The organism is Komagataeibacter oboediens, from assembly GCF_003207815.1.
In the GTDB taxonomy this organism is placed as follows: Bacteria; Pseudomonadota; Alphaproteobacteria; order Acetobacterales; family Acetobacteraceae; genus Komagataeibacter; species Komagataeibacter oboediens.
This window is the reverse complement of sequence record NZ_NKTX01000015.1, coordinates 1-55,797: the sequence shown is the minus strand read 5'-3', so window position 1 is coordinate 55,797 and position 55,797 is coordinate 1. Positions and strand designations below refer to the sequence as shown.

General features: G+C 62.8%; 58 protein-coding genes and 1 pseudogene. 20 read left to right on the top strand and 39 right to left on the bottom strand.

What is annotated here, in order from left to right; translation table 11 throughout:
* Positions 1–4: 4 nt before the first annotated feature.
* Complete coding sequence (locus CFR80_RS19790; protein ID WP_258367752.1) at positions 5–130, bottom strand: hypothetical protein; 126 nt, start codon at positions 128–130, stop codon at positions 5–7.
* Positions 131–190: 60 nt separating this feature from the next.
* On the bottom strand, positions 191–430 hold the full coding sequence (locus tag CFR80_RS08700; RefSeq protein WP_110507241.1) for a hypothetical protein: 240 nt from the start codon (positions 428–430) through the stop codon (positions 191–193).
* A gap of 377 nt (positions 431–807) precedes the next feature.
* Here CFR80_RS08700 and CFR80_RS08695 point away from each other — a divergent pair, with 377 nt between their 5' ends.
* Positions 808–975, top strand: coding sequence for a CsbD family protein (locus tag CFR80_RS08695; protein ID WP_232275682.1), 168 nt, complete (start codon positions 808–810; stop codon positions 973–975).
* A gap of 133 nt (positions 976–1,108) precedes the next feature.
* Positions 1,109–1,348 carry a hypothetical protein gene (locus CFR80_RS08690; protein WP_010514290.1) on the top strand — a complete coding sequence of 80 codons (240 nt, stop codon included), beginning with the start codon at positions 1,109–1,111 and terminating at the stop codon, positions 1,346–1,348.
* Between the two features lie 188 nt (positions 1,349–1,536).
* Here the strand turns inward: CFR80_RS08690 and CFR80_RS08685 are convergent, their stop codons facing one another.
* Positions 1,537–2,784, bottom strand: a complete 1,248-nt coding sequence (locus CFR80_RS08685) for a DUF2075 domain-containing protein (protein ID WP_010514288.1) — start codon at positions 2,782–2,784, stop codon at positions 1,537–1,539.
* A 167-nt stretch (positions 2,785–2,951) separates the two neighbouring features.
* On the opposite strand from CFR80_RS08685, the gene CFR80_RS08680 reads away from it, so the two are divergent.
* Both CFR80_RS08680 and trhA read left to right on the top strand, forming a co-directional pair.
* Positions 2,952–3,203, top strand: coding sequence for a hypothetical protein (locus CFR80_RS08680; RefSeq protein WP_010514287.1), 252 nt, complete (start codon positions 2,952–2,954; stop codon positions 3,201–3,203).
* A 301-nt stretch (positions 3,204–3,504) separates the two neighbouring features.
* The gene (gene trhA / locus CFR80_RS08675; RefSeq protein WP_010514286.1) at positions 3,505–4,182 is read left to right on the top strand and encodes a PAQR family membrane homeostasis protein TrhA; all 678 of its coding nucleotides are present in this window, start codon (positions 3,505–3,507) and stop codon (positions 4,180–4,182) included.
* 338 nt (positions 4,183–4,520) lie between these two features.
* Here trhA and CFR80_RS19260 read toward each other — a convergent pair whose 3' ends face one another.
* Entirely contained in the window at positions 4,521–4,757 is a 237-nt protein-coding gene (locus CFR80_RS19260) for a hypothetical protein (protein ID WP_181418182.1), read from the bottom strand.
* 117 nt (positions 4,758–4,874) lie between these two features.
* On the opposite strand from CFR80_RS19260, the gene CFR80_RS08670 reads away from it, so the two are divergent.
* Positions 4,875–6,251, top strand: coding sequence for an HAD-IIIC family phosphatase (locus CFR80_RS08670; RefSeq protein ID WP_232275680.1), 1,377 nt, complete (start codon positions 4,875–4,877; stop codon positions 6,249–6,251).
* A 507-nt stretch (positions 6,252–6,758) separates the two neighbouring features.
* Positions 6,759–7,841: a WavE lipopolysaccharide synthesis family protein gene (locus tag CFR80_RS08665; protein WP_110507240.1), complete on the top strand. Its 1,083-nt coding sequence runs from the start codon at positions 6,759–6,761 to the stop codon at positions 7,839–7,841.
* A 185-nt stretch (positions 7,842–8,026) separates the two neighbouring features.
* Here CFR80_RS08665 and CFR80_RS08660 read toward each other — a convergent pair whose 3' ends face one another.
* A complete protein-coding gene (locus CFR80_RS08660; RefSeq protein ID WP_010514283.1) occupies positions 8,027–9,469 on the bottom strand; it encodes a sugar porter family MFS transporter in 1,443 nt (480 codons plus the stop codon).
* A gap of 218 nt (positions 9,470–9,687) precedes the next feature.
* On the opposite strand from CFR80_RS08660, the gene CFR80_RS08655 reads away from it, so the two are divergent.
* Entirely contained in the window at positions 9,688–11,004 is a 1,317-nt protein-coding gene (locus tag CFR80_RS08655; RefSeq protein ID WP_258367751.1) for a DUF6056 family protein, read from the top strand.
* 18 nt (positions 11,005–11,022) lie between these two features.
* Here the strand turns inward: CFR80_RS08655 and CFR80_RS08650 are convergent, their stop codons facing one another.
* Positions 11,023–11,319 (bottom strand): hypothetical protein, encoded by a 297-nt coding sequence (locus CFR80_RS08650; RefSeq protein ID WP_010514281.1) that lies wholly within the window; start codon positions 11,317–11,319, stop codon positions 11,023–11,025.
* Positions 11,320–11,502: 183 nt separating this feature from the next.
* Between CFR80_RS08650 and CFR80_RS08645 the strand changes: the two genes are divergently transcribed.
* Positions 11,503–11,691 (top strand): hypothetical protein, encoded by a 189-nt coding sequence (locus CFR80_RS08645; RefSeq protein ID WP_010514280.1) that lies wholly within the window; start codon positions 11,503–11,505, stop codon positions 11,689–11,691.
* A 264-nt stretch (positions 11,692–11,955) separates the two neighbouring features.
* Here CFR80_RS08645 and CFR80_RS08640 read toward each other — a convergent pair whose 3' ends face one another.
* The 5 genes from CFR80_RS08640 to CFR80_RS08625 all read right to left on the bottom strand — a co-directional run bounded on the left by CFR80_RS08640 (position 11,956) and on the right by CFR80_RS08625 (position 16,659).
* Positions 11,956–12,252, bottom strand: a complete 297-nt coding sequence (locus tag CFR80_RS08640; RefSeq protein ID WP_010514278.1) for a hypothetical protein — start codon at positions 12,250–12,252, stop codon at positions 11,956–11,958.
* 401 nt (positions 12,253–12,653) lie between these two features.
* A complete protein-coding gene (locus CFR80_RS18880) occupies positions 12,654–12,875 on the bottom strand; it encodes a hypothetical protein (protein ID WP_010514276.1) in 222 nt (73 codons plus the stop codon).
* Positions 12,876–13,364: 489 nt separating this feature from the next.
* A complete protein-coding gene (adhP, locus tag CFR80_RS08635) occupies positions 13,365–14,399 on the bottom strand; it encodes an alcohol dehydrogenase AdhP (RefSeq protein WP_010514275.1) in 1,035 nt (344 codons plus the stop codon).
* 139 nt (positions 14,400–14,538) lie between these two features.
* Positions 14,539–15,798, bottom strand: a complete 1,260-nt coding sequence (metC, locus tag CFR80_RS08630; protein WP_010514274.1) for a cystathionine beta-lyase — start codon at positions 15,796–15,798, stop codon at positions 14,539–14,541.
* Between the two features lie 12 nt (positions 15,799–15,810).
* Positions 15,811–16,659, bottom strand: a complete 849-nt coding sequence (locus CFR80_RS08625) for a sulfurtransferase (RefSeq protein WP_010514273.1) — start codon at positions 16,657–16,659, stop codon at positions 15,811–15,813.
* 118 nt (positions 16,660–16,777) lie between these two features.
* On the opposite strand from CFR80_RS08625, the gene CFR80_RS08620 reads away from it, so the two are divergent.
* Together CFR80_RS08620 and CFR80_RS08615 are read left to right on the top strand one after the other, a co-directional pair.
* Entirely contained in the window at positions 16,778–17,854 is a 1,077-nt protein-coding gene (locus CFR80_RS08620; RefSeq protein WP_010514272.1) for an AI-2E family transporter, read from the top strand.
* Positions 17,851–18,549 (top strand): endonuclease/exonuclease/phosphatase family protein, encoded by a 699-nt coding sequence (locus CFR80_RS08615; protein ID WP_010514271.1) that lies wholly within the window; start codon positions 17,851–17,853, stop codon positions 18,547–18,549. The genes CFR80_RS08620 and CFR80_RS08615 overlap by 4 nt, the downstream gene beginning before the upstream one ends.
* 122 nt (positions 18,550–18,671) lie before the next feature.
* Here the strand turns inward: CFR80_RS08615 and cls are convergent, their stop codons facing one another.
* Positions 18,672–20,090: a cardiolipin synthase gene (cls, locus tag CFR80_RS08610; RefSeq protein WP_029329440.1), complete on the bottom strand. Its 1,419-nt coding sequence runs from the start codon at positions 20,088–20,090 to the stop codon at positions 18,672–18,674.
* Positions 20,091–20,209: 119 nt separating this feature from the next.
* On the opposite strand from cls, the gene CFR80_RS08605 reads away from it, so the two are divergent.
* Entirely contained in the window at positions 20,210–20,608 is a 399-nt protein-coding gene (locus CFR80_RS08605; RefSeq protein WP_372447697.1) for a YraN family protein, read from the top strand.
* Positions 20,609–20,623: 15 nt separating this feature from the next.
* Here the strand turns inward: CFR80_RS08605 and CFR80_RS08600 are convergent, their stop codons facing one another.
* The 10 genes from CFR80_RS08600 to purB form a co-directional block, all read right to left on the bottom strand.
* A complete protein-coding gene (locus CFR80_RS08600; RefSeq protein WP_181418181.1) occupies positions 20,624–20,956 on the bottom strand; it encodes a hypothetical protein in 333 nt (110 codons plus the stop codon).
* Positions 20,957–21,108: 152 nt separating this feature from the next.
* Complete coding sequence (gene grxD / locus CFR80_RS08595) at positions 21,109–21,444, bottom strand: Grx4 family monothiol glutaredoxin (RefSeq protein ID WP_110507238.1); 336 nt, start codon at positions 21,442–21,444, stop codon at positions 21,109–21,111.
* Between the two features lie 41 nt (positions 21,445–21,485).
* A complete protein-coding gene (locus CFR80_RS08590) occupies positions 21,486–21,719 on the bottom strand; it encodes a BolA family protein (protein WP_010514265.1) in 234 nt (77 codons plus the stop codon).
* A gap of 19 nt (positions 21,720–21,738) precedes the next feature.
* Positions 21,739–23,949 carry a phosphoribosylformylglycinamidine synthase subunit PurL gene (purL, locus tag CFR80_RS08585; RefSeq protein WP_010514264.1) on the bottom strand — a complete coding sequence of 737 codons (2,211 nt, stop codon included), beginning with the start codon at positions 23,947–23,949 and terminating at the stop codon, positions 21,739–21,741.
* Positions 23,946–24,650 carry a phosphoribosylformylglycinamidine synthase subunit PurQ gene (gene purQ / locus CFR80_RS08580; RefSeq protein ID WP_010514263.1) on the bottom strand — a complete coding sequence of 235 codons (705 nt, stop codon included), beginning with the start codon at positions 24,648–24,650 and terminating at the stop codon, positions 23,946–23,948. Before purQ ends, purL begins: the two co-directional genes overlap by 4 nt.
* Positions 24,647–25,030: a Rap1a/Tai family immunity protein gene (locus CFR80_RS08575; RefSeq protein WP_010514262.1), complete on the bottom strand. Its 384-nt coding sequence runs from the start codon at positions 25,028–25,030 to the stop codon at positions 24,647–24,649. The genes purQ and CFR80_RS08575 overlap by 4 nt, the downstream gene beginning before the upstream one ends.
* Positions 25,027–25,269, bottom strand: coding sequence for a phosphoribosylformylglycinamidine synthase subunit PurS (gene purS, locus CFR80_RS08570; protein ID WP_010514261.1), 243 nt, complete (start codon positions 25,267–25,269; stop codon positions 25,027–25,029). Before purS ends, CFR80_RS08575 begins: the two co-directional genes overlap by 4 nt.
* Positions 25,266–26,030, bottom strand: a complete 765-nt coding sequence (gene purC, locus CFR80_RS08565) for a phosphoribosylaminoimidazolesuccinocarboxamide synthase (protein WP_010514260.1) — start codon at positions 26,028–26,030, stop codon at positions 25,266–25,268. The genes purS and purC overlap by 4 nt, the downstream gene beginning before the upstream one ends.
* A gap of 132 nt (positions 26,031–26,162) precedes the next feature.
* On the bottom strand, positions 26,163–26,906 hold the full coding sequence (locus CFR80_RS08560; RefSeq protein WP_010514258.1) for an NRDE family protein: 744 nt from the start codon (positions 26,904–26,906) through the stop codon (positions 26,163–26,165).
* A gap of 26 nt (positions 26,907–26,932) precedes the next feature.
* Positions 26,933–28,285: an adenylosuccinate lyase gene (gene purB, locus CFR80_RS08555; protein ID WP_010514257.1), complete on the bottom strand. Its 1,353-nt coding sequence runs from the start codon at positions 28,283–28,285 to the stop codon at positions 26,933–26,935.
* A gap of 368 nt (positions 28,286–28,653) precedes the next feature.
* Between purB and CFR80_RS08550 the strand changes: the two genes are divergently transcribed.
* Genes CFR80_RS08550 through CFR80_RS08535 form a run of 4 tightly spaced genes read left to right on the top strand, consistent with a single transcriptional unit; the run spans position 28,654 to position 32,234 of the window.
* Complete coding sequence (locus CFR80_RS08550) at positions 28,654–29,259, top strand: YjbE family putative metal transport protein (RefSeq protein ID WP_010514256.1); 606 nt, start codon at positions 28,654–28,656, stop codon at positions 29,257–29,259.
* The gene (locus CFR80_RS20095) at positions 29,259–31,235 is read left to right on the top strand and encodes a lytic transglycosylase domain-containing protein (protein ID WP_010514255.1); all 1,977 of its coding nucleotides are present in this window, start codon (positions 29,259–29,261) and stop codon (positions 31,233–31,235) included. Before CFR80_RS08550 ends, CFR80_RS20095 begins: the two co-directional genes overlap by 1 nt.
* Complete coding sequence (locus tag CFR80_RS08540) at positions 31,235–31,699, top strand: phosphatidylglycerophosphatase A family protein (protein ID WP_010514254.1); 465 nt, start codon at positions 31,235–31,237, stop codon at positions 31,697–31,699. Before CFR80_RS20095 ends, CFR80_RS08540 begins: the two co-directional genes overlap by 1 nt.
* Before the next feature lie 31 nt (positions 31,700–31,730).
* The gene (locus tag CFR80_RS08535; protein WP_010514253.1) at positions 31,731–32,234 is read left to right on the top strand and encodes a CinA family protein; all 504 of its coding nucleotides are present in this window, start codon (positions 31,731–31,733) and stop codon (positions 32,232–32,234) included.
* A gap of 167 nt (positions 32,235–32,401) precedes the next feature.
* Here CFR80_RS08535 and CFR80_RS08530 read toward each other — a convergent pair whose 3' ends face one another.
* The 14 genes from CFR80_RS08530 to CFR80_RS19255 form a co-directional block, all read right to left on the bottom strand.
* Positions 32,402–32,695 (bottom strand): hypothetical protein, encoded by a 294-nt coding sequence (locus CFR80_RS08530; protein ID WP_010514252.1) that lies wholly within the window; start codon positions 32,693–32,695, stop codon positions 32,402–32,404.
* 39 nt (positions 32,696–32,734) lie between these two features.
* Positions 32,735–33,223, bottom strand: coding sequence for a type II toxin-antitoxin system RatA family toxin (locus CFR80_RS08525; RefSeq protein WP_010514251.1), 489 nt, complete (start codon positions 33,221–33,223; stop codon positions 32,735–32,737).
* Positions 33,223–34,215: a lipoyl synthase gene (gene lipA / locus CFR80_RS08520; RefSeq protein ID WP_010514249.1), complete on the bottom strand. Its 993-nt coding sequence runs from the start codon at positions 34,213–34,215 to the stop codon at positions 33,223–33,225. Before lipA ends, CFR80_RS08525 begins: the two co-directional genes overlap by 1 nt.
* 235 nt (positions 34,216–34,450) lie before the next feature.
* A complete protein-coding gene (lpdA, locus tag CFR80_RS08515; RefSeq protein ID WP_010514248.1) occupies positions 34,451–35,860 on the bottom strand; it encodes a dihydrolipoyl dehydrogenase in 1,410 nt (469 codons plus the stop codon).
* A 12-nt stretch (positions 35,861–35,872) separates the two neighbouring features.
* Entirely contained in the window at positions 35,873–37,132 is a 1,260-nt protein-coding gene (locus CFR80_RS08510; RefSeq protein ID WP_010514247.1) for a pyruvate dehydrogenase complex dihydrolipoamide acetyltransferase, read from the bottom strand.
* A gap of 14 nt (positions 37,133–37,146) precedes the next feature.
* Positions 37,147–38,505 (bottom strand): pyruvate dehydrogenase complex E1 component subunit beta, encoded by a 1,359-nt coding sequence (locus CFR80_RS08505; RefSeq protein WP_010514246.1) that lies wholly within the window; start codon positions 38,503–38,505, stop codon positions 37,147–37,149.
* A gap of 7 nt (positions 38,506–38,512) precedes the next feature.
* Positions 38,513–39,472, bottom strand: coding sequence for a pyruvate dehydrogenase (acetyl-transferring) E1 component subunit alpha (pdhA, locus tag CFR80_RS08500; protein WP_234448266.1), 960 nt, complete (start codon positions 39,470–39,472; stop codon positions 38,513–38,515).
* A 134-nt stretch (positions 39,473–39,606) separates the two neighbouring features.
* On the bottom strand, positions 39,607–40,098 hold the full coding sequence (gene moaC, locus CFR80_RS08495; RefSeq protein ID WP_010514245.1) for a cyclic pyranopterin monophosphate synthase MoaC: 492 nt from the start codon (positions 40,096–40,098) through the stop codon (positions 39,607–39,609).
* Complete coding sequence (gene trpC, locus CFR80_RS08490) at positions 40,095–40,979, bottom strand: indole-3-glycerol phosphate synthase TrpC (protein ID WP_010514244.1); 885 nt, start codon at positions 40,977–40,979, stop codon at positions 40,095–40,097. Before trpC ends, moaC begins: the two co-directional genes overlap by 4 nt.
* A gap of 18 nt (positions 40,980–40,997) precedes the next feature.
* Positions 40,998–42,335, bottom strand: a complete 1,338-nt coding sequence (trpD, locus tag CFR80_RS08485) for an anthranilate phosphoribosyltransferase (protein ID WP_110507237.1) — start codon at positions 42,333–42,335, stop codon at positions 40,998–41,000.
* A gap of 6 nt (positions 42,336–42,341) precedes the next feature.
* A complete protein-coding gene (locus CFR80_RS08480; protein ID WP_010514241.1) occupies positions 42,342–42,938 on the bottom strand; it encodes an anthranilate synthase component II in 597 nt (198 codons plus the stop codon).
* A gap of 101 nt (positions 42,939–43,039) precedes the next feature.
* Complete coding sequence (trpE, locus tag CFR80_RS08475; RefSeq protein WP_110507236.1) at positions 43,040–44,614, bottom strand: anthranilate synthase component I; 1,575 nt, start codon at positions 44,612–44,614, stop codon at positions 43,040–43,042.
* Positions 44,611–46,602, bottom strand: coding sequence for a peptidylprolyl isomerase (locus tag CFR80_RS08470; RefSeq protein WP_110507235.1), 1,992 nt, complete (start codon positions 46,600–46,602; stop codon positions 44,611–44,613). The genes trpE and CFR80_RS08470 overlap by 4 nt, the downstream gene beginning before the upstream one ends.
* A gap of 45 nt (positions 46,603–46,647) precedes the next feature.
* Positions 46,648–46,791, bottom strand: coding sequence for a hypothetical protein (locus tag CFR80_RS19255; protein ID WP_167513875.1), 144 nt, complete (start codon positions 46,789–46,791; stop codon positions 46,648–46,650).
* A gap of 18 nt (positions 46,792–46,809) precedes the next feature.
* On the opposite strand from CFR80_RS19255, the gene tpiA reads away from it, so the two are divergent.
* The 4 genes from tpiA to kdsA all read left to right on the top strand — a co-directional run bounded on the left by tpiA (position 46,810) and on the right by kdsA (position 50,509).
* Entirely contained in the window at positions 46,810–47,553 is a 744-nt protein-coding gene (gene tpiA, locus CFR80_RS08465) for a triose-phosphate isomerase (RefSeq protein ID WP_010514238.1), read from the top strand.
* A gap of 38 nt (positions 47,554–47,591) precedes the next feature.
* Positions 47,592–47,888 (top strand): preprotein translocase subunit SecG, encoded by a 297-nt coding sequence (gene secG / locus CFR80_RS08460; protein ID WP_010514237.1) that lies wholly within the window; start codon positions 47,592–47,594, stop codon positions 47,886–47,888.
* A gap of 129 nt (positions 47,889–48,017) precedes the next feature.
* Positions 48,018–49,664 (top strand): CTP synthase, encoded by a 1,647-nt coding sequence (locus tag CFR80_RS08455; protein ID WP_010514236.1) that lies wholly within the window; start codon positions 48,018–48,020, stop codon positions 49,662–49,664.
* A complete protein-coding gene (gene kdsA, locus CFR80_RS08450; RefSeq protein WP_010514235.1) occupies positions 49,661–50,509 on the top strand; it encodes a 3-deoxy-8-phosphooctulonate synthase in 849 nt (282 codons plus the stop codon). Before CFR80_RS08455 ends, kdsA begins: the two co-directional genes overlap by 4 nt.
* Before the next feature lie 269 nt (positions 50,510–50,778).
* Here the strand turns inward: kdsA and CFR80_RS08445 are convergent, their stop codons facing one another.
* Entirely contained in the window at positions 50,779–51,741 is a 963-nt protein-coding gene (locus tag CFR80_RS08445; RefSeq protein ID WP_258367750.1) for a glycosyltransferase family 4 protein, read from the bottom strand.
* A 173-nt stretch (positions 51,742–51,914) separates the two neighbouring features.
* Complete coding sequence (locus tag CFR80_RS08440; RefSeq protein WP_029329436.1) at positions 51,915–53,111, bottom strand: hypothetical protein; 1,197 nt, start codon at positions 53,109–53,111, stop codon at positions 51,915–51,917.
* 383 nt (positions 53,112–53,494) lie between these two features.
* Between CFR80_RS08440 and sodC the strand changes: the two genes are divergently transcribed.
* A complete protein-coding gene (sodC, locus tag CFR80_RS08435) occupies positions 53,495–54,022 on the top strand; it encodes a superoxide dismutase[Cu-Zn] (RefSeq protein WP_010514232.1) in 528 nt (175 codons plus the stop codon).
* A gap of 176 nt (positions 54,023–54,198) precedes the next feature.
* Here the strand turns inward: sodC and CFR80_RS08430 are convergent.
* Positions 54,199–55,503, bottom strand: a pseudogene (locus CFR80_RS08430) (MFS transporter).
* Positions 55,504–55,797 lie beyond the last annotated feature (294 nt).

Below are 55,797 nucleotides of genomic sequence, written 5' to 3'. Positions count from 1 at the left end.
AAGTTTATGGCCCTCCCCCCACGCAGGTCAGGGTCAGCCCCGCATGGCGGCGTTCCAGCCTCCTGCCGCCTATGGCCCCCGTCATGACGGCAGCAGGGCAGATACAGTTCCCCATACGGTCCTGCTTCATGAGCAATCATTGACTGATATCCAGCATTGCTGCCGGGAAGGGAAACAGGGAGATCGTCAATTAGCACGCAGGCATTCCCTGCCATGATCTGCCGCCCCGGTTCCGCGACTGCGCCGCTGGGGCGAAAATGGCGTGATCGAGCGGATTTTCCGAAGTCAGGCTGCTGATCCCGCCAATGAATATGGGATAATCGACAGCACGACTGTCCGGACGCACCAGCATAATGCCGGTATCCATGAAATAAGGGGACAGGTCAGGACCATCGGGCAGTCCCGTGGCGGGCTGCCTACATGATTTCATGCCGTTGTCGATGTAGCAGGAAAAACAGCCATCCTTCCCCTGCCCCCATGGCAAAGGGCAGATATTACCGAATTAATTCCGCCATCCATCATCGACCTTGACTGGCGACACGCCCTCGCCTGCCCTGATGCCATCTTCACCGATCAGGCCGGTATCCGCCCCTGAAAACATTGACAGGGAACCACATGGTCAGCCACGCGCTTCGCCCCGGATGATGTCGGGGCAGCATGCGCCGAGCTGGCGTCTCATGCATTAAATGTTAGTCAGACATGCATTAACTGTTGCACCTGCATATGCATCATGCTGTTGTCTGTCATGCGTATGACGCAGCATTCCTTATCCTGAACGAGAGATCAGCCATGGATCGTTTCAAGACGATGCTTACCGGTCGCACCAACATGCTGCTTGGCCAACTGAAACAGGAAATCGGCTACGCCACCGGGCTGCGGCGGCTGGAACGTCAGGGCATCGCGCAGGAAATGCGCGGCTTTTCCCAGACCGCCCGCCTGCACCGCATGACAACGGATCAGCCCGAGCAGGGATGAACGCTCCACGCATTCCACATGATACACCCCGCATGATGACGAACGCATAACCGCATCGCGCACAGGGAGGTTGCCGGAAAACCGGCAACCCGTACGATGGCCGCCTTATCTTATCCATTCAGGAATAACGGCCATGAGCAAAGACCAGATCATCGACATGCCCTTCACCACGGACGCCATGAAGGCAGCCATTGAACGGCGCATCATCCAGACGCCGGGCCTGTCCGATGCCCAGAAGCATGACCTGAGCGTAACGCTGGCGGGCATGGATGCCGGGCATCTGGCGACACTGGTCGAAACCGTTCTGGGCCATGCCATTGAATCCGGCCCTGAAATCCTGCCCTACCTGCAGCGCCTTGGCCAGCGCGGCTGAAAAACCAGGAAATAACAGAAGGTTCCGGATGCCGCCTCTTCCCGCGAAAGGCGGCTTTTCCTGTATCCGCCCGGACACCTGTCACAACAGGCCGCCTTCATCCCGGATATGAAGACGCGGCCATCCACATGTCCGGCGTTATGACAACCTGTCCTGTAACCGACCGGTTACGCAGGCAACCGTTCCGGTCAGGACGTGACTGCCGGTGCATCCTGCCGGGCGCGCCACAACGCCGCCAGCCGGGCATGCAGGCGCGGGTCACTGGCATAGATATATAGCCCCCGCACACCCCGCGTCATGAGGACGTTGATGGAATTGAGGATGATCCGTTCCATCACCGCCTGCGGGTTTTCCACCCCGTCGCGCCCGGTAAACGCGGCCCTGTCCTCGTACCGTGACGGGTCGATCACGATCCGGTCGGCAGCCGGATCATAGCCGACGGACGGGCCAAGGATCACGCCCGCGTAATTCAGGTCGAACCCCTGGATGGTATAGACCGAACCGACTTCATCAATCGTATCGGGCCGTTCCGCCCATGGCAGGCGCGCCTGTGGCATGGCGCGGTCCCAGCGCAGGTGAAAACGCCCCTCCGTAATGAAATGGTCATGCCCGTTCAGGGTATAGGGATAATCATACGTGGCCAGCATGCGACACATCCCGCACTGCGCGTTGCGCTGCCTTATGGCGTCATACATGGCCTGCGCGTCATCAAAGATACGGAAGTCAAACGGTTGTGGGGCTGGCAGGGGCAGCAGCCTGCCGTCACGCAGGGCATGGATCCACGTCATGACATCCGCATGGGCATGCACGCGGAACTGCTGGTCCAGCCTGCGGGTCACCACCGGATAACCCGCGACCAGACGGCGCAGGGTGGCGTCGTTCCACAGGCTCTTGAACTTCAGCACCTGATACGCATCGAATATGATGACCACGACATGTGCGTGGCGGATGATTTCCGCCAGCTGGTTATCCTGCCGGAAACGGTTATAGGGATCGCTGCGGGTCAGCAGCAGGTGCGCCTCATCCACCAGCACGATGTCGGCACGATCATGGCGGGCCGACATCTGGTTGATGAAGGTGGTCGGACGTTCGAAATCCTTCTTGCGCAGGCAGGTCCGGGATTCGGAAATATTGCGGTACAGCTTGATCATTTCCGGGTGGTTGACCAACAGCCAGTTGCGGGTGCCATGCAGCGGGTCGTGGCCGTCACGCCCCCGCGCCGCCTGCTGTATGGCGGTGAACAGGGTATTCAGCAGCAGGCTCTTGCCCGTGCCCGCATCGCCTTCAATCACGAACAGGGCATGATCATCCGCCCGGTGCGCGCGACAGAAGGCCAGGACCTCCGCCTTCAGCGCCTCCTGCTGGCCCGTCAGCGCCATGGTCGGGGCAAGGCGGGCAAGCGCGCTGTCGGGGGCGCAATGGATGGGGTCTGGCATGTGTCTCCCTCTCTGTGCCGTCTCCCTTTTACGTCGCGGGGCGGCGGACCAGATATGTGAAATATGACGCAAGGGCATGTGTACCCTATTGGTTTTCCTGCCCTGTCATACGTTATATCATCCCGTCACGCGCATACCGCGCATCATTCAGACAGGATTGCCCGATCATGACCGACAAACCCACAGCCGCCGCACGCGAACACATGCACAAGCTGGCGGACAGGGGCCTGAAGGAACCCAAGCTGCTGACGAAGGAAGAGGTCATCTCCCTGGGCCAGCACGTCGCCAAGGAACACGGCCGCGCCACCGAGGCCGAGCATGAAATCGCCAGGAAGGCCCAGCACAACCCCGAAGGCATCACGGCGGAGGAAATCAAGACCCTGTGCAGCCACGTCACGGGCGAACGCACGGCCCGCTGAAGACCGGGGCCGGGACATGCGGCAGGCGCCTATGCCCCCGTATGACCCGGCCCATCTGCGTGCACGGCCTGAAACGTTTCCGACAGGACTTCTTCCAGAGGCGTTTCAGGACATGCCGCCGGTTCGGAAAATACAGCCTCCAAAAACTTCTATTTTTATCAGATTTTTATTCAGCAGGCGGTCTTGCGCCCATCATGCGGGATGCCTCACGCATGCATGATTTTTTTTGCATATATGGAAACAGACTTATTCATTATACGAGACCGGACCTGCGGAAAAATAAGGAGTATTTTCCGCCGCCATGAATACCCGCACGCGTTTTCCCATCTATTCCCTGTCCGAACGGGCGGCTGACCTGCTTGTCCATGTCATGGGCGTGGTGGGGTTGGGGTATGGCGTGCTGTGGCTTTTGCATACCGCCATGATGTCGCATTCAGGACTGGAATCCGGGGTGACGCTGCTGTACTGCGGGTCGATCCTGGCGACATGCCTGTCCTCGGCGGCCTATAATTTCTGTCCGTCATGCTGGCTCAAGGGCGGGTTGCAGCGCATTGACCAGTCGGTGATCTTCATCGCCATCGCCGCAAGCTATACCCCCTTCATCCTGCTGGGTGGACACGGTATGGGTAGTGTGTGGTTCTGCGCCCTGTTATGGACCATGGCCGGGACAGGTGTCGTGGCCAAGATGTGTTTCTTCACATGGTCGCGGCGGTATCATGTGATGCCCTATCTGTGTGTGGCGTGGGTATTCTTCCTGTGTCCCGACCCGACGGTGTGGGCCCTGCCCGCGCGGGTGTTTTCCCTGATCATTCTGGGACTGGTGTTCTACTGTACCGGCGTCATATTCTACATGCGTGAGAACATGCCCTTTTCCAACGCATTATGGCATGTGATGGTCGTTCTGGGTGCCGGCACGCACATGGCTGCGGTGGGTTCCATGCTGCTGTATTACAGCCGCGGGCCGATGCGAGGTTTCTAGGATTCCGGACATGGTGGGATCAGCAACCTGCGGATGACGCCAGGCCGTTTTGTGAAGTGGACGGTCCGTAATAGTCAGCCGAACAAGACAATCCAGTAAAATGCCTCGTTTATTGCATCATTACGTTTTTTTATGTAACAAAATGCAAAGTGATCAGATTGTAACATAAGGGCATTTTAATGTTTACGCAGATATTCAAAAAATTAAAGAAAGTAATTGATATTCCCAATAAACTGGATCGAGTATCTTCCAATGGGATGAAAGGCTTCCCCTTTCTCAAGCTTGGGCCTGATATGGACAAGAAACTCAGTGTCGCGTTTTTTGGGCCCTGCTCGCTTTTACCCATAATCAATTATGCCATCGAGCATGGGCATGATGTCATTCATGTTGCGATGTGCGTTGATGAAAGTCGGCAGACGCATTTTTCCCCGCCCCTGTCGGAAATCAATCATGAAGCGGCAGAGGTCAACGTTATTGGCCTTCCGCTCCGTTCGGTCATGGCCGCAGGGGCCGTGCCCTTCGATGGTTTTGGGAATGAAATATTCTGGCCGCGCCTGAAAACCGAAAGTGATCATGAAGCCTATCTAAAATACTGTGTCGAATACATTTCAGATTTCATTGGGTCTATTTCCGATCTCCTTGACGGTAAACCAACATTTTTCCTGTCATTTTGGGAACCGCGCCAGAATTTTATGGGCGCGCTTTTTCCCCGTTTCGATCTGTCAAACCCGCAATATCTTGTCATGCGGCTAAATGCGGAAATGGAACGGATCATTCGGACCTATCCCAATACCTTCCTTCTGGATGTAAACGATATCCTGAATTCAATGGGACGTTTTCGGATACAGGATGACTACGCGCGCGAAATTTCCCATGCATCGAACATGTTCGATACAGCATTCGAGGATGACGCCAAGCGTATCCGTACAAGCACGCCGCTCTCCAGGATATATGACACAGACGGCCAGTATGGCGTGTATGGGCACTGCGTTTTCAACGCCATTCGCGATAACCTTGCCATTATAAACGCGGCAGCACCCATCAAACTGATCATCATGGACCTCGATGACACCATGTGGCGTGGCGTGCTGGCAGATGGTGACCGCTCACCCTATGAACGCACCGATTACTGGCCGACAGGGCTTGCCGAAGCCCTGCTGATCTACAAGGCCCGGGGCGGACTACTGGCGATATGCAGCAAGAATGATCCGGAACTGGCCCGTGCCGAATTCGACCGCGTCTGGCGAGGTCGGCTAAAACTGGAGGACTTTATTTCGGTCAGGATCAATTTCCAGCCGAAATCCGAAAACATTACGGAAATACTGGACGAGGTGAACCTTCTGCCTGCCAATGTCCTGTTCGTAGATGACAACCCGCGCGAGATTGATGAAGTCCGGTCCGTTATCCCTGACCTGCGGTTCCTGAGCGAGGAACATATGGACTGGCGGCGTGCGATCATTTTCTCCCCCTGTACACAGGTGGTGCAGGTCAGCATGGAATCCCAGCAACGCACCCAAACCCTGCGCGCCAAGATCAAGCGGGACCAGACCCAGCAGAAAATGAGCCGCGAGGAATGGCTTCGTTCGCTGCAGATCCAGCAGCGTTATGCCGTGGTCCGTTCGGAAAAAGACCAGAATTTCGCCCGAGCCTTCGAACTGCTAAACAAGACCAACCAGTTCAACACCACCGGGCAACGCTGGTCACTGGAAGACATCAAGGCGCTGTTTGCACGCGATGGATACATATTCTGCGTGTTCCTGCGCGACAAGGAAACGGATAATGGCCTGATCGGGTTACACCTGGTTCAGGGGAACCGGATCATCCAGTCCATCCTGTCATGCCGCGTATTTGGCCTGTGTTCCGAATATGCATCCATGCATGTCCTAGCGCAGCACATCCTGCGGTCTCACCCCACAGTGATGGGCTCCTTCGCACCAACCGGCCGTAATTTTTATTGTGAAAACTATCTGGAAAAGTGCGGTTTTACCCAAGACGGGGATAATCTTGTTGCCAGAACGGTCCCTGCTAACCCGTCCGAAGTCACCAGTGACACCAAAATTGCATGGTAAAGGGGCAATTGATGCCCTGCTTTTAGGGGGCCTGCCAGACGTTATGGGGCAGGCCTGCCACCACAGGACATAAACCGGCCACTGCACTGACTGCGACGGAATTGTTTAGGTGATACATCATGAATGACTGAGCTAAGATATATTCAAAGGAGATGCCATTCGTCAGCATGGCCGGACACACGATACACGACAACCCCATATGCGGGGCAGACTGGATATGTCTTGCAGTCCCGCCACGAACGGCAAGTTCGCGATTGATGCCGCGGGTAGTTTCGTCCCGCAATTTTCGTATATTATAAAAAAACCATCATAATTATACCGAATCATAGGCGCGTAATGATCAGTAAATTGCCGAACAAGAAAGATATTACAGATTCCCTTTCTATTGTTGTTCAGGGCCCTCTGAACAAACGCAACATCATTCAGACAGCCCGGATCATATCAGGCTGGAGAAAGATATTCAGTTCGTGCAGGATCATTTTCGCGATATCCCAGACGGATATCGTCATGTTCGACGGTCCCGGCATTATCTCCGATCCGCGCCTGGTCAAGAAATACAGGGATAACGGCCTGTTTTATGATGCCCTGGAACTGATTGCAGAATGCTGTGACGTGATCACCCTGTCCGGTGCGGCGGTTTCCATGCCCCCGGTCAAACAAGGAATCGGGAACAATCACTGCAACCTGCAGATCGAAGCGGCAAAAGCAGGGCTGGATCATGTCGGCACGGAATATGTTCTAAGAACACGAAATGATATCCTGTTCATTGATGACACATTTATTGATTTTTACATTAAAAACCATGCACTTCCACGGCACCGTTTCGCAGCGCTGAAACAGCGCGTCCTGATTTCCGAATTCTTTACGCTCAATCCCTATACGTTTGAATCCCTGCCTTTCCATTATAGCGACTGGTTCCATTTCGGTCTGACCGAAGACGTTCGCTGCCTATGGGATGTACCGCCATATAATATAATGGACGCAACATATTACGAAAGAAATCCATACCAGAAATCCACCGGCCTTAGGGAAAGAACATTCTTCAGCAGGTACGCGGTGGAGCAGCACCTGTCTTTCACTGTATTTAAAAAGTTCTTCCCGGAATTGACACTGGACTATCACGATGACCGGACATCCATAAAGGAATCAATCGGCGTTCTAGCCGATAACTTTGTGATCGGCGGCCCTGGCGAAATACAGACTTATTTCAAAAAATATAACGACTTGGAAACGGATGATTTTATTCATTCCATATGCATACCGTACAGCCTGTGGAAGAGAATCATCAAAAACAATGAAAAAGTTAATTATGAATTCCTTTTCTCCAAAGATATCGCGATAGCCAAGGTTGAATTGATCAACGAGGAAGAAGATGGGAAAGGATTGATAATTCCGCACGGTATCATCCTCAAGACATACATTTTCATCCTGCTTGGAATACTGGACACAAACCGACGTAGGAAACTGCAGGAAACCCCAAAGGCGTTTTTCAGAGATTCGAAATCCCGACTCACCAGATACATGGGCAAGCTGTATTTCAGATCGACGCGGCCGAACATCGACGCGACCGGCGTAAACACCCGACCGTAGCGCCCCTGCCCTGAACGCGTCATGCCATTTCCGGACGGCGGCGCACATGCGCACGACCGTTCGGCCCCATTTCATATCCCTGCATGACATGACGCGGCCATTCGGCATTCCCGTCGCCTCCAGCGTGGCGGCAGGACAGCCGGGACCATTGCCCATCCGGCGTACGGTTTATGTGCGGACGCGCCCTAGCGTCCGATCTCACGCAGGGGGCGACCGGCTTCCAGATGCTGCTCAATCACATCCAGCGGCACGTCGCGGGTTTCGGGCACCAGCGCCAGCGTAAACAGCACGAACACCACGTTCATCACGCTGAACCCGGCAAAAGTCCACCCTGCCCCCGCGACCGCCACGATGCTGAGGAACGTGTTGCTAACCGCCCAGTCCATGCCCCAGTTGGCCAGGGTCGAACATGCAACGCCAAAATCCCGCCCCTCGATCGGCTGGATTTCCGAACACAGGGTCCATACCAGCGGCCCCGCGCCCATGCCAAAGCCCGCCACGAACACCAGCAGGGCCGCCACCAGCGAAAGTACCGCGCCCATACCCTGCAGGTGCATCCCCTCGATCACGCCCGCAGCCGCCAGCGCGACCGCCATGATGACGCAGCTTGTCACCAGCAGTGGCCTGCGCCCCCAGCGCGAGACCATGAAAATGGCCAGCACGCCCACAACCGCATTGACCGCCCCCACCATGACAGTGGCCCATGCGGCGGCGGAGGTGCCGAAATGCGCGCCTTCCAGAATCTTGGGCGCGTAATACATCACAACATTGATGCCGGTCAGTTGCTGCATGACCTGCAGCCCGATGCCAAGGGCGACGGAGCGCCGGAAAAACGGTCTGGTCCGCAACAGCGCAAAGCCCCCGACCGGCCTGCCCGCCCCCAGTTCACGGCGGATGTTGTCCAGCTCCCGGTCCGCCGTCAGTTCATCTCCGCGCAGGCTGCGCAGGACCCTGCGTGCCTCCTCGAACCGTCCTTTCGCCGCAAGCCATGACGGGCTGGACGGCAGGAACGCGCACCCCATGAACAGCAGCGCCGCCGGGATGACCGGCAGCCCCACCATCAGCCGCCAGTGGCCGCCCCCCGACAGGATGCCCCCCGCCAGATATCCCAGCAGGATGCCCGCCGACTGCAGCATGGAAAAGGTGGACACCATGGTGCCGCGCATGCGCCCCGTGGTCAGTTCCGAAATATACAGCGGCGCGGTGAACGTGCAGATGCCAATGGCCATCCCGATCAGGAACCGCCCCAGCAGGATCTGCCCGATCAGGCCCGCCGTAGCGCACAGAAGCGCCCCCAGCCCGATCAGCAGCGTGGCCGTGCCCAGCGCCAGCCTGCGGCCGAAGCGGCTTGAGAACACCCCCGCCCCGCCCGATCCCAGCAGCGCGCCCACCATCAGCACCGAGACAACCCATTCCTGCGCACGGGCGGAAGCATGGAAATCCTGACCGATAAAACCCAGTGCTTCCGCGATCAGGCCCGTATCCAACCCCACCAGCAGCCCCGCGCTGGCCGTGGTCAGGGCCGCGCGCACCGCCGGACCATGGCTGCCCGATGGCGGCGGCGATACGGCAGGCCCATCCAGGCCGCCGCGCGAGGAGGAGACGGATTGATCGGCAGGCTGTAACACGTGGCTCTATCCCCTGATCTCCGGCATGATCATGATTGACGGGGCCGGTCAGGCCAAATTCATAGGCGATGCGGCCGAACCGATCCATGATACAACCCCACCCCATGGACGAATTATCGGGACGGTCCGGAACCGACGCCATCATTTTTCCGTAGGACCCGTCCCGGCATGACGGAAACCCGGACCGCAAGGGACCCCTGTATCCAATGAAACCGCCCATGCACATTTCCCCCCGCACCGAACCCGGCGAACGACTGGGTCTGGCCCTGTGCTTTGCATTCCTGCTGTGGGCCAACTGGGTCACGCCGCTATGGGCGGATGATTACTGCCGCACCATGCCGTTCAACCCCGCCACCATCGTGCGCATTGTCTGGGGCAATTACAATTTCTGGACGGGGCGGTGGTTCACCACGCTGGTCACATTCGTGGTGCTGGATCTGCGGCCCTATGGGTCACTTGCCGTCTTCGCGGTGGTGAATGCCGGGATCTTCACCTTTCTGGTCCATGTGGTGGTGCATATGTGCCGTGCGGTGGCGGGACAGCCCGCCCCTGCGCGCTGGCGCGACGGCGTGGCGCAGCACGTGCTGGTGTTCCTCATGCTGTGGTGGCTGCCGCGTACCATTGCCGAGGTCGCATTATGGAAAACCGGGTCCATTGGCTACCTGTGGCCCGTGACGGGGGAAATGTGGCTGCTGGCGCGGGTCCTGTCCCGCCGCACGGACATGAACATGGCGCAGTATGTGGCCGTATTCCTGATCGCCACGTTCCTTGAACCGCTTTCACTGCTGCTGACACTGGTACTGGCGGGCGCGGCGGTACGCGCATGGCAGCGGGGACAGCGGGTACCATGGCCGCTGGTGTGCAGTCATGCCTTGGGCACGCTGGTGCTGGGTATCGCGCCGGGCAACTATGTCCGTCAACGCACCATGGTGCCCAGCCCGCCTGTGGACCGGCTGGACGGGCTGCTGGGCAATCTGGGCAGCCTGTTTGACCTGTTCTGGCTACCATTTGTGGCATTGATCGGCATCGGCCTGTTTCTGGGGCGGCGACAGGTTTCCTGTCCCGCGTGCCTGCGTGCAGGACGCGGGATATGGTTTGCGGGGCTGGCGCTGGCCTATATGGCGCTGCTGCTCATGTTCCCGCGTGAGGTGCTGGCCGCGCGGGTGTCGTTCCCCGCCAGCGTGCTGCTGGTGTGCTATCTGGCCTGCCTGCTGTTCACCTGCCCCATCGGACGGTCCTTCAGCATGGTCATGGCGTCGGGCTGTGCCGGGCTGGTGGTCATGCACATGGCGATCGTGGTGCCCGACCTGACGCGGCTGGCGCGCATAAGCCATGACTGGGTGGCCAGCACGCGCGAACAGGTGGCGCGTGACCAGCCGGTTATCCTGCCCCGCGTTACGATGGGGCCACGACACAAGCTGCTTTATGTGCGCAAGGACATCATTTTCGTGGGCATAAACCCCGATCCGCACAACATGCTGACCATGTGCTTCGCACGCGCCATGGGCGCGTCCACCGTCAGGTCCGTGCCCTGACGGTGGCGGCATAGGTGATTACTGCACGTTGCCGTTGGGCGCGGGCGGCGGCGAAGGCTGCGTGCCCCCTTCGGGCGGGGCGCTGTCCTGCTGCTGGTTTTCACGCGCTTCCTTGCGCGCATGGTGGCGACGCGCCATGCCGGCGGCACATCCTGCCGCTGCACCGCCCTTGCCATGGCCACTGCCAATAAAATGCCCTGCCACGCCACCGGCGACGGCTCCCTTCACGCAGCCACCCGGTTCCGCATGTGCTGCAAACGGCAGGGCCAGGACGGTTGTGGTGGCAAGGGCCAAAGCGGTACGCCTGAAAAACATATCTTATCCCATCACGTTCATGTTGAAGCCTTTCAACGGCGGATTCCGCCCGGGGTTCCCCCCGTTTCGTTCCGGCGTGGTTTCAAGGGGGGAAACGCGGCGGCAGTCATGCAGGTCCACCGGTTGCCAGTCGCGATGGCATCTTCCATCCTTTGCCCATCAACCCGATGGGAGAGTGCCACCATGGCCAAAGAACCGACAGACATCATCCACGCCGCCCTGATCCACGCAGCCGCCACCCTGACGGCCGCGAAAAAGGAAGTGATGGAAAAAGCTTCCCCTGATGAAGTGAAGAAGCATTTCAAGACCTTCCTGCACACGCTGGAAGCAGGCTGGCGCGAGCATGAGGCGGGCGATCACCACCATTCCTGATCGCATGGTGTCATAACGCGAAAAGGGGGCGGCACCATCAGGTGTCGCCCCTTTTGTCCTGTGGGGATATTGTATCCCGTTCGCCCCCCGATGCGGGTGTGGACAACGACCGGGCCGGTCCGACAGGGCGTCCCGGCGCCTGAATGCAGACGGTTCGGAAGACGCTTTCTCCGACGGGTTTCAGCGGATGCAGCCTCCCCGCAGAAAGGCTGCATCCAGAACCCTCCGTTCCTTTTCAGTCATCCGGTCGCCCGAAACAGCCTTTTAGCGATGCCCGGTGAAGAACTGGCTCATGTCGCCCTTGGTCTTATGACCCCAGTTATCCAGTTTCTTCCCGGTCCGGTCGCCCCAGTCCTTGGCGCTGTCGGTTTTCTCGGCCGCCTTTTCATGGGCTTCATGGGCCTTTTCACGGGTCTCGCTGCTGGTTTCATGGGATTTCAGGCGCACTTCACATTCCGCATGATCCGTCACACCGTCGCAGGAATCCGCCAGCGCGGGCGCCAGCATTGCCACGTTCAGCCCGGTTGCGCACAGCCCTGCCAGAATCACCGTTTTTTTCATGATACCCTTACCTGTCTTTCAGTTTCTGCATTATCGACATGCCGACGTGGCCGCGCATGCCCTATCCAGTATAAATAACGCGACCGCGAAGCCGAAGTTTCTTCAGGTCATTTCATTCGGCCATGATAGATAATGATGAAATATTTTTCATATATTAAATTTTAAGAAGTTATATTGAAAATATATATTGGTAACTGTGTGAATATTATAAATACAAATTTAATAAATACATCCGATGATAACCATCCAAACGCTGAAAATAAATGGATATATCTGCGTTTCCTGAATAAAGCCGCCGGGATAGAAATCCATTCCCGATTCAGGCACGACACACTTTCCAGCGCGGTGCCTTTCCTTCTTTCTTTTTAAAAATTTACGCAGATATTGCCGTGGGTAGGTATTCATCCATCGTCCATAAATCTGGCGTTTTCAACCAATCCCATCCCGTGAATTTTGTCACGTCCGGTCCGGTTGTTACCGATGGTTTTGGCCACGATCTGGCATATTCCCATGAAAAAGACCGGAATAGCCTGCCGTACGATCCTGACCGTGGCAGAACTGTCATCGGGAATGACTGCTGAAGCGGCGCGGAAGTCCCGGTCAAAAGGAACGTCGTACTTCACGACGCCGCAGTGGCCGTGGCGGGGAGCATCGTGGCGAAAGACGTTTTCGCCTACGTCATACTCAATAGGAACCTGACCAGAATAATAAGAATACGGTTCAGGTGACAGGATTACGCGTACCGGAACCTGAACATGCCGGACGGGCGCAATCTACTCGAATTTACGGAAATGTCTGAACCCGAAATGGCCGGGATAACGGAATTCAATCCACCAAAAATAAAATTTTCGACCTGAAGCCGGAACCCGACAGTAAAATAATCAATCTGCCCAAAACATTACTGTCCCGCCTCGGCACTCTTTTACCTCAATACACAACAGCTTTCCATTATACGCCAGACAGGTCCCTGCCCAGCACGGCAATCGCGCAAGCACGACAGGGCGGCATATGCACGCCCCTGCCGCGACAGAACGTGACGGGATACGTCCCCCGTTCACGCCCCGCACGATGCCTCACCCTGACAGGACATCAGGGTGACGGCCGTCGCCGTTTCAGGCCCCGTTGCGGAAATCCAGCACGATGCGCCCTTCGACGCGGCCATGCTGAAGGTTGTCGAAAATGGTGTTGATGTTTTCCAGCCTGTCGGGCGTGACCACCGTTGTCACCTTGCCATCAGTAAAGAAGGACATGGCTTCGATCATGTCCAGACGCGTGCCGACAATGGACCCGCGCACGGTCGTGCCGTTCATCACCATGTCAAAGATGGACAGCGGGAAGTCACCGGGCGGCAGGCCGTTCAGCACCACCGTGCCCCCGCGCCGCGCGTAACCCACCGCCTGGCTGAACGCCTTGTCCGACACGGCGGTAACCAGCACGCCATGGGTGCCCCCGGTCTGTTCACGGATATAGGCGACAGGGTCCTGCTTCAGCGCATTGACGGTCACGCGCGCGCCCAGCTTGCGGGCTTCTTCCAGCTTTTCATCGCTGATATCGACCGCCGCCACGTTCAGGCCCATGGCCACGGCATACTGGATGGCCATCTGCCCAAGGCCGCCCGCGCCGGAAATGGCAACCCATTCCCCCGCGCGCGTGTCAGTCATCTTCAGGCCCTTGTACACCGTCAGTCCCGCGCACAGTACGGGAGCGGTCTTGATCGGGTCGATGTCTTTCGGCAGGTGGGCGACGTAATTGGGGTCAGCCACCACGTATTCGGCAAAGCAGCCATTAACGGAATAGCCGGTGTCTTCCTGTTTTTCACACAGGGTTTCCCACCCGCCCAGACAGTGTTCGCAATGCCCGCAGGCCGAATACAGCCAGGGCACGCCCACCACGTCCCCGGTCTTGATCCAGCTGACGTTGCTGCCGACCTCGACCACGTGGCCGATCCCCTCATGCCCCGGAATGAAGGGGGGATTGGGCTTGGTGGGCCAGTCACCGCGGGCGGCGTGCAGGTCGGTGTGGCAGACACCGCAGGCATCGACCTTGACCAGGATCTGGTTGGAGTTGATCTGCGGAATGTCCAGTTCCTCGATCGTCAGCGGCTTGCCGAATTCCCGCACAACCGCAGCCTTCATCTTTCCAGCCATCTTGCACCTTCCGTTCCGATGTCATGACCCCGGCAAGGGAGCCACCGTTACCTGCGCCACCCGCCCGGCCGGCATGGCCGGACGGGGGCATGAATGGGGGGAGTGTTTCACCCCTACCCCGTTGCAGCCTTGATCTACGTCAGCCTGTCCCCCGCACTGCGCGGGCGGCAGACATGCCATCCAGCCCCCGCGCCAGATCGGCCGCCAGCGCTGCGCCATCTTCCAGCCCGATATGCAGCCGACAGGCCGGCCCTTCGGCCGTGACCGACGGGCATGAGCGCGAAATCCCGCCCGAGGTGGGCAGCACAAGGCTTTCATACCCGCCCCATGACGCACCAATGCCAAAATGCGACAGGCCATCGATCATGGCGGTCATGTCCGCCTGCGTGAAAGCGGGATCGAACACCACGCCAAACAGCGACGACGCGCCACTGAAATCACGTGCCCAGTATTCATGCCCCGGGCATGACGGCAGGGCGGGATGCAGCACGCGGCTGACTTCCGGCCGGGACTGCAACCACATTGCCACCCCCAGCGCGGTGGCCGCCTGACGTTCCTGGCGCGCGCCCATGGTGCGCAGGCCGCGCAGCGTCAGCCAGCAGTCATCCGGCCCAGCCGTCTGCCCGGCCTGTATCGCGGTATCGCGCAATGGCCGCCAGTCCGCATCGGATGCCACCGTCACCGCGCCGATAATGGTGTCGGAATGGCCCGCGGCATATTTGGTCAGCGCCTGCACCGACACATGCGCCCCGTGCGCGAACGGGTTGAACAGGCCGATCCCCCACGTGTTGTCCACCACCAGCCGTGCCCGCGCGCGCGCGGCCAGGCGGCCCATCATGGGAATATCCTGCACCTCGAACGAATGGCTGCCGGGACTTTCGGCAAAGATCAGACGGGTATTGGGCTGCAACAGGGCCTGAAGGTCGCCCTCGGTCGCCATGGGGGGGAAATAGGTGACCTCCACCCCAAATCGGCGCAGCACCCTGTCGGCGAAACGCCGGGTGGGACCATAGACGGAATCCGACAGCAGGCAGTGATCCCCCGCCCCCAGATAGGCCAGCAGCGGCAGCGTGCACGCCGCCAGCCCCGATGGCACGACCTGCGCCTGCGTGCCGCCTTCGATTTCGGCAATGACCGCTTCCAGCCGGTGCTGGATGGGCGATCCCATGGCGCCGTAGATCAGTTCCGGCCCATAGCGGCCATGCCCCGCGCGGTCCATGGCCTCAAGGCTGGAAAACAGCACGGTGGAACCGCGCTCGGCGGCGGGATTGACGAATACGCCCCTGTCCCCCTCCGGCCGGTCGCGCCCAAGCTGGACAAGCCGCGTGGACATGTCGCGCCAGCCGCGTGTGACGCGTTCAAGCAGGTCGGGCGGCACCAGCGCCATGGGATCGGTCATGTCGTCCGCCCCTTATGCGCCACACACGATGGGCGAGTCAGGCGTGGACGCCCATTCCGCCCATGACCCGTCATAGACCGCGGGTTCCCCCGCACCCGCCCCGATGCTGACCAGCGCCAGCGCGATCATGCACGCGGTCATGCCGCTGCCGCATGAACAGGTGACGGCGGTAGTGTCGGTCACGCCAAGTCCCGCAAATTTCTCCTTCAGCGCAGCAGCGGGCAGGAAGCGGCCATTATCGTCCAGCAGTTCGGTATAGGGCAGGCTGCGGGCGCCGGGCATGTGGCCCGATTCAATCCCGGCGCGCGGTTCGGGATCGCGCCCTTCGAACCGGCCACGGCTGCGCGCGTCAAGGATCAGTCCCGGCAGACGGCCGTGCACGATGTCCAGCACGTCCCCCATGCCATGCAGGCGGTCATAGCGCGGACGGCTGACAAACGGCGCGGGGGCGGCAAGATCGGGCCCGCTTTCCAGTGGCAGGCCAGCACTTTTCCATGCCGCCAGCCCCCCTTCGAGCACCTGCACCCGTTCATGACCGAACAGGCGTGTCAGCCACCATGCCCGCGCGGCACAGGCCATGCCGTCCTGATCATAGAACACGATGCGTTTCGTATTGGCCATGCCCCGTTCCGTCGCCAGCCGGGCAAAGCGGGCCTGACCGGGAATGGTGTGCGGCAGGGGGGAATCCGGATCGGAGAAGGTATCGATGTCAAAGCGCACGGCGCCGGCGATATGGGCATTGGCAAAACGCTGCTGCGGGTCAAAGGCCTGCCCCGGCAGTGCCATGGAGGCATCAAGCACAAGGATGTCGCCCTGTTGGATGGCCTGTGCCAGATCACTGGCTGAGATCAGCGGATGCATACCTTCTCCCGGTCTTTAGGAATTGCGTGTCGCACAATAAGGTGCAGCATACGGCACGGGAACGAAAGTCCTGAACATTTGTCTTTCGTTTAATGGCAGGAGGGGATACGCCACCGCTATGGTCGAACGTATCATGATGGGACTGATGCTGGGGGGGATCGCATTCGGCTGCGTCCTGATCCTGTATCCGTTCCTTACCGCCCTGCTGTGGGCTGCGATCCTGACCTTTTCCACATGGCCGGTGTTCATGCGGCTGCGGCGGCACATGTCGCTGCTGCCCGCTGCCCTGATCATGACGGTGCTGTGCGCGCTGGTGCTGGTGGTGCCGCTGGCGGTGGTGGTATCCAGCAGCATTGCCGACGTTCCGGCCACCCTGCAGTACGTGGTGGACACCGTGGGCACGCTGCACCTGCCGCAACTGCCCGCGCGCATTGCGCATATCCCGCATTTTGGCCCCGAAATTGTTGAAAAATGGCAGAAATGGTCGGTTGATGTCGGCAGCATAGACCAGATCGTGCGCCCCTATGCCGGACGGATCGGGCAATCGATCCTCAGCGCCATGATGCAGCTGGCCAGCGGGCTGGCGCATCTGGCCATGGCGCTGTTCATCTCCTTCTTCTTCTGGCTGGGGGGGGACGCGCTGGGCAACACCTTCGTGGCCGTGGTGCGGCGGATCGCGGGCGTGTATGCCGAACGGATCCTGCGCATCGTGGGCCGGACCATCCGGGGCACGGTGTACGGCATTCTTGGCACCGCCATCATACAGGGCATCCTGACGTGCATCGGCTTTGCCATTGCGGGTATTTCCAGCCCCGTGCTGCTGGGCGCGGTCACCGCCTTTGTCGCGGTGCTGCCCATCGGCGCGCCGCTGATCTGGATTCCCGCCGCCGTGTTCCTGCTGCTGACCCACCATCCCGGCTGGGGCATTTTCCTGCTGCTGTATGGCACGATCATCGTATCCGGGGCGGACCACATCATCCGTCCCATGTTCATTGCGCGTGGCGCGCAGATGCCCTACCTGCTGACGGTGCTGGGCGTGCTGGGGGGTGTCCTGACATTCGGGGGGCTGGGAATTTTCCTTGGTCCCGTCCTGATTGGCGTGGGCTATACCCTGACTGCCGAATTCGCCGCGGGCGATCCCCGGTCGAAGGACCCCATCCCTGACGAAATACGCGAGCCGTTTATCGAACCATGACCCTAGCCCGCCCCTATCTTCGCCTGCCCTCCATCCAGCCACGCCATGGCTCGCCACCGCAGATGGACCTGACCCCGCCCGACCGCGAGGGCGAGGCGATCAAGATCGTCAGCTGGAACCTGCTGCGCCGCATCGGGGCGACGGTGCGCGACGTGATCGACCTGATCCGCACCGAACGGCCGGACCTTATGCTGATGCAGGAAGCAACGGTGGAAATCGACACCCTGCCCACCCTGATCGGCGGGCATTACGCACGTTCCCCCCTGCCCGGCCGCATACATGGGCTGGCGTGCTGGAGCCCGTGGCCCTATCGCCGCGAACCGCTGACCTGCACCCTGCCCGCCGGCACACTGATCCGCCGCGTGGCGCAGATCGTGGATTGCGGGACGGTAACGGTGGCCAACGTCCACCTGTCGCACGGGCAGCTGCTCAACCGCCGGCAGTTGCGCCGGGTGGTGCAGATCCTGCCGCATCAGGCCGCCATCCTGGGGGATTTCAATCAGGTCGGTCCCGCCCTGATCCGCCATTTCCATGACGTGGGGCCACGCGCGCCGACGCACCGCATGGCCGACATGCTGCCCATCCGGCTGGACCGCTGCCTTGTCCGCGGTCTGACCTGTGTCGAACGCCATGTAATCGAGAATTACGCATCCGACCACCGCCCCATCTCGGTCCTGCTGAAGCCCACGCGCTAGCCCCGTTACCCATTGTCCGGACAGACAGACGGGTCTGGTGACGCTTGGTTCAGGGATATTCGGGAAACGCCGCCTCTTGAAAAACGGCGGCCCCCAGAAACCTCTGTTTCATCAGTGGTTTCCTACAGATAGGGCAGGAGCAGCCGTGCCGCCGCGTCACGCATCTTGCGCGGAAAGGACCGGCGATCAAGGTCATGATGCGTCATGCGCACATGGCGGTGGGTGGCAATGAACCCATCAATCATGGTCGCCAGCGCGTCGTCATAGATTTCGAGGTTGATTTCAAAGTTCAGCCGCAGGCTGCGCACATCCAGGTTGGAACTGCCCACGAATGACCAGTGCCGGTCCACCACCATCAGCTTGGAATGGTTGAACGGCGGCCGCGCCAGCCAGATCCGGCACCCGGAATCCAGAAAACGCGGCAGGTTGGCTGCCCGCGCCCAGTCCAGCAGGGTATGGTTGCTGTGCCACGGCACGACGATATCCACCTCGATCCCCCGCATGGACGCAAGGGCCAGCGCGGTCAGGAACCGGTCATCGGGCAGGAAATACGGCGTCATGATCCGGATGCTGCGCTGCGCCAGCGTAAAGGCCTGCAGCATGGTGTATTCGATCTTTTCCAGATCCATATCCGGCCCGGCGGTGACGATGCGGCTCAGGCTGGGGCCGTGGCTGTCCTGCCGGGGAAAGTAGATGTCCGCCGTCAGTTCCTCGCCACAGGTAAAGGCCCAGTCACGCGCGAACGCCTCGCTCAACTGATGGACGACCGGGCCGTTCAGTTCGAAATGCGTATCCGATACCGGGTGCCGGGGGCGGGAGGCGGCGATGTTTTCCTCACCAATGTTCAGGCCGCCCATGAACCCGGTCAGCCCGTCCACCACCAGTATTTTCTTGTGATCACGCATGTTGATGAACGGCATGCGCCACGGCAGCATGGAATGCATGAACCGCCCCACCGGCACACCCGCATGGTGCAGGATCCGCCCCACGCCACAATTGAAATATCCCGACCCGACGCCATCAACCAGCACGCGCACCTGCGCGCCCCGCTTATGGGCCGCGATCAGCGCATCGCAGAACTGCCGCCCAATGCGGTCATCGCGAAAGATGTAGGAACACATCAGCACGCTGTGCCGCGCATTATTTATGGCCGCCAGCATGCGGGGATAGACGCTGTCGCCATCATGCATGGGGGTTACCGCATTGCCCCCCAGCAGCGGTCGCCCGGTCAGTTTCCCGGCCATGGAGGCAAGCGGCGCGAACGTCCCGGTTTCCTCCCTGCGCCATTGCGATGACGTGGTGCGGCTGCGCCACGGGTGCTGCCCCGCCATGCGCCGCGCCCGCCGGTGCACACGGTTGATGCCGAACATGGAATACAGCACGCCGCCCGTCAGCGGCATGAGCACGGTCACCCCGATCCAGCCGATGGACGCCCCGACATCCCGCTTGGTCAGCAGCACATGCACCACCACCACCACGATAATGGACACGCGCACCAGCAGCAGGCAAATATCCCATATGGTCAGGAAATGAAAAATCATGTCGCGCATCCCGTTCCGGCGCACGGTACCGGTCCATGCCCGGACCGCCCGGTCAGGCCGCCTGCTATATCCTACCCATCACGTTTTACATACCCATGACGCCACAGGAAAAACAAAGCATGACACAGCAGGACGCCCGCCCCGCACAAACGGGCCGGCAGCGGCGCGGCAGGCGCGCCTTCAGCGATGGCATGGCGGCGGAACGGCTGGCAATTGCGGACCTGCAGGCCCGTGGCTGGCAGGTCCTGCTGCACCGTGCGCGCACCCGGTGGGGCGAGGTGGATATCGTGGCGCTGCGCGCAGGATGCCTGATGTTCGCGGAGATCAAGGCCCGCCCCTCCCTGCTGGCGGCAGGGGAAGCCATTCGCCCGTCACAGGTGGCGCGGATCATGAACGCGGCGCAGTTCTTATGCGCGGCCAACCCGCACTGGGCCTATGACAGCATCCGCTTCGATGTCGGCGCGGTGCTGCCGGGCAATGTCGTGGAATGGATACCCGATGCCTTCAGACAGTACTGACGGCACGGCAGGATATCAGGTACGGTGCCGGGCGGCCGTGGGGTGAATGTGGTGGGTAACAGTGCCATGCGGATGATAGACGATGGTGTGGACCATCGTATGCCGCGTATGCGCAGCGGAACTGTGGTTTGCCGCCATCACCACCGGGGCGGCATGACCACCCGCGCGACGGTGATAGGTCACATGCCGGACGGGCGGCGGCGGCGCGATAAGCGCGCCAAGTGTCAGGCGGTCCGCTTCACTGTCCGTCACGGCGTGGGTGCGGGCGTGGGCGGGTGTCACGATGCTGCCAACAAGACCTGCGCCAAGCAGTAGCATTGTAGCAAAACGCAAGTCACTGTAGCGCATCAGGCCCCCTTGTTTTTCAAACCTGGATGAAGCTAGGCGAAAGCACGGGCATGACGCAAGTGATGTTCGGTATAAAATTGGGTATAAAAAGAACGGGCGGAACATTTCTGTCCCGCCCGTCCCTATCGGCGCACCATGGGCGCGTGGCGCAATCAGGCCGCGGCCGTGACGATGCCCTTTTCCGTCAGCAGCTTCTGCAGCTCACCGGCCTGGTACATTTCCGTCACGATGTCACAGCCACCGATGAATTCGCCCTTGATGTAGAGCTGCGGCACCGTGGGCCAGTTGGAGAAGTCCTTGATCCCCTGACGCAGTTCGGGATCGGCCAGCACGTTTTCGGTCTTGAACGGCACGCCAAGGTGCTTGAGCACCTGCACCACGCGCGCGGAGAAGCCGCACTGCGGGAAATTGGCGTCACCCTTCATATACAGCATGACGGGATTGGCGTCGATCTGCGCCTGGATGCGCTGTGCGATTGTTTCAGCCATGTTTTCGTTTCCTGCTTTGGGGGTAAGGATATCGCGTAAGGTCAGTCGGGCGTCTGTGTCTGCAGCGCCAGGGCGTGCAGCTTGCCGCCCATATGCCCCTGCAGCGCGTTATAGACCAACTGGTGCTGCCGCACGCGCGGAAGGCCACGGAAGGCCTCGCTCACGACACGGCAGGCATAGTGGTCGCCATCGCCTGCCAGATCATCAATCGTAATCTTCGCGTCAGGCAGGGCTTCGCGGATATAGGTTTCGATTTCCTGTGCCGTCATTGCCATCTGGCTTAAAACTCCTGCCCTATCGGTCCATCAGTCGCGGAAAGAATTCGGAATGCACCGCGAGCAGACGTGCCTTGGATATTGTGGAACCACTGGGCAATGTCAAACCCTGCCCGCCAGAACGGCCAAGTTTGCGACATGGCACCCCCGCCTGTGCCGCAAGGGTCGTCAGCGCCTGCCCGTCACGTACGGCCACGACATAGCGTGACTGGTCCTCGCCGAACCAGAAGGCTTCGGGCCGCATGCCCGACTGCGGCGCGCCCAGAACGCATCCCGCCTGCCCCGCCATGACCATTTCGGCCACCGCCACCAGCACGCCGCCATCGGCCACGTCGTGGCAGGCGATGACGGTGCCGTTCTGGATCAGGCCGCGTACGAAATCGCCATTGCGCCGTTCGGCGGCCAGGTCGAGTTCCGGCGGCTCACCATCCTGCGCGCCAAGAATTTCACGCAGCCAGATCGACTGGCCAAGCTGGCCCTTCGTCTCGCCCAGCAGCATGATGTCGCACTCATCGGGCATTTCCAGCCCGACCGCCGTGCGCACGTCCTCCAGCACGCCAAGGCCACCAATGGCGGGCGTAGGCAGGATGGACTGCGACGTGCCATCCGGCGCGCGGGTTTCATTGTACAGCGAGACATTGCCACTGACGACCGGGAAGTCCAGCGCGCGGCAGGCCTCCCCCATGCCCGCGATGGCATCGACGAACTGGCCCATCACCTCCGGCTTTTCAGGCGAGCCGAAGTTCAGGTTGTCCGTCACCGCCAGCGGGCGTGCGCCGGTCGCGGTAATGTTGCGCCAGGCTTCGGCCACGGCCTGCGCGCCGCCCAGCTTCGCATTCGCGCGGCAGTAGCGTGGCGTGCAGTCGGTGGTCAGGGCAAGACCGATTTGCGTATCCTCAACCTTGACGATCGCGGCATCGGCCGCACCCGGCCTGCGGACCGTCTGCCCGCCCACCGTGCTGTCATACTGGTTGTACACCCATGCACGCGACGCCAGGTCGGGGCAGCCGATCAGCCGGATCAGTGCCTGTTCCACGCCAACGGGGTCGATGATCTGCTCCATCGGCTGCGGCTTCAGCGCGGGCGCGGTCGGGCGGTGATAGACCGGGGCCTGATCCGCCAGCGGGGCCAGCGGAATGTCGGCCTCGACCTCCCCCTTGTGGCGGATCACGATGTTGCCGGTATCGGTCAGGTGGCCGATGACGGCAAAATCCAGTTCCCACTTGTCAAAAATGGCACGGGCCTGTTCCGTACGGTCGGGGCGCAGCACGATCAGCATGCGCTCCTGACTTTCGGACAGCATCATTTCATACGCCGTCATGCCGCGTTCGCGCTGCGGCACGTGGTCAAGGTCGAGGTCGATGCCAACGCCGCCCTTACCCGCCATTTCAACGGACGATGACGTAAGCCCCGCCGCCCCCATGTCCTGAATGGCCACGATGGCATCCGTCGCCATCAGTTCCAGACAGGCCTCGATCAGCAGCTTTTCAACAAACGGATCCCCCACCTGCACGGTCGGGCGCTTGGCCAGCGCATCCTCGTCAAACTCCGACGACGACATGGTGGCCCCATGGATGCCGTCGCGCCCGGTTTTGGACCCGACATAGATGACCGGATTGCCAACACCCGCGGCAGCCGACAGGAAGATGCGGTCCTGCCGCGCCACGCCAACCGTCATGGCGTTGACCAGCGGGTTGCCGTCATATGCGGGGTGAAAATTGATCTCGCCGCCCACCGTGGGCACGCCCACGCAGTTGCCGTAACCGCCCACGCCGCGCACCACGCCATCCACGATGCGGCGGGTCTGCGGGTTGTTCGGGTCGCCAAAACGCAGGGCATTGAGGTTGGCGACAGGACGCGCGCCCATGGTGAACACATCGCGCAGGATGCCGCCTACGCCAGTGGCCGCGCCCTGATAAGGTTCAATGAAGGAAGGGTGGTTGTGGCTTTCCATCTTGAAGATGGCGGCCAGCCCCTGCCCGATATCGACCACGCCCGCGTTCTCGCCAGGGCCATGGATGACCCAGGGGGCCTTCGTCGGCAGGGTCTTCAGGAACGCGCGCGACGATTTGTACGAGCAGTGTTCCGACCACATGACCGAAAAGATGCCCAGTTCCGTGAATGTGGGCGTGCGCCCCATGATGGACAGGACATTGCCGTATTCTTCCGCCGTCAGGCCGAATTCGCGCGCCAGTGCCTCATCAACGGGGCGGGATACCTTTGCACTCATCCGACCAGAGCCTCCACAAGTCCCGTAAACAGGGGTTTACCATCCTCGCCCCCCATCAGCGGATCAACCAGATCCTCCGGGTGGGGCATCATACCGCATACGCGCAGGTTTTCGCTGAACACACCGGCAATGGCGTGCATCGACCCGTTGGGGTTGATCTGCGGGTCGCCTTCGTCCATGCGGCCATCTTCGGCCACGTAACGGAAGGCCACGCGGTTCGTGTCTTCCAGCATGCGGATGGTGTCGGCGCTGGCGATGTAATTGCCGTCCCCATGCGCCATGGGGGTGCGGAACACGTCGCCCTTCGCCCAGTGGCGGGTAAACGGTGTATCATTGCGCTCAACACGCAGGAAACAGTCCTGCGACAGGAAGCGCAGTGCCGCGTTGCGCAGCAGCGCACCAGGCAGGAGCTGCGCTTCGGTCAGGATCTGGAACCCGTTGCACACGCCCAGGACATGGCCGCCTTTCGCCGCGAATTCACGGATGGCCGCCATGACCGGCGCATGTGCCGCCATCGCGCCACAGCGCAGGTAATCGCCATAGCTGAAGCCACCGGGCAGCACCACAAGGTCGGTGCCCGCGGGCAGCGCGTCCTCGCGGTGCCACACCATGGCCGGTGCGTGTCCCGTCACGCCACGCAGGGCGATGGCCATGTCACGTTCGCGGTTGGTGCCGGGGAAGACTACGATCGCCGCCTTCATTTGCTGCCGCCGCAGGGATAGGTTTCATGCAGCGCGGTGAACACGACCTCCCCCGCCGGGCGGGACAGCCCGTCGCGGTGATCCTTCATCCAGCCGACAACCTTGCCACGTATGTCCGCCGTGGCAGCGGCCGGGGCGATGCAGAAGGCCGCGACGTCCTTGGTATCCTTTTCGGCATTACGCTCGAACAGGTGGTCAAGCGCGCCCGCATCGGCCACGCCCGAGATGTAGGCGTCACAGATGCCGGTCCCCGTGGGCTTGGTGCACAGCGAACCAAGCTGCTCTCCCGTCAGGCGCGAGACACGCTGGGCGGACGCATGGGCTGCCGGCAGGGCCACGGCCATGACGCAGCCAAGGGCAAGAAGGCGGGCGATCTTCATCCGACAACCTCCGTCGTGAAGTCCTCGATCACAAGATTGGCCAGCAGCGCGCGCGCCATGGCATCGGCCTGCGCGCGGGCGCGTTCGCGGTCGGTTTCGTCAATGTCCAGTTCGATGACACGTCCGATGCGGACTTCACCCACATTCGAAAAATCCAGCACGTGCAGGGCGTGTTCCACCGCCTTGCCCTGCGGGTCAAGCACGCCTTCCTTCAGCATGACGGTCACACGCACCTTCATTGCATTACCTCCGGTCCCTTCATGTCGGAATTCGTGGCCTCGGGCAGGATACCCAGGCGCATCGCGACTTCCTGATATGCTTCCTCAACCCTGCCCATGTCCTTGCGGAAACGGTCCTTGTCCAGCTTCTCGCTGGTCTTGGCATCCCACAGGCGGCAGTTATCGGGCGAGATTTCATCCGCCAGCACGATGCGCATGTTGTCGCCTTCGAACAGGCGGCCGAATTCCAGCTTGAAATCCACAAGGATGATGCCGATGCCCATGAACAGGCCGCACAGGAAGTCGTTCACGCGCATGCTCAGCGACACGATGTCTTCCATGTCATGCGGGCAGGCCCAGCCGAAGGCAGTGATGTGTTCCTCACTCACCATCGGATCGCCCAGGGCGTCGTTCTTGTAATAGAATTCGATGATCGGGCGCGGCAGGCGCGTGCCTTCCTGAATGCCCAGCCGTTTGGTCAGGGATCCCGCGGCAACGTTGCGCACCACGACTTCCAGCGGAATGATCTCCACTTCACGGATCAGCTGCTCGCGCATGTTCAGGCGGCGGATGAAATGGGTGGGGATCCCGATATCGTGCAGCCGCAGCATGAGGTGTTCGCTGATACGGTTGTTCAGCACTCCCTTGCCGGTAATGATGCCCTTTTTCGCGCCGTTCCCGGCGCTGGCGTCATCCTTGAAATACTGCACCAGGGTGCCCGGCTCGGGCCCCTCGAAAAGGATCTTGGCTTTTCCTTCGTAAAGCTGACGGCGGCGGCCCATACTCGTCCTTCACATAACGCTGTGGGGACGGGCCGGGAGCGGCCCCTCCCCTGATCTGCAGGATCTGTTGTCTGGCATGATCCCAAATGGTCCGCATGCCATAGCAGCGATCCGGGCGGGAAGATACCATATTTACCCTGCCCCCGTGCCCGGTGCGGACAGATTGATGGGCTGGTAGCCCACGCGGTCCGGGGCACCGGCGGCGAAAAACCATGACCGCCGCCCGTCCCGCGCCACGCCGATGGCGGACGAACTGCACGTGCCGAAGCCCGAACGCGGCGGAATGTTCAGTTCACTGCCTGCAGGCAGCGACCGGTCGGCCAGCAGCGTGGTCCACCCCGTCCACTGCGGCGGGACCGGGCGGGCTGCAGCCCGGAAACGCGGCAGGTGCCGGGCGATGCGCGGCATGGCCATGTCATCGGGGTCGGTGGTGGCGACCATGTGTACGCCGGGCGGCAGGGATTCGACCTGCGGCTGCCCGTAACCGGGGCCGCGGATGAAGAAGGCGTCATCCCCATCGGCCACGATCATGTTGAACGACCGCCACGCCCCCGCGTCGATCGTGGCGATATGCGCCACGGCGTCGCGCGCGGTGGGAAAGCGCCCAGCCAGCAGCGGCAGCGCCCCGCGTGAGTTCTTGCCCGGCATGGGACCAAGGCTGCCCACGCGGTTCATGATGCCCGCGACAACGCCCGCGTCATTCAGCGTCAGCCACGACCCGCCAGCCACCTGGTCCTGACCGCCGACGACATCGGGCTGGTCCGCCCAGTGCCGTCCCGGCGGCAGCCAGGGCCGGTCAAGGCGTTCATCACGGTTGGCCGCCAGCAGCAGCGGCCAGTCCCGGGTCGGGTCGTGGGAAATGACGACAGTGCACACGCCTTGATATCCTGCTGTTGTTTCCGTCAGGTCCGCGTGGGGCCGGACTCACCAAACACGCGGTTGTAGGTATGGTCGATCTGGCGCAGGTGGGCATTGCTGTCCATTGCCGCGTCCAGCACCTCCGGCGGCACCCGGCCCGCGACCTCGGGGTCGGCGTCCAGGTTCTCACGGAAAGTCCTTGCGTCCTTGCGGCCCAGCTTTGTCCATGTCTCCATGGCGTTGCGCTGGACGATCCGGTACGCATCCTCGCGCAGGATGCCCGCGCGCGCCAGTGCCAGCAGCACCTCGCCCGAATGCACCACGCCGCCAAGGCTGTCGATATTGGCCTGCATCTGGTCAGGATAGACCACCAGCTTTTCCATCATGCCCGCAAGCCGCATGAGCGCGAAGTCCAGCCCGACCGTGCCATCGGGGCAGATGTTGCGCTCGACCGAGGAATGGCTGATGTCGCGTTCATGCCACAGCGCCACGTTTTCCAGCGCCGGAATGACGTGCGACCGCACGAGGCGGGCCAGCCCGGTCAGGTTTTCCGACAGCACCGGGTTGCGCTTGTGCGGCATGGCCGACGAGCCTTTCTGCCCCTTGTGGAAGAATTCCTCCGCCTCGCGCACTTCGGAACGCTGCAGGTGGCGCACTTCGGTGGCCAGACGCTCGATCCCGCTGGCGATCACCGCCAGCGCGCAGAAATATGCCGCATGCCGGTCGCGCGGGATGACCTGCGTGGACACGTCTTCGGGCGTAAGCCCCAGCCTGTCGGCCACGTATTCCTCAACGCGCGGGTCGATATGGGCATATGTACCCACCGCGCCGGAAATGGCGCAGACCGCAATTTCCGCGCGTGCGCGCAGCAGGCGCTCACGGTTGCGGGCAAACTCGGCATAATGTCCCGCGATCTTCAGGCCGAACGACGTCGGTTCGGCGTGGATTGCGTGGCTGCGCCCGATGGTCAGGGTGTATTTGTGGTCGAACGCCTGCTTCTTCAGCGCCGCCAGCACGGCGTCCATGTCCTGCAGCAGCAGGTCGGTGGCCTGCACCATCTGCACCGACAGGCAGGTATCCAGCACGTCGGACGACGTCATGCCCAGATGCACGAAGCGGCTGTCGGGACCGACCTTTTCCGCCAGCCACGTCAGGAACGCGATCACGTCGTGGCGGGTTTCGGCCTCGATTTCATCAATGCGGTCAAGGTCCGCCTGCGAAAAGGCGGCCATGGCGGCGTCGCCCTTCGTGCGGATGGTCCGGGCGGCATCCTTCGGGATCGCGCCATATTCCGCCATTGCCTCACAGGCCAGGGCCTCGATCTCGAACCAGATGCGGTAACGGTTTTCGGGCGACCAGATGGCGGCCATTACGGGTCGGGTATAGCGCGGTACCATGTTCTCGGGCTTCCTTTGCTGCATACGGACAGGACACGATCAGGCGGTCTTCCTAACCAATTCTGCCGCGTGCGTCTCCCTCAAAGGCAGGCGAAAACGCGAGACGGCCCGCTCCGGGGGATTTTTTGCCCCCATCCGCCGCGCCCCGGCCCCGTCATATCCGCCGGATTCCATTCCGTGGGGTCCGACCGGGCCGCCCGGCCCGTTTCCTGAACCGCCCGGTATATTCACGTGCGATTCATAACGTGGCATATATTACGCGCCGAAGCGGGTGTGTTTGCATGATGCGGGCAGCGAACGGCATAAAGCGATTGTGAAACCCGGGACCTGTCTGCCGCGGCCCTCTCCCCCAGGAACGTATCTTGCCCATGTCTGCCATTTTTTCCCCCTCATCCCTTTACGCGCTGGCGCAGGTTGTCCTGATCGACGTGACCCTGGCGGGCGACAACGCCATCGTGGTGGGCATGGCGGTGCGCAACCTGCCGCATGCCTCACGCCGAATCGCCATACTGTGTGGCGTGCTGGGGGCAGCGGTCATACGGATCTGCCTGGCGCTGGTGGCGGTCAGGCTGCTGGCCATCATCGGGCTCACGCTGGCGGGCGGGCTGCTGCTGCTGTGGGTGTGCTGGCGCATGTACCGTGAGATGCGCGGCGACGCCCATGTGGAGGGTGGCACCCCTGCCCCCGCGTCGCTGCGCAACGCCATCATCCGCATCATCGTGGCCGACCTGTCCATGAGTCTTGATAACGTGCTGGCGGTGGCAGGTGCCGCGGGCGAGCACATGGGCGTGCTGGTTGCGGGGCTGGTCATCTCTGTGGTGCTGATGGCGGTGGCGGCATCGCTGATCGCCCGCCTGCTGGAACGCTATCGCTGGATTTCGTGGGTCGGGCTGCTGGTGGTGCTGGCGGTGGCGATCGAACTGATCGTCAAGGGCGGGGGCGAGGTCTGGACCCATGTGGGGGGAGCCGCGTAATGCCGCGCGGCGCCAGTCGCGCCCCTCTGGCGGGGCTGGGCCTTGCAGCGGGGCTGACGCTGCTGGCCCCTGCCCCGCTGCATGCAGCCCCGGCGCCCGCCGGGCCGCAGGGCGGCTGGCCCACGCCGGGACAGGCCGCGACCGGCAATGCCGATGATGATCCCGTCGCTGCAAAGCTGCTGGTGTACCTGCGCCTGCTGTCGGCCAGTGGCACGGCGGAGGAATACGCCACCTTCCTGACCGAAAACCCGTCATGGCCGCTGCGGCCGCTCATGCTGGCGCAGTTCCAGCAGGCACTGGCGGCCGAACCCGATGACGCGGTTGCCGGCGCATTATGCAGCCGCCTGCAACTGACGGACGTGCACGCCCTCCAGCGCTGCGCGCATGCGGCCCCGCCTCCCGCCGCACTCGACAGCTGGGCCCGCGTCGCATGGGTCAACCGCGCCGACACGCAGGGCGAAACGCAGGCCATGCTGTCCACCTTCGGCCCCGTGCTGACACCACAGGACCACTGGCTGCGATTCGACCGGCAGGAACGCGCGGGCCGGATCGATGCGGCGACACGGCAGGTCGTCATGCTGGACACCATACAGCAGCCTGTCGCCCGCGCCCGCCTTGCCTTCCGCCGCAATGACCCCCGTGCCGAGGACACGCTGGCCGCCCTGCCGCCAGAACAGCAGGCCGATGGCGCGCTGGTGCTGGACCGCCTGCGCTGGCTGCACCATGCCCAGCGGCTGGATGAGGCACTGGCCCTGTGGCACGAACGGGGGGTGGAGACGGAAAAGCAGCAGACCCCGGCGGTCGCTGCCGTATTCTGGCGCGAACGCGACGCCATGGCCCGCGACCTGCTGCTGGCGCACCGCACGGATGATGCACTGTTCATGGCCAATGACAGTGCCGATATCGGGTCGGCCACCCATTATGACGCGCTGTTCCTGACCGGATGGATCCGGCTGGAATACCTGCATGACGCGGACCACGCACTGGCCGATTTCACGCCACTGGCGCAGGCCGTGCCCGTCATTACCCGCAGTCGCGGCCTGTACTGGACGGGGCGCGCCCTGTGGGCGCAGGGGCGGCACGGGGCGGCGAAGGCGCAGTGGCAGCAGGCCGCGGCACTGGCCAACACGTTTTATGGGCAGATGGCCATTGAACGGCTGGCGGGCGACCGCATGAACCAGTTGGTGGCGCCCAACCAGGCGGGACAGCAGATCCGCAGCTTCCTGCTGCGCGAACGCGAACCTGCACCCAGCATATCCGATTCGGTGCATTTCGACACGAGCGACCTGGCGCGCGCCGCCGAAATACTGGTCGCGTGGGGCGACCGGCACCATGCCCGTGACTTTATCCTGGCGCTGGATGCACAGGATACCGGCCCGATGAAACACGTTCTGGCCGCGCGCATGGCGACCCGCCTTGGCATTCCCGATGCCGCCGTGATGGTGGCCCGACTGGCCGGAAAGGACGGGCTGACGCTGGTTCATGAAGGCTGGCCGCGCGTCTACAGCCCGCCGACATCCACCCTGCCTGCCGATGTGGAACTGGCGGTGGCGCGGCAGGAAAGCGGGTTTGACGCGGGCGTGGTCAGCCCCGCCCATGCGGTGGGGCTGATGCAGCTTCTGGTACCCACCGCGCGCGAGGTGGCGCGCAAGGCCGGGCTGAACGTGAATGTCAGCGCAGCCAGCCTGACCGACCCACAACTGAACATGCGGCTGGGGGCGGCCTACCTGTCTGACATCGCGCAGCGCATGGGGGGCGCGGTGCCTTACGTGGCCGCCGCCTACAACGCCGGACCGCACCGCACGGATGGCTGGCTTGTGACACTGGGCAATCCCGCGCGCGACACGCCACAGCCGGACGCCATGCTGGACTGGATCGAGAGCATCCCCTTCGGGGAGACACGCAACTACGTTGAACGGGTGGAGGAGAACATGGCCATTTACCAGGCAACCGACCCGGCGGCGGGTCACGGTTGATGGCGCGCCCCCTGTCCCACCTGATCGCCAGTTTTGGCGGCACGGGCTTCGCCCCGCGTGCGCCGGGCACCGTGGGGTCGTTCGCAGCTCTGATCGTGGGGGTACCGCTGCTGGGACACTGGATATGGATGGCGCTGGCGGTGCTGGTGTGCACGGCGGTGGGCTACCGCGCGACGGAGCTGGCCTCCGGCGGGGAGGACCACGGCTGGATCGTGATTGATGAGGTCGCGGGCATGTGGCTGGCCATGTTCCCGCTGGCCCCCCTGCCGCTTTCGGCCCTGCGCTGGGCGGATGTGCTGTGGCTTCTGCTGGCCTTCGCCCTGTTCCGCCTGTTTGACATTACCAAGCCCGGCCCGGTGGGCTGGTTCGACCGCAGGCACGACGCCATCGGAATCATGGGCGACGACATCGTGGCCGGGATCATGGCGGGCGTCATCCTGACAGGCATCCGTTTCCTCGCCTGATGCGTTAGGACGGGAAAGGAGACCATACCCGATGCTACCTGATACATTCCTTGCCCACATGCCCGACGCGCTGGCCCGCTTCCGTTCGGCCGGGTGCCGGATCGTCACGGCGGAAAGCTGCACCGGCGGCCTGCTGGCTGCGGCCCTGACCGAAGCAGCCGGGTCGTCGGATGTCGTGGCGGGCGGGTTTGTCACCTATTCCAACAGCATGAAGACCCATGCGCTGGGAGTGCCTGCGAAACTGCTGGAGCAGTACGGCGCCGTCAGCCGCGAAGTTGCCGCCGCCATGGCACAGGGCGCGCTGGCCCATGCGCCCGATGCCAATCTGTCCGTCGCCATTACCGGCATTGCAGGCCCAGGGGGGGCAACCCGCGACAAGCCGGTCGGGCTGGTCTGGTTCGCGGTGGCCACCAGCGGTACGGTAGACATGGTATCGCACATCTTCTCGGGCGAACGGTGGGACGTACGCACGCAGGCGGTCCGTACGGCGCTGGCCCTGCTGCTGGATCATGCAGGGCGGCTGGCGGCGGAATAAGCCGCCTGCCGGGATTTTTTAGAACAATACCCTGATAGACATAAAAGTTTCCGGGGCCGCCATTTTTCAAAAAAGGCAGGGCTCCCTGACGCTTTGTGAAAAAAGCGTCACCAGAACCTTCTGTTTATGTCCAATCTGCCGTGCGGGTGGGGTTGTGAAATCGCCCCCTAGTACCCGGCAACCGTGCTGCCGGTTTCGGGCACGCGGATGGCGGGCGCGGTCTGGCCGGTTCCGGCTGCCTGCACCGGCTGTCCGGGAGCGGCTGCCGTTTCCGGGGCTGCAGGCTGCTTGAGCGAAGCCCGGGCCTTCTGCAGGCTCTGGTTGTTCAGGTCGGCGGTTTCCGCGTCACTGGCGGCGACGGAGTCGCTGCGTGCGTGGTGATGCGATGCGGGTGCTGCAGACGCAGGCTGCACCATGCACAGCAGCACACCCCCCGCCATGGCGGTCAGAATGGTTTTCATAATCGGTCTTTCCCTGTCCGGTTTTACGAAGGAGGGGCGTCAGGCATTGCCGGCCTTGGCCGGGCCAACGGGCTGCCCCGGCGCGGCAACCGCGGGTGGCGGCCCGTAAATGTCACGCGCCCGGCGGATGAAGGCAGACACCATAAGCCGCACGGCCTCGTTGAACACCACGCCAATGGCCGCCTGCAGCAGGCGGGAACGGAATTCGAAGTCCACGAAGAAATCGACCAGGCAGCCGCGCGGTTCCGGCGTGAAGGTCCATACGTTGTTCAGGTAACGGAACGGACCTTTTTCATAACTGACGCGAATGGTATCGGGCGCTTCCAGCAGCACGCGGCTGGTAAAGGTTTCCCGGAAGGGACCAAAGCCAATGGTCAGGTCGGCCACCAGTTCGGTCGCCGTGCGGGTGCGCACCCGCGCACCCGTGCACCACGGCAGGAACTGGGGGTATTTCCCGACGTCGGCCACCAGGTCAAAAAGCTGGCTGGGGGAATAGGCAATAAGCCGACGTTCGGCATGGGTGGGCATCACTTCATCTCCGTTGCGCCACGTTCTGTCCGCAGGCGTTGTTCACGTGCGGCGCGCAATTCCGCAAAATCAGAGTCCGCATGGTACGACGACCGGGTCAGTGGCGAGGAACTGACCTGCAGGAACCCCTTCACACGGGCCATGCCCGCATAATCGGCGAATTCCTCGGGCGTGACAAACCGGGCCACCGCAGCATGCTTCACTGTTGGTTGGAGATATTGCCCCAGTGTGATGAAATCAACGTCCGCAATCCGCAGATCATCCATGACCTGAAGTATTTCGGGCCGTTCTTCCCCCAGTCCCAGCATCAGTCCCGATTTTGTGAAGATGGACGGGTCCATCCGTTTCACGTCATCCAGCAGGCGCATCGACTGGTAATACCGCGCGCCGGGCCGGATGGAGGGATACAGCCGGGGCACGGTTTCCAGATTATGGTTAAACACATCAGGCCGGGCGCGGACCACGACCTCCAGGCTACCCGGCTTGCGCAGGAAATCTGGGGTCAGGATTTCGATGGTGGTGTCAGGCGCCGCCGCCCGTATGGCCCCGATCACGCGCGCGAAGTGGTGGGCCCCACCATCGGGCAGGTCGTCACGGTCCACCGATGTTATGACAACATGACGCAGGCCCAGCTTCGCCACAGCGTCTGCCACGCGTTCGGGTTCGTCAGCATCCAGCGCATGGGGCAGGCCCGTGGTGACATTGCAGAATGCACACGCGCGGGTGCAGATTTCACCCATGATCATCATGGTGGCGTGACGCTGGGACCAGCATTCACCAATGTTGGGGCATGCCGCTTCCTCGCACACCGTCACCAGCTTGTTGTCGCGCATGAGCTTGCGCGTTTCGTGATAGGTGGGATGGTTGGGCGCACGCACGCGGATCCAGTCGGGCTTGCGCGCGATGGGGTTGTCGGGCCGGTGTGCCTTTTCCGGGTGCCGCTGTGCGGCCTCCCCTTTCTTCCGGTGATCGATCATCAAACGCACGGACATGACGCAAAAATTCCCGTAAACAGGCAGATAATCAGAAGTGTAACGCCTGCCCCACCACGTCAAGCGTTCTTGCCGCCTTCGTCCCGGCAGGGGATCACAACCGCACGATCAGGGCGGTTATCCCCTGCCTGCCAGATAGCCAGAAGTTTCTGGCGAAGCTTTTTGCAAAACGCTTTAAGGAACGCCGCCTTTTTAAAAAAAAGGCGACACCCAGAAACTTCTCCTTTTTTATCAATCAGATATGCAGCGCCCCGTCATAGGCCGCCAGCACCGCTTCATGCATGGTTTCCGATATGGTGGGATGCGGGAAGATGGTTTCCTTCAGTTCCGCATCCGTCAGTTCCCCGGTGCGGGCAATGACGTAACCCTGGATCATCTCGGTCACTTCGGGACCAATCATGTGCGCGCCCAGCAGTTCGCCGGTTGCGTCATCGAATATGGTCTTGACCATGCCTTCTGGCTCACCCATCGCAATCGCCTTGCCATTGCCGATGAAGGGGAAACGCCCGACACGCAGCTTATGGCCTGCCGCCTTTGCCTTTTCTTCCGTCATGCCGACGGACGCCACCTGCGGGCGGCAGTAAGTGCAGCCGGGAATGTTCAGCGGGTTGATCGGGTGAACGCTGCGGCCCGCGATCTGTTCGGCCACCATCACGCCTTCATGGCTGGCCTTGTGCGCAAGCCATGGGGCACCGGCGATGTCACCAATGGCGTAGACCCCCTTCTCCCCCGTGCGGCAGTAGGGATCGACCTTGATATGGGTGCGGTCCACCTCGATCGCGGTGCCTTCCAGGCCGATATTCTCGACATTGCCGACAATACCAACTGCCGAGATCACACGCTCCACCGTGACCTGTTGGGTCTTGCCGCCCACGGTCACGTCTATGGTGACGGCGTTGTCGCCCTTCCTGATCGCACCCAGCTTCGCCCCGGTCAGGATCTTCATCCCCTGCTTTTCCAGCGCCTTGCGGGCAAAGGCGCTGATTTCAGCGTCTTCCACCGGCAGGATGCGGTCGGCAACTTCCACAATCGTCACCTCCGCCCCCATGTTGCGGTAGAAGGAGGCGAATTCCACCCCGATCGCCCCGGACCCGATCACCAGCAGGCTGCGCGGCAGTTCGGTCGGCACCATGGCCTCACGATAGGACCAGACCAGCTTGCCATCAGGTTCCAGTCCCGGCAGCACGCGGGCGCGCGCGCCCGTGGCCACGACCACGCTGGGCGCGGTCAGGGTGGCGGTTTCCCTGCCATCGACACTGACCGACACCTTGCGCTGCCCGCCTGCGGTGCCCGCCAGCCTGCCGAACCCGTTGATGACGGTGACCTTGTGCTTTTTCAGCAGGTGGGCAACACCTGCCGAAAGCTGGGCCGAGACATTACGCGACCGCTTGACCACCTTGGCGAAGTCAAAGCGCACGTTGTCGGCGGCAAACCCGAATTCACCCAGATTGTGCAGCATGTGGTTGATTTCGGATGCGCGCAGCAAGGCCTTGGTCGGGATACAGCCCCAGTTGAGGCAGATGCCCCCAAGCTGCGCCGCCTCGACCACCGCGACCTTCAGGCCAAGCTGGCCCGCGCGGATGGCCGCGACATAACCGCCCGGCCCGCCCCCGATGACAATGACATCAAATTGCGTGGTGCTCATAAGACCGTTTCCTCAGACCACAAGGCTCATGGGGTTTTCGACCACGGTGCGGAAGGCCGACACCCATTCCGCCGCCAGCGCGCCATCCACCACGCGGTGGTCAACCGACAGGGTAACGGTCATGACCGTGGCGATGGTGATGTCATTGCCCTTGACCACCGGCCTGCGTTCCCCCGCCGCAATGGCAAGGATCGCGGCCTGTGGCGGGTTGAGGATGGCGGAAAATGCCTTCACCCCGTACATCCCCATGTTGGAAATGGAGAACGTGCCACCCTGGAATTCTTCCGGCTTCAGCTTGCCCGCGCGGGCACGGGCCACAAGGTCGCGTGTCTCCAGACTGATCTGGCGCAGGCCCTTGGTATCGGCATTGCGGACGATGGGCGTGATCAGCCCGTCGGGAATGGAGACGGCAACGGAAATGTCCACGTCGTCATATACCAGCATTGCCTCATCGCTGTAGGCCACGTTGACCTTCGGCACGCGGCGCAGCGTGATGGCGGCAGCCTTCACCAGCATGTCGTTGACGGAAATCTTGTACGCGCCCGGCCCCTCGCTGGGGGCCGCGGTATTGAGCTGGCTGCGCAGGGCCAGCAGCGCATCGAGTTCCACATCCATTTCCACGTAGAAATGCGGAACGGTGCTCTTCGCCTCCGTCAGCCTGCGCGCGATGACCTTGCGCATGGTGGAATGCGGCACGCTTTCGTACCCGGCTGCCGCCGCCACGGGGGCGGCCGCGGGCACTGCCGGTTTCGGCGCGGGTGCAGGTGCCGGTGCGGTGGCGGCCTGTTCCACATCCCGGCGCACGATCCGCCCGTTGGGGCCGCTGCCCTTCAGCGTGGACAGGTCGATACCCTTCTGTGCCGCAATCCGGCGCGCCAGCGGGGAGGCAAAGACCCGCCCGCCCCGACCCGCCGGTGCGGCCTGTGGCGCGGCGGCCGTGCTTGTAGCTGGCGCTGCGGGGGCTGCCGCCGGTGCCGGGGTCGCCGCCTGTGCCGCAGCCGGGGCTGCCGGCGCGTCCGGCACGCTTTCCCCTTCGGCCACCAGAATGCCGATGGGGGTGTTGACGGCAATGCCTTCCGTCCCCTCGGGGATCAGGATACGGCCCAGCACGCCTTCATCCACGGCTTCGACTTCCATCGTGGCCTTGTCGGTTTCGATTTCAGCGATCACGTCGCCCGCGGCAATCGCCTCGCCTTCCGCCTTGACCCAGCGGGCCAGCTTGCCTTCCTTCATGGTCGGCGACAGGGCGGGCATCAGGATGTTGATGGACATCGTGCGATCCCCCTTCACACAACCTGCCGGACGGCATTGATGATCCAGTCCGGGTTGGGCAGCGCGAGTTTTTCAAGGTTGGCGGCAAATGGCATGGGCACGTCGGCCCCGGCCACGCGCACCGGCGGCGCGTCAAGGTAGTCGAAGGCATGTTCGATCACCTGCATGGCGATTTCAGCGCCAATGCCCGCGAACGGCCAGCCTTCTTCCACCGTGACCAGCCGGCTGGTCTTCTTCACGCTGTCCACCACGGTCCGGGTATCCAGCGGGCGGATGGTACGCAGGTTGATGACCTCGGCCTCGATCCCCTGTTCCGCCAGTTTTTCTGCTGCCTCCAGCGCAACCCCCACCATGATGGAGAAGGTGACGATGGTCACGTCGCGCCCTTCGCGCTCGACCTTCGCCTTGCCGATGGGCAGGATGAAGTCCTCATCCACCGGGCAGGGAAAACGCTGTCCGTACAGGATTTCGTTTTCAAGGAAGATGACCGGGTTGGGATCGCGGATGGCAGCGCGCAGCAGGCCCTTGGCGTCCGCAGCCGACCAGGGGGCCACGACCTTCAGCCCCGGCACGTGACCGTACCAGCTGGCATAGCACTGCGAATGCTGCGCGCCCACGCGGGCGGCCGCCCCGTTGGGGCCACGGAACACGATGGGGCACGACATCTGCCCGCCCGACATGTAGCGTGTCTTGGCGGCGGAATTGATGATCTGGTCAATGGCCTGCATGGCGAAGTTCATGGTCATGAACTCCACAATCGGCTTCAGCCCCGTCAGGGCGGCCCCGATGGCCATGCCGGTGAAGCCCTGTTCGGTAATGGGGGTGTCGATCACCCGCTTTTCGCCGAATTCGTCCAGCAGCCCCTGCGAAACCTTGTACGCACCCTGGTACTGGGCCACTTCCTCACCGATCAGGAACACGTCCTCATCGCGCGCAAGCTCGGCCGCCATCGCATCGCGCAGGGCTTCACGCACGGTAATCTCGGCGGTTTCGCCCCAGTCCTTTTCCGGCTGGGCCGACACGGGCGGCGTACTCGGGGCAGACGGCGTCGGGCCACAGGACGGCGGAGCGGCCGCAGGGGCGGCGTCGGCAGTGGGGGCGGCGGCTGCGGGCTGCGCATCCGCGTCCTCGCCATCCGCCAGCAGGATGGCAATGGGCGTGTTGACGGCCACGTTTTCCGTCCCCTCGGGGATCAGGATACGGCCCATCACGCCTTCATCCACGGCCTCGACTTCCATCGTGGCCTTGTCGGTTTCGATTTCCGCGATCACGTCGCCTGCGGCAATCGCCTCGCCCGGCTTGCGCAGCCAGCGCGCGACCTTGCCCTCCTTCATCGTGGGGGACAGGGCGGGCATGAGTATTTCTGTTGCCATCTCTAATTCAGCTTTCCACCAGTATGTCCGTCCACAGTTCCGAGGGATCGGGCTCGGGACTGGTCTGGGCAAACTCCGCCGCGTCCAGCACGACTGCCTTTACCTTGTCATCCATCGATTTCAGTTCGCTTTCGGCCACGCCGCGTTCCAGCAGTTCGCGGCGCACGCGGTCGATGGGGTCGTGGTTCCTGCGCACCTCATCCACTTCCGAACGCTGGCGGTATTTCGCCGGGTCGGACATGGAATGGCCACGGTAACGGTAGGTATCGACCTCCAGCAGCACCGGCCCCCTGCCCGCGCGGCAGTGGGCCACGGCCTCGGCTGCTGCGGCGCGCACGGCTTCGACATCCATGCCATCGACATGCATGCCCGGAATGCCCCACGGCTCCCCATTGCGCCACAGTTCCTTCGATGCGGAGGCGCGCTCGACACTGGTGCCCATGCCGTAGCGATTGTTTTCCAGCACGAACAGGCAGGGCAGCTTGTGCAGGGCGGCAAGGTTGAAGCTTTCGTAAACCTGTCCCTGGTTTGACGCCCCTTCGCCATAATACGTGACCGAGACTTCGTCCGTGCCCCGGTATTTGTTGGCGAACGCCAGCCCGATCCCCAGCGAGACCTGCGCACCGACAATGCCGTGCCCGCCATAGAAGTGCTTTTCACTGGAGAACATGTGCATCGACCCGCCCTTGCCGTGGGAGTACCCCCCCTCGCGCCCGGTCAGTTCGGCCATCACCCCGCGCGGGTCCATGCCGGCGGCCAGCATCTGCCCATGATCACGGTAGGAGGTGATGATCTTGTCCCCCTGCTTCAGTTCCATCTGTATCCCGACCACGACCGCTTCCTGCCCGATATACAGGTGGCAGAAACCGCCGATCAGCCCCATGCCATACAACTGGCCCGCGCGTTCCTCGAACCGGCGGATCAGCACCATCTGGTAATAGGCTTCCTTCAGGTCGGCCTCGGTCATGGCCCGGCTGTTATGCCCACCGGACAGGCCGCGATCTGTCTCGTTACTCATCAAACGTCCTCAGGTTCATGCTTGCTGCGCTACTGTTCTGGCGCACCGCAATTGGAGGGGGTGCCAACACAACCGTCATGGCGTTACGGCGTCATGGCACGATCATAATCGCCAGACGCGCCGCCAGATTTATGGATCACGTGTATCTGACCGATTTCCATGCCGCGTTCCACGGCCTTGCACATGTCATACAGCGTCAGCGCCGCGACGGAGACGGCGGTCAGGGCCTCCATCTCCACCCCTGTCGGCCCGGTGGTACGCACGCGCGCCGTAATCCCGATCCCGTCCCCTGCCGCATCCGGCACAAGATCGACCTTCACCGATGAAATGGCCAGCGGGTGGCACAGCGGGATCAGGTCCGACGTCTTCTTGGCCGCCATGATGCCCGCGATGCGCGCCGTGGCCAGCACGTCGCCCTTGGGCATCTCACCCGACAGGATCATGGCCAGTGTCGCAGGCCGCATGCTGATATGCCCGTGCGCCACGGCTTCGCGTCGCGTATCCGGCTTGGCCGAGACATCGACCATGACCGCATTCCCCGCCGCATCAAGATGTGACAGCCGCGGCCCTGTCATGGCGTGGCGTCACCCGGTGCGGCGGCAGGCGCGTCCGGCGTGGTGCCCAGCAGGGCATGGACGGCGGGGCCGACATCTTCGTACCGCAGCAGGCTTTCCCCCACCAGGAAGCCAGATGCGCCCACGGCGTTCAGCTTCATGACATCCGCATGGGTGCGGATGCCGCTTTCGGACACAATGATCCGGTCGGGCGGCACCAGGGGGGCCAGGCGGCAGGTGGTCTCGATATCGGTCTGCAGCGTCTTCAGGTTACGGTTGTTGATGCCGATCAGCGAGGTATCAAGTGCCAGTGCGCGGTTCAGTTCGCCCTCGTCATGCACTTCCACCAGCACGTCCATGTCCAGCCCGCGCGCGATGTCCAGCAGTTCGGCCGCTTCCGCATCGGTCAGGATGGCCATGATCAGCAGGATGCAGTCCGCCCCGATCAGGCGGCTTTCATGCACCTGCCACGGGTCGATGATGAAGTCCTTGCGCAGCAGCGGCAGCTTGCACGCCTCCCGCACGCGCGTCAGGTCTTCCGCGCTGCCGTGGAAGCACGACCCTTCCGTCAGGACCGAAATGCAGGCCGCGCCCGCCTTTTCGTATTCCTGCGCGATTACGGTGGGTTCGTAATCGGGGCGCAGGATACCGGCGGACGGCGACGCCTTCTTGATTTCCGCGATCAGCCCGATCTGGTGGTCAGCGGTTTTCTGCTTCAGCGCCTGCCCGAAGCCACGCGGCGGCGTGGTCACTTCCCGTGCGCGGGCCGTGATTTCCTTCAGCGGCATGACCTTCGCGCGCTGCGCCACGTCCACCCGGGTCCGTGCACAGATACGTTCCAGAACATCGGGAATGCTGTCCACATCCGCGGGCTGGACACTACCTGTCTGGGGGGGGGTCATTGGCGTGTCGTTCATTTTCTACCCTGTTACTCTGTTTGGCATGTCCGCCCGGAAATTCCGGACAGCCTCCAGCACGGCCGCGACCGCACCATTATCAAGGGCACCGGCCGCGCGGTCGATGTTCCCCTGCAGGGCGGCATAGTCGATCGCGTCGCCACCCCGGATAATATTGTTCCCCTCGCCCGCCACATGCAACGCCACCGCCGCGTTCAGCAGCACGGTGTCACGGTACGCGCCGCGCGCGCCATGTGCCAGATCCCGCAGGGCGCATGCGTTATGCGCGGGCGTACCACCGGCAATGGCCGAAATCGGCGCGGGCGCAAGCCCGGCGCGCGCCGCATCCACAACCAGCGGACGGATCTGCCCGTCCTCAAGGATGACGGCATGGTTGGGGCCGGCCAGGGTCAGTTCGTCAATGAACCTCCCCTCGTCGCAATCCCCGCTTATGGCCCACACGCGCGTGGACCCGGTCGCCTGCAACGTGCGCACCATGGGGTCCAGCCAGTCGGGGGAGAACACGCCCACCATCTGGCGCGTGACACCCGCGGGGTTACACAGCGGGCCCAGCAGGTTGAAAATGGTGCGAAAGCCCAGCGCCCGACGCACCGCGCCCACATGCCGCATGGCGGGATGGTGATTTGTGGCGGCAAGGAAGGTCAGCTTATGCTCCGCCACCATGGCACCGATATGCCCGTGGTCCACCGGCAGCGGCACGCCCAGTTCCAGCAGCACATCCGTCGCCCCCGAGCGCGAGGACAGTGCCCGGTTGCCATGCTTGACCACCTGCACGCCAAGGGCGGCCAGCACGAACGCCACGGCGGTGGAGACATTCAGGGTGCCCAGCCCGTCGCCGCCGGTGCCGCATACGTCAATCGCCCCCGCCGGCATGTCGGGCACCGCCACCATGCGCGCGCGCATGGCGCGGACGGCGGCCGCCAGTTCGGTCACGGTCTCGCCGCGCATGTGCAGCGCGGTCAGGAAGGCGGCAAGCCCCCCTGCGCTGACCCGGCCATCCATGATCTGGTCAAAGGCGACCTGCGCCATGTCCGCGTTCAGGGCGTGACCATCCAGCGTCTGGTCCAGTATGTCGCGGAATTCCGGCGTCATGCCTGCATCTGCAGGCGCGCGGTTGCGTAGTTCGGCCTCCAGTTCCACCGGATCGGCCAGTATCCGGCCCTGCATGTACAGTCCGGTCAGGAAGGCAATAGCGGGGACATCTTCCACCGCGCCACTTTTTATGGCCTCCAGCGCGTCCCTGGCCTGTTCTGGCGCCACGGCTTCGCCGCCCGCGACACGTCCCAGACTATCGCGGAACGTGGTGCTGGCGACCGAGGCGCTGTCCCTGCTGCTGGCCATCGCCGGTCAGGCGGCCTTGCGCGGTGTGCTGGTGCCGCGTGCGATGGACAGGAAATTGGCCATGATCCTGTGGCCATATTCCGATGCAATGCTTTCGGGGTGGAACTGTACGCCAAAGACCGGCAGCGTCGCATGGCGCAAGCCCATGATCACGCCGTCATCCGTATGCGCCGTCGCCACAAGGGTGGCGGGCAGGCTGTCGGGGTCAACCGTCAGGCTGTGGTAGCGGGTGGCGTTGAACGGGTCCGGCAGGCCGGTGAAGATATCGGTCCCGTCATGATACACGGGCGAGACCTTGCCATGCATCGGCACGGGCGCGCGCACGACTTTCCCGCCAAAGACCTGACCGATCGCCTGATGGCCAAGGCAGACGCCAAAGACCGGCACCTTCCCCGCCGCCGCCGCAATCAGGTCGCAGCAGATCCCGGCCTCGTTGGGGGAACAGGGGCCGGGTGAAATGACGATCGCCTCCGGCTTCAGCGCCAGCGCGTCCTCCACGCTGATCGCGTCATTGCGATAGACCGCGCACGTCTCCCCCAGGTCCCCAAGATAGTGGACGAGGTTGAACGTGAAGCTGTCATAATTATCGATCAGGAGGATCATGGGCGTATCATGGCTTTTCCGCTGGGCCGGGTCAAACCCTCAGGTCCGGCCCGGCGTGTCTTCCTCTTCTGTATCATGTGCGCACACGTCAACAAAATGCCTTATGCGCCGTCGCCACTGGCGAAGCGGACCGCCTCCTCCGCCGCGCGGAACAGGGCGCGGGCCTTCTGGCGGGTTTCCTCGTATTCCGCGTCGGGCACGCTGTCGGCCACCACGCCACAGCCCGCCTGCACGTACATCCGCCCGTCCTTGACCACTGCCATGCGCAGGCCGATGCAGGTATCCATGTCGCCATCGGGGCCGAAATAGCCAATGCACCCGGCATAGGTGGCGCGGCGGGTCGGCTCCACCTCGTCAATGATCTGCATGGCGCGGATTTTCGGGGCCCCCGTCAGCGTGCCTGCGGGGAAGCCCGACATCAGCGCGTCCAGCGCCTCCAGATCAGGGCGCAGTGTCCCCTCCACGTTGGAAGAGATATGCATGACATGGCTGAAGCGTTCGATCACGAACTGCTCCGTCACCTTCACCGAACCCAGTTCGCACACCCGGCCCACGTCGTTGCGGCCAAGGTCGATCAGCATCAGGTGCTCGGCGCGTTCCTTGGGATCGGCCAGCAGTTCTGCCTCCAGCGCCATGTCCTCGGCTGTCGTGCGGCCACGCGGGCGGGTTCCCGCCAGCGGGCGCACGGTCATGGTGCCTTCACGCAGACGCACCAGGATTTCTGGTGAGGAGCCAACAAGACTGAACCCGTCCAGATCGAGATAGAACAGGAAGGGTGCCGGATTGATCCGCCGCAGCGCGCGGTACAGCGCGAATGGCGGCAGGCTGAACGGCGCGCTGAACCGCTGGCTGGGCACGATCTGGAAGGCGTCGCCCGCCGCGATGTAGTCCTGCAGCCTGCGCACGACGGCGCAGAATTCCTCGCGCGTCATGGTGGACTGCGGCACGGGGGCCGGCATGTCGCCCACCGGCCCGTCAGGCAGTTCGACAGGGGTGGACAGGGCGGCGCGGGCCTGCTGCAGCCGGTCCTGTGCCGCATCCCATATGGCTTCGGGCGCCTGTCCCGCCGTGGGACGCAGGGGGGCGGCCAGCAGCAGTTCGTCGCGCACCGTGTCGAATATCGCGAACAGGCCCGGACGGATCATGATGCCTTCGGGCAGGCCAAGATCATCGGCCGGCATGTCGGGCAGGTGCTCGACCTGGCGGATCATGTCATAGCCAAGGTAGCCGAACACGCCGCCGGTCATGGGCGGCAGCCCTTCGGGCAGGTCCATGCGGCTTTCGTGCAGGATGCGGCGCAGGGACACCAGCGGGGCATCGGTTTCGGGCACGAATTCGTGGGTGGCGGCGGCGGGATCATGACACACGCTGGCCCGGCCGTCATGGCAGCGCCAGATCAGGTCGGGCAGCAGGCCGATGACGGAATACCGCCCGCGTGAGGTCCCGCCCTCGACACTTTCCAGCAGGAAGGCGTTATGCCCGCCATTGCCGCCCCCATGGCTGCGCGCAAGGCGCGACAGCCGCAGGAAGGCGGCCACCGGGGTCAGCAGGTCCGCAGGCTCCACCCGCCATGCCACGGTGCTCCTGCCTGCACGCAGGTCGGCCAGCGCCGCTTCACGCTGGGCGGCGTCAGCCTGCCGGAAGGAGGGGCGGATGCGCGGGGCGTCTGCTGTCACTGTGCTGTTCCCGTATTCTGGCTACCTGTTACGTCCGACATCACCGCCTTGATGGCGGAATCATTCGGCTTGGGCTTGACCACGCCTTCCAGCGCGCTGCCATAGGTCATTTCGATATCATCGCCCATCGACTGCGTCAGGCCCGCGCGCACGCGGTCATACAGGTTTTTCTGCGCGGCCGGGTCGGGGTGGTTGATGGCCGTCAGCGTCGCGACCACGTAGGCGTCATCCGCCTGCGTCATCACGCTCTGCCCCGGCTGGGACAGGCGGAAGATCAGGGCCGCAACCTCACGCGGGATTTCCGGCGCGGGCTGCATGGGGGAAATCGGCTGGCTGTGTTCCAGTCCGGCGATGGCGGGGCTGACATGGCCCAGGCCGCCCTGCCCCTCTGCCTGCGTATAATATGCGGTGGCCTGCTGGTCGGCCATGTGGCGGCGGATATCGGCCAGCCACGCGGCGGTTACGCGCGGGCCGGCTTCCTGCAGGCTCAGGGCATGGCCGGGGGTCACGCCGTCAACCGATACCGCGTACCACACCCCGTCGGGCCCCTGCAGCAGTTCGGGGTTCGCCCCCTTCGCCTGCGCGAAGATACGCGCCACGATCGCCTGCCGCGCCGCGTCGCTGCCCGGGATCGGGGCGGGGTTGCCATCATGCGTCAGGCCAGATGCATCCACATCGCCCGAGACGGCAGCGGCCCCGATATCGGCAGGAATGGACTCCAGCCCGCCACCGGCAATGGTGTCCTGCAGCTTCTGTACCCGGTCGGCCAGCAGCGCCTGCGCGCGGGAATGGGCGACCTGGTCATGCAGCGCCTGACGCACATCGGCAAAAGGCGTTGCATGCGCGGGGGTGACGGCGGTCACGCGGAAGACGACCCAGCCGCCCTCGCTCTTGATCGGTCCCTGCGTTGCATCGGCGGGGGCGGCGAAGATCTGCTTGCCAAGATCGGCGGAAGGCACGTCCGTAACCTTGATGCCCGGCAGTTCCACCGCCGCTGCATCCTTGCCTGCATCCTTCTGCACCTGCGTCCATGCACCTGCATCCGCCCACTGTGCGCGCAGGGCGGTGGCGCGCGCTTCGGTCGGTACGGTCACGATCTGCACGGTGCGGCGTTCGGGCGAATTGAAGGTCTGGGCCTGCGCCTCGTACGCCTTGTGCAGTTCGTCATCCGATATGTCGAGCTGGCGGCCGATCGTGTCCGCAGACAGCACGACAATGCGGGCATGGCGGAATTCCGGCGCGGTGAATTCCCACGGGTGGTTGGCATGGTAGCGCGCAAGCTGGGCCGGCGTGGGGCTGGCCGTAACCTGCTGGCTGTCGAACGGCACGCGCACAAGGTCAATGGTGCGGGTCTGGGCCTCAAAATCAAACAGGCGGCGGGTCATGACGTCGGGCACGGTGGCGCCATCGCGAATCGGCTGCAGCAGCACGCGCGACGCCTGCTCCTGACGCACCAGGTCCACCAGCCGCCCTTCGGACATGCCGGTACGGCGCAGGCGGTCGTTGAACAGCGCGCGATCGAACTGCCCGTCGCGCCCCCTGAAGGCGGGGATGGAGAAAATTTCATCCCGCACCACGGAATCGGGCACGATCAGGCCGTGGCGGTCGGCGGCCTCGGCTATTTCGGCCTGCAGCACCAGGCGGGTCAGGACCTGCCGGGCGATCTGTTCACGCGTGGCCGCCGGAATCTGGGACGGATCGGACAGGTGCATGGACTGCGCCACCTGCGGCATCTCGGACTGCAGCGCGTTCTGGTACGACTGCACCAGAATGGGGCGATCGCCCACGCGCGCCACGACATCGGCGCGTTCGGTGCCGATGTTCATCAGCACGTCGCCCACCCCGAACCCGATGAAGGCAAGGAAAAACAGCCCGGCGACGATGCGTCCCACCCATGAATCGACAAACACGCGATACAGAAAAGATAGCATGAAAAACCCTGCGCCAGGACCAAGACAAAGCCGGATGGAACAGGGCGTGCACACCATGCGCCCCCATGCGGGCGCCCTGTTTTCCGGTCGGGCACCATACGGTCACGCCAGCGGTTTGACCAGCACAAGGATGCACGCACGCCCGTGATGCGGCGCAGGCGGGTTGCAACCGAGGTCGCGCCATGGTGTAGGCTGCACCCCCATGACAACCATGCCACGCGCCGCGCAGGCGGTATGCTGCGGCATGGGCGCAGGAGTGGAAACATGAAGCAGATAATTGTCGGCAACTGGAAAATGAACGGCCTGAGCGCGGATGCCGACGCGCTGGTGGACGGACTGGTCGCGGAACTGGCCACACTGACCCCACGGGCCGACGTGGTGGTCTGCCCGCCCTTCACGCAGCTGGCCCGCCTTGCGCCGAAGCTGAAGCAGGCCGGGATCGGTCTGGGCGCGCAGGACTGCCACAAGGACAGGTCGGGTGCCCATACCGGCGACATTTCCGCCCCCATGCTGGTGGACCTTGGCGTGGAATACGTCATCCTTGGCCATTCCGAACGCCGCGCCGAACACCATGAACTGGATGAAACCGTACGTGAAAAGACGGTCGCCGCCATGGAGGCGGGCCTGACCCCCATCGTATGCGTGGGCGAAAACGACGACCAGCGCTCCGCCGGGGATTCGCAGGCCACAGTGGGCTGGCAGCTTGAGGGCTCGCTACCGCAGGGGTTCAAGGGGATTGTCGCCTACGAACCCATCTGGGCCATTGGCACGGGACAGGCCGCGTCCCAGCAGGATATTGCCGACATGGCCGCCTTTATCCGCGCCGAACTGGCGCGGCAGTTCGGTGATGCTGGCAAAACGATCCAAATCCTTTATGGTGGGTCCGTTAACGCACGCAATGTCACCGATATCCTGCCTGTCGAACACGTGGACGGGGCGCTGGTGGGCAATGCCAGCCTGAAGGCCGACGCCTTCGTGCCGCTTGTCCGCGCCGCCCGCGCTTCGTGATTGCCGCGCGGCGGGCGGGGCCCTGACTGGAAAGACGCATGATCACTGTTCTTCTTCTACTGCACCTGTTCGTCACCATCGCGCTGATCGGGACCATCCTGATCCAGCGCAGCGAGGGCGGCGGCCTTGGAATCGGCGGGTCGCAGGGCATGGGCTCCTTCATGTCCGGGCGCGGGACGGCAACGCTGCTTACGCGTTCGACCGCCGTGCTGGGCACGGTGTTCATGGTGCTGTCTCTGACGCTTGCGGTCATGAATCGCGGGGCATCGACCGGTGCCGGGCATGACATCCTGGCCCAGCCGCCCGCAGCCGGCGCGCCCGCGGACACGCACTGATTTTTTCGCGGTTTATGGCGACTTTCAGAACTGCCCCGGCATTCCGTGCCGGGGCAGTTTTCATTTTTTCGGCCCGTGTCGCATCGTAGCCTTTGCAGCGCGGGCGCAAGCTGTGTAGAAAGGCCATCCATGACGCGGTTTGTATTCATCACCGGCGGCGTGGTGTCCTCCCTCGGCAAAGGCATTGCTTCGGCTGCCCTTGCTGCCCTGCTCCAGGCCCGTGGCTATCGGGTCCGGTTGCGCAAGCTTGACCCCTATCTGAATGTCGATCCGGGGACGATGAGTCCCTACCAGCACGGCGAGGTCTTCGTGACCGACGACGGTGCGGAAACGGATCTGGACCTTGGCCATTATGAACGCTTTACCGGTGTGCATGCCACCCGGGCGGACAATGCCACGACGGGGCAGATCTATTCCGGCGTGATCGCGCGCGAACGGCGTGGCGATTACCTGGGTGCGACCGTGCAGGTCATTCCCCACATTACCGACTCGATCAAGGAAACGATCGTGGCGGACACCGAGGACCTCGATTTCGTGCTGGTCGAGATCGGTGGCACGGTGGGCGATATCGAAAGCCTGCCCTTCCTTGAATCCATACGCCAGCTGCGCAACGACCTTGGCCCCGACCAGACGATGTTCATCCACCTCACACTGCTGCCGTGGATCGCGGCGGCGGGTGAGCTGAAGACAAAGCCCACGCAGCATTCCGTCAAGGAACTGCAGAATGTTGGCATCCAGCCGCAGATGCTGGTCTGCCGTTCGGACCGGGAAATTCCCGAAAACGAACGCCGCAAGATCGCCAGCTTCTGCAATGTCCGCCCGCAGGCCGTGATTGCGGCGCGCGATGTGGACACCATTTATGCCTGCCCCATCTCGTACCACGCCGAAGGCATGGATACCGAGGTGCTGCACCATTTCGGCCTGCCCACCACCCCCGACCCCGACCTGTCGCGGTGGGAAAAGATTGTCGATGCCGTCCGCCACCCCGACCGCGAGGTGCTGGTGACGGTGGTCGGCAAGTACACCGCCCTGCTGGACAGCTACAAATCCCTGATCGAGGCGCTGCAGCATGGCGGCATCGCCAACCGTGCGCGCGTGCGCCTGAACTGGGTCGAGGCCGAGGATTTCGAGAAATCGGACGACGCGGTGAACACGCTGGCCCGCAGCGACGCCATTCTGGTGCCCGGCGGGTTTGGCGAACGCGGGTCGGAAGGCAAGATCCGCGCCGTGAAATATGCGCGTGAAAACAACATCCCGTTCATGGGCATCTGCTTTGGCATGCAGATGGCGGTGATCGAATGCGCGCGTAACCTTGCGGGCATTACGGATGCGTCGTCCACCGAATTCGGGCCGACCGACCAGCCGCTGGTGGGGCTGATGACCGAATGGGCGCGGGGCAACGAACTGCTGCGCCGGCGTGAAGGCGGCGAAATGGGCGGCACCATGCGCCTTGGCGCCTATCCCGCCAAGCTGGCCGAAGGCTCGCGCGCTGCCGAAACCTATGGCACCACCGACATCCGCGAACGCCACCGCCACCGGTACGAGGTCAACAACCACTACCGCGAGCAGCTGGAAAAGACCGGCCTGCGCTTTTCGGGCATGTCGCCCGACGGCATCCTGCCCGAAGTGGTGGAATATCCCGACCATCCGTGGTTCATCGCGGTGCAGTACCACCCTGAACTGCTGTCCAAGCCGTTTGACCCGCATCCGCTGTTCTCCGGCTTCATCAAGGCTGCGGTCGCAAAGGCGGCGGAACGGACGGGCGGCAAACGATGACCGACCATCGCGCCGTTACCATTGGCGGGCTGAATGTCAGCAACGAAGCCCCTTTCGTGCTGATCGCAGGGCCGTGCCAGATCGAATCCCTGCAGCAGGCCAGTGAAGTGGCCGACGCGCTGCATGGGATTGCAACGAAGCTGGGTATCGGGCTGATCTACAAAAGCTCGTTCGACAAGGCCAACCGCACCTCCATCAACGGCGCGCGTGGCGTGGGCATGGCGCAGGGGCTGGATATCCTGTCGCAGGTCCGCGCGCGTTTCGGCATGCCGGTACTGACCGACGTGCACCAGCCCGACCAGTGCGCCCCGGTGGCGGAAGTGGCCGACGTGCTGCAGATCCCGGCCTTCCTGTGCCGCCAGACCGACCTTCTGCTGGCTGCGGGACAGACGGGGGCGGCGGTCAATATCAAGAAGGGGCAGTTCCTTGCCCCGTGGGACATGGCCAATGTCGCGGCCAAGGTTGCCTCCACCGGTAATGAACGCATCATGCTGTGTGAACGCGGCACGTCATTTGGCTACAACACGCTGGTCAATGATATGCGCGCCCTGCCGATCATGGCGGGAACCGGCTATCCCGTGATCTATGACGCCACCCATTCGGTGCAGCAGCCCGGCGGCCTTGGTTCGGCTTCGGGCGGGCAGCGGGTGTTCGCGCCCATCCTTGCGCGCGCGGCACTGGCCATTGGCGTTGCAGGCGTGTTCATCGAAACCCATCCCGATCCCGATACCGCGCCGAGTGATGGCGCAACCATGCTGCCACTGGCCTGCATGGAGGACCTGCTGTCATCCCTGCAGCAGTATGACCGGCTGACCAAGCAGTCCCCGCCGGACGTGATCATCTGACCTGTGTTCCCATCCCCGATCGGGGATGGGGCACGCGCCGCCCGCCCGGCCGTGTGGCGCCGCCAGTGGCGGTTTTCCCCGCCTGCCCGGTTATTGGGCGGGACATGACGTGCCCCTGTTCCCACCGTACCCCATGGTATAATAAACTATATGTATGGGTAATATATAATGGTAAGGGTTTGGCACGGGATGGGGCACGGTGGGAACACCGGCCATAAAACCGTGGTTTCCCGCTATTTTTTCGTACCCCTCCGCCCCGGCCCGTATCCCTATGTGTCCATGCGGCGCAGGATCGCGGCCCCGGCGGCGTCAAAGGCGCGTGCGCTGAATGTCCGCATCACCCACTCCCGCGCGACATGTCCCATATCGGCCAGTTGCGCAGGGTTGCGCAGGGCGGCCTCCAGCCTGTCAGCCAGTTGCCGTGGCCGACCCGGGGCGACTTTCCAGCCGGTGACCCCGTCCACGATGGACTGGTTCATTTCCCCCACCGCGCTGCCCACGACCGGCAGGCCCATGTTCATGGCTTCATGCGCCGCAATGCAGAAACCTTCGTAGCGCGAGGGCTGCACATACATGTGGCATTGCCGCAGGAAGGACTGAACATCCTCGACATAACCGGCAAACCGCACATTGCTCAGACCATGGCGGTGGCAGAATGCCTGCAGGCGGTCATGCTCCGCCCCTTCGCCGCCAATGACCACGCGGTAGGGTGACAGGCCCGGCACGTCACGCAGGTGCACAAGCGCGCGGCACAGCACATCGTACCCCTTTGATCCATGCAGCCGCCCGAGCGAGCCGATCTGCACCACCTGTCCCGCACGCCATTCGGGCGCGGGAGCCGTGTCGGGCCAGGCGCGAAAGATGGGCCAGCACATGACGCGGCTGGCGGGCAGGTCCAGCTTCTGGCGGGTCAGCGCGGTGACATAGGCGGAATCCCCCACCCATACCTGACTAAGGTTTTTCATGGCGCGCAGCAGCATCAGGTTGGCGGGGCGCAGGAACGCATTATGCTGCCAGCTGACCACGGGAATGCGCTGCCTTGCCCCCACCAGTTCCCCCAGCAGGGTCGCGCGTGTCAGCGATGTCCACAGATGGGTGGGCCGGATGCTGCGTACCCAGGCATCCAGCCTGTGAAGCTGCTGGGGAATGGGGGCGTCATCCGCGCCCAGAGCACGGTGGCGGGCACCCCGGCGGCGTGCAGCACGGGCAGGGCGCGCCCGTTGCGCCGGCATATGGCGGCGACATGCACCTCATTCCCATGCCGGCGGAAAACGTCCGCAATGGCGGGAATGGGAAGGGCAGCGCCACCACCTTCAAACGTATTGATAATGTAGGCGATGCGCATGCCCTGCACACTCCGTGTCATGAACCGGTCGGGCAGGATAGCACCACGTATTCCGGCGGGTCATTGGACAGATGGCTTATCCTTACATAAAAATGTAACAATTTCCTTCGCGGCGCGATGGGCGGCGGTTTCACCGGGGACGGTATGGAATGTCGCGTCGAATGCGGCCTGCTGGCGGGCGGCAAACAGGCGCTGCCGGTCACATGCCACGGCAAGGGCGTGGGGCAGTTCGTCCACGCCCTCGATCACCTGTCCCATGTTCCAGTGCGCATAGTTGGGGTTGTCGCGCCAGCGTGCATGGTGGGAATTGATAAAGATGCACGGGCGCGGCCGGGCGATCCATTCATAGACCTGGCTGCTGGCATCCCCCAGGTAGATGTCAGCGGCAAGGACATAGGACATGTCCACCGAATTCTGGCTGCCGGTATCAATGCGTATGTGCGACAGGTTGCGCAGCCGTTCGGGTATCCTGCGGCGCAGGCGGATGCGGCGGTGTTCGACCGATGTGTGCAGCCTGCGGCGGAACAGCATGACATGGGGCGCAAAGATCAGGTTGTAGTCATCCTGCCGCGCGAACCATTCCAGCACCTCGATCCCCATGTCCCACCATGATGACAGGACCGGGTCAAAATGCGGGTTGTACAGGACGGTAGGCCGGTCATTGTCAAAAAAGCGCGGGCGCGCCGTCATGTCCACGGTGTCGAATTTGGGATAGCCGACAACGGCATGATGCCCGGGGCGGATCAGGTTCTTGTGCAGCATGCGGTCACGCGTCTTGGCGCCGGGCAGCAGCACAAGGTCGAAAAACCGGGTCACGTCGCGAAACCCGATGGAGCGGTCGCCCGCCCCGTGCGGCAGGTAGATCAGCCGTACATCCAGATTGAAATGGCTTTTCAGCAGCGCCGATGTCGTCTCGGGCACCACCAGCGCGTCAAACCCCGCGAACAGGTCGATGTTTTCGCGCAGATTGGCAATGCGGCGGAACGGTACGACCGCCCGCGCCACCGTGTTTATGGCCCGGGACAGCGGCCCGATATCAATCCGGGCATATGTCACGCGCTGCGCGCAGGCGGCGATGGTTTTGCGGACATGGGCTTCCTGCGCCGCGGTGGAGGTAATGACCGTCACATCCTGCCCCATGGCCGCAAGTTCACAGATGATCGGCGCCGTATGCGGGACCTGATGGGTGCAGTCGTGATTGAACAGGAAACCGATCTTCATGTGCCGCCATGCCATGAGGGGGAAGTGTCGGGTCATACAACGGGAATGCACGTAGGGGAACTGCCCCGTTCCCGGCGGAGCGCCGCGCGCGCCCTGCCCCGGTGGGCTGCCAGTGCTGCCGGGTGGCGGGACCCGCGCGTCGTATCGAGCACGGACCGGAGGTCGTGTGCGCGGCCTCCGCAGAAAGTGAAGGATGCGTGCCACCGGCACCGCGCCCTGTTTCCACATGATATTGGCCCGGTAGCGGGACGGATGGGCGCACGGCGCGGCTTCGTGGTTATTGCGAGCGTATCTTAATTCCGGCACGCTGTTCCGGACAGGCCCCGCCGTGTCAGCGCGCGGGCGTTTCCCGGCAGGATACCGGCCTGTCATCCCGCTGCCGTTACGGCTGCCGTGCGATCCGGAATAAGGAATATCCCATGCTTACATCCCGCCTGAAACTGCTCACCGTTCTTGCCGGACTGGCCTGCGTGCCTGCCCTGGCCCATGCCGCCGATACGGCATCCGGCAGCCTGATCGGCAATGACGGCACCGACCACGGCAGCCTCCATGTCACGGACGCGCCAAAGGGCGTGCTGCTGCATATCGAGGCGAAGGGACTGATCCCCGGCTGGCATGGCATCCACTTCCATGAAAAAGGCGACTGCGGCCCGCCGAAGTTCAGCAGCGCGGGCGCACATGTCCATGCGGCCAGCCCCGTCGTGCATGGCCTGCTGAACCCGAACGCCAATGATGCGGGCGACCTGCCCAATGTGTTTGTCAATCAGGACGGGACGGCAACGGTGGAACTGTATTCCACCCTGGTGTCCCTGAATGGCAAGGATGGCCGCCCTGCCCTGCTGGATGCCGACGGGTCGGCGCTGGTCATCCATGCCAATCCCGATGATTACCGCACCCAGCCCATTGGCGGCGCGGGAGACCGCGTGGCCTGTGGCGTGATCCATTAACGCGGCCATCATCGTTCCCGGTCGCGGGACAACCGCGACCGGAACCATCGGGCAGGCGCATGAACGTGTCTGGTGAAACGTCGCCTTCATGAAGAAAGGCGACATCCATGAACCTTTATTTCCATCACGGGCCTGCGGGAAAAATCACGTAGCAGGCGGCAGCACCGGCACACGTCTCACGCCCTGTCACGCCACGCCAGAAGGCACAGGGCCTGCATGCACACCGCCCACAGCGGCAGCCAGACAAATCCCGTCGTAATCCACCATGATACTTCTGGTGGCTGTGCCGCCCGATCCGCAGCGTAATGCCCCCATGACAGGAACTGCGCCAGGATGAAACCGGTCAGGCCCATCGCCAGTTTCGTGACTCATGTATTGATCGAATATGCCAACCCTGCCGATCCGGTCGAGGAACGCGGGTCCCCGTCATCCACGGCCTGGGCCAGCAGGGTGTAATACAGCGGCGACATGACACCCTGCGCCAACGCAAGAAGACCTGCGGACAGGAAAAAGCCCGTCATGGACGCCCCCGCGACAGCCATGGCCAGATAGGCTGCCCCCTGCACGATCAGGCATACGATCCCGCTGCGGACAGTGCCCAGACGCCGCGCAAGTGGCCCGCATGCGGGCACGCCAGCAAACAGCAGGACGGTAATGAATGTAATGATATTGGCGCCCAGCTGCTCCGTGCCGCCAAGGACAATGCGGGCGTAATACAGGGCAAACCCGAACAGGGCCGCCTGCCCCACGAAATAAAAGAATGCGAGCATATTGCTCAGCACCCACCGCCGGTTGCCGAAAAGATGGCGCAGCGTGATCACCAGCCCCTGCCGGACGGGTGCTGGCGGATGCCGCACGATGCAGCCACGCGCCACGCACAGCCACAGGACACTGCCCACAACCGACAGGGCCAGCACATAGACCGCCATGCCATACCGGTGCTGCGCCGCACTGTCGCCCCCGCCCAGCCAAGTGATGGCGGGAATGGTCATAAGCGCCACAAACAGCGACCCGGCCTGACAGCCCATCATGCGGAATGCATTCAGGCCCACGCGCGCCGTCGCACTCCGGCTGATCATGACCGACAGCGCGCCATAGGGCGTGTTGATGCAGGAATAGACCGCACCAAATACGATATAGGTCAGCCCTGCCCACAGGATTTTCCCTGCGGGCGAAAGTGGCAGGGCCAGAAAGCACGCGAAACCCGTCACGCCAAAGGGAATGGCAAGCGCCCGGATCAGACGCGGCACGATCAGCCCCCCCGTACGGTCAACGATATAGCCGATGGCCGGATCGCAGAAGGCATCCACAACTCGGGCCACAAGCAATATCCACGATACCGCCACCAGCGGCAGGCCATATATGTCCGTGTAATAATACATGAGGTAGGATGAGGTCATGCCCCACATCATGTTGGAGGCGGCATCACCACAGCCGTAGGCCACCTTTTCCTTCAGGGGAAGTGCCTGCCTGTTTTCCATTCTCCGGTTTTCCCCGACGTCTGCGGCAAGAACGGCATGCTACCACGCGCAGGGACGACGACAAGCCACACCATGGACCATCATACAGGGCAGCCTGAAGCAGCCTGTCTGCAAAACATTCACTCATCATCAGGACGTTTTTTCTGAAGCTTTTTTCAGAAAGTTCCTGGAGACGTTTAATGTTCTTTATAAATGATACCAAAGGACGTAGCCACTGACTCGTGTGTGAAGTGACAAACGGCGCTGGCTCTGATTCTCTTGATGCGGGAGGATCTGGCTGATGACGAGGGCGGT

Coding starts and splice junctions, on each gene's coding strand:
- trhA (WP_010514286.1), top strand. CDS start 3,505: ATGAATACCCGCACGCGTTTTCCCATCTATTCCCTGTCCGAACGGGCG.
- CFR80_RS08505 (WP_010514246.1), bottom strand. CDS start 38,505: ATGGCAACAGAAATACTCATGCCCGCCCTGTCCCCCACGATGAAGGAG.
- CFR80_RS08445 (WP_258367750.1), bottom strand. CDS start 51,741: ATGCCGGCGCAACGGGCGCGCCCTGCCCGTGCTGCACGCCGCCGGGGT.
- CFR80_RS19790 (WP_258367752.1), bottom strand. CDS start 130: ATGAAGCAGGACCGTATGGGGAACTGTATCTGCCCTGCTGCCGTCATG.
- purL (WP_010514264.1), bottom strand. CDS start 23,949: ATGAGTGCAAAGGTATCCCGCCCCGTTGATGAGGCACTGGCGCGCGAA.
- trpC (WP_010514244.1), bottom strand. CDS start 40,979: ATGACCCCCCCCCAGACAGGTAGTGTCCAGCCCGCGGATGTGGACAGC.
- CFR80_RS08670 (WP_232275680.1), top strand. CDS start 4,875: ATGGGCGCGCTTTTTCCCCGTTTCGATCTGTCAAACCCGCAATATCTT.
- CFR80_RS08525 (WP_010514251.1), bottom strand. CDS start 33,223: ATGCCCACCCATGCCGAACGTCGGCTTATTGCCTATTCCCCCAGCCAG.
- CFR80_RS08690 (WP_010514290.1), top strand. CDS start 1,109: ATGAGCAAAGACCAGATCATCGACATGCCCTTCACCACGGACGCCATG.
- cls (WP_029329440.1), bottom strand. CDS start 20,090: ATGATTTTTCATTTCCTGACCATATGGGATATTTGCCTGCTGCTGGTG.
- metC (WP_010514274.1), bottom strand. CDS start 15,798: ATGACCGATCCCATGGCGCTGGTGCCGCCCGACCTGCTTGAACGCGTC.
- pdhA (WP_234448266.1), bottom strand. CDS start 39,472: ATGACCGAGGCCGACCTGAAGGAAGCCTATTACCAGATGGTGCTGATC.
- secG (WP_010514237.1), top strand. CDS start 47,592: ATGATCACTGTTCTTCTTCTACTGCACCTGTTCGTCACCATCGCGCTG.
- CFR80_RS08645 (WP_010514280.1), top strand. CDS start 11,503: ATGGCCAAAGAACCGACAGACATCATCCACGCCGCCCTGATCCACGCA.
- CFR80_RS08470 (WP_110507235.1), bottom strand. CDS start 46,602: ATGGTGTGCACGCCCTGTTCCATCCGGCTTTGTCTTGGTCCTGGCGCA.
- purQ (WP_010514263.1), bottom strand. CDS start 24,650: ATGAAGGCGGCGATCGTAGTCTTCCCCGGCACCAACCGCGAACGTGAC.
- CFR80_RS08440 (WP_029329436.1), bottom strand. CDS start 53,111: ATGACCCGACACTTCCCCCTCATGGCATGGCGGCACATGAAGATCGGT.
- CFR80_RS08665 (WP_110507240.1), top strand. CDS start 6,759: ATGTTCGACGGTCCCGGCATTATCTCCGATCCGCGCCTGGTCAAGAAA.
- CFR80_RS08535 (WP_010514253.1), top strand. CDS start 31,731: ATGCTACCTGATACATTCCTTGCCCACATGCCCGACGCGCTGGCCCGC.
- CFR80_RS08655 (WP_258367751.1), top strand. CDS start 9,688: ATGCACATTTCCCCCCGCACCGAACCCGGCGAACGACTGGGTCTGGCC.
- tpiA (WP_010514238.1), top strand. CDS start 46,810: ATGAAGCAGATAATTGTCGGCAACTGGAAAATGAACGGCCTGAGCGCG.
- CFR80_RS08700 (WP_110507241.1), bottom strand. CDS start 430: ATGAAATCATGTAGGCAGCCCGCCACGGGACTGCCCGATGGTCCTGAC.
- moaC (WP_010514245.1), bottom strand. CDS start 40,098: ATGACAGGGCCGCGGCTGTCACATCTTGATGCGGCGGGGAATGCGGTC.
- CFR80_RS08680 (WP_010514287.1), top strand. CDS start 2,952: ATGACCGACAAACCCACAGCCGCCGCACGCGAACACATGCACAAGCTG.
- CFR80_RS19255 (WP_167513875.1), bottom strand. CDS start 46,791: ATGCCGCAGCATACCGCCTGCGCGGCGCGTGGCATGGTTGTCATGGGG.
- trpD (WP_110507237.1), bottom strand. CDS start 42,335: ATGGCCAGCAGCAGGGACAGCGCCTCGGTCGCCAGCACCACGTTCCGC.
- CFR80_RS08455 (WP_010514236.1), top strand. CDS start 48,018: ATGACGCGGTTTGTATTCATCACCGGCGGCGTGGTGTCCTCCCTCGGC.
- CFR80_RS08605 (WP_372447697.1), top strand. CDS start 20,210: ATGACACAGCAGGACGCCCGCCCCGCACAAACGGGCCGGCAGCGGCGC.
- CFR80_RS08510 (WP_010514247.1), bottom strand. CDS start 37,132: ATGTCCATCAACATCCTGATGCCCGCCCTGTCGCCGACCATGAAGGAA.
- CFR80_RS08695 (WP_232275682.1), top strand. CDS start 808: ATGCTTACCGGTCGCACCAACATGCTGCTTGGCCAACTGAAACAGGAA.
- CFR80_RS08540 (WP_010514254.1), top strand. CDS start 31,235: ATGGCGCGCCCCCTGTCCCACCTGATCGCCAGTTTTGGCGGCACGGGC.
- CFR80_RS08575 (WP_010514262.1), bottom strand. CDS start 25,030: ATGAAGATCGCCCGCCTTCTTGCCCTTGGCTGCGTCATGGCCGTGGCC.
- lpdA (WP_010514248.1), bottom strand. CDS start 35,860: ATGAGCACCACGCAATTTGATGTCATTGTCATCGGGGGCGGGCCGGGC.
- kdsA (WP_010514235.1), top strand. CDS start 49,661: ATGACCGACCATCGCGCCGTTACCATTGGCGGGCTGAATGTCAGCAAC.
- CFR80_RS08600 (WP_181418181.1), bottom strand. CDS start 20,956: ATGCGCTACAGTGACTTGCGTTTTGCTACAATGCTACTGCTTGGCGCA.
- purB (WP_010514257.1), bottom strand. CDS start 28,285: ATGGTACCGCGCTATACCCGACCCGTAATGGCCGCCATCTGGTCGCCC.
- CFR80_RS20095 (WP_010514255.1), top strand. CDS start 29,259: ATGCCGCGCGGCGCCAGTCGCGCCCCTCTGGCGGGGCTGGGCCTTGCA.
- CFR80_RS08480 (WP_010514241.1), bottom strand. CDS start 42,938: ATGATCCTCCTGATCGATAATTATGACAGCTTCACGTTCAACCTCGTC.
- CFR80_RS08620 (WP_010514272.1), top strand. CDS start 16,778: ATGGTCGAACGTATCATGATGGGACTGATGCTGGGGGGGATCGCATTC.
- CFR80_RS19260 (WP_181418182.1), bottom strand. CDS start 4,757: ATGATCACTTTCGGTTTTCAGGCGCGGCCAGAATATTTCATTCCCAAA.
- purC (WP_010514260.1), bottom strand. CDS start 26,030: ATGGGCCGCCGCCGTCAGCTTTACGAAGGAAAAGCCAAGATCCTTTTC.
- CFR80_RS08650 (WP_010514281.1), bottom strand. CDS start 11,319: ATGTTTTTCAGGCGTACCGCTTTGGCCCTTGCCACCACAACCGTCCTG.
- CFR80_RS08615 (WP_010514271.1), top strand. CDS start 17,851: ATGACCCTAGCCCGCCCCTATCTTCGCCTGCCCTCCATCCAGCCACGC.
- CFR80_RS08625 (WP_010514273.1), bottom strand. CDS start 16,659: ATGCATCCGCTGATCTCAGCCAGTGATCTGGCACAGGCCATCCAACAG.
- CFR80_RS08685 (WP_010514288.1), bottom strand. CDS start 2,784: ATGCCAGACCCCATCCATTGCGCCCCCGACAGCGCGCTTGCCCGCCTT.
- CFR80_RS08640 (WP_010514278.1), bottom strand. CDS start 12,252: ATGAAAAAAACGGTGATTCTGGCAGGGCTGTGCGCAACCGGGCTGAAC.
- lipA (WP_010514249.1), bottom strand. CDS start 34,215: ATGTCCGTGCGTTTGATGATCGATCACCGGAAGAAAGGGGAGGCCGCA.
- grxD (WP_110507238.1), bottom strand. CDS start 21,444: ATGGCTGAAACAATCGCACAGCGCATCCAGGCGCAGATCGACGCCAAT.
- CFR80_RS08590 (WP_010514265.1), bottom strand. CDS start 21,719: ATGGCAATGACGGCACAGGAAATCGAAACCTATATCCGCGAAGCCCTG.
- CFR80_RS08550 (WP_010514256.1), top strand. CDS start 28,654: ATGTCTGCCATTTTTTCCCCCTCATCCCTTTACGCGCTGGCGCAGGTT.
- CFR80_RS08530 (WP_010514252.1), bottom strand. CDS start 32,695: ATGAAAACCATTCTGACCGCCATGGCGGGGGGTGTGCTGCTGTGCATG.
- sodC (WP_010514232.1), top strand. CDS start 53,495: ATGCTTACATCCCGCCTGAAACTGCTCACCGTTCTTGCCGGACTGGCC.
- purS (WP_010514261.1), bottom strand. CDS start 25,269: ATGAAGGTGCGTGTGACCGTCATGCTGAAGGAAGGCGTGCTTGACCCG.
- adhP (WP_010514275.1), bottom strand. CDS start 14,399: ATGGCTGGAAAGATGAAGGCTGCGGTTGTGCGGGAATTCGGCAAGCCG.